Source organism: Novosphingobium sp. YAF33, assembly GCF_052113265.1.
In the GTDB taxonomy this organism is placed as follows: domain Bacteria; phylum Pseudomonadota; class Alphaproteobacteria; order Sphingomonadales; family Sphingomonadaceae; genus Novosphingobium.
Genome location: NZ_JBFRCW010000003.1, coordinates 283,950 through 339,031, shown reverse-complemented (window position 1 = coordinate 339,031; position 55,082 = coordinate 283,950). Strand labels below are relative to the sequence as shown.

Below are 55,082 nucleotides of genomic sequence, written 5' to 3'. Positions count from 1 at the left end.
CCCAGGCCTCGGGCATGGCGGCCATGACCACGGCGCTGCTCTGTCAGCTTTCGGCCGGCGACCACATGGTGTCCGCCCGCGCCGCCTTCGGTTCGTGCCGCTGGCTGGGCGACAGTCTGCTGCCGCGCTTCGGTATCGAGGTGACGGTGATCGACGCCACCGACACGGCGGCCTGGGAAGCGGCGATTCGGCCCAATACCAAGGTGTTCTTCTTCGAATCGCCTGCGAACCCGACCATGGATATCGCCGACATCGAAGGCATCTGCGCCATCGCCAAGGCACACGGGATCACCACCGTGGTCGACAATGCCTTCTGCTCGCCGGTCCTGCAGCGGCCGATGGAGTTCGGCGTCGACGTGGTGGCCTATTCGGCGACCAAGCTGATGGACGGGCAGGGCCGCGTCCTGGCCGGCGCCGTCTGCGGCACCGAAGAATTCATCAACGACAAGCTCCTGCCGTTCCAGCGCAACACCGGACCGAACCTTTCGCCCTTCAACGCCTGGGTCGTGCTGAAGGGCCTGGAGACGCTGGACCTGCGCGCCAAGAAGCAGAGCGAGAACGCCCTCAAGGTCGGCCAGTTCGTCGCCGGGCGCGTGCCGAAGATCCTGCACCCCTGGCTCGACAGCCACCCGCAGCAGGCCCTTGCGCAGAAGCAGATGGATGCCTGCGGGCCGATCTTCAGCTTCGTCCTCGATGGCGGCCGCGAACAGGCGCATACCCTGCTGGACGCGCTCGAACTGATCGACATTTCCAACAATATCGGCGACTCGCGCTCGCTGATGTGCCACCCGGCCTCGACCACGCACCACGGCGTCGGTCCCGAAGGACGCGAGGCCATGGGTGTCACCGAAGGCATGCTGCGCATCAATATCGGGCTGGAGGATGCCGACGACCTGATCGAGGATCTCGACCAGGCGCTGACCAAGGCCGGTCTCTGATTCGTCGTGAAGCGCCGCTGCCCGCCGGGGCGGCGCTTCATCTGGCTGTCCGCCATGTCATCAGCCGAATGCCTCGCAAGGTTCGCGCTGCGCAGTTGTCGTTCCGTCAAATCATCGTTAGGCTGGCGGATGTTATGAAGGAATTCTTCCAACATACGGCGATGACCGATGGGGTGACCGTGCGGGTCGCCGTCAACTTCCTGCCCGAGCAGTCGCGCATCGAGGCGGGTAAGTGGTTCTGGGTCTATCACATTCGCATCGAGAACGATTCGGATGAGACGCTCCAGCTCATGACCCGGCACTGGCGCATCACGGACGGTCATGGCGATGTCAGCATGGTCGATGGCGAAGGCGTGGTGGGCGAACAGCCCGTCATCGCGCCGGGCCGCAGCCACGATTACGTCTCCGGTTGTCCTCTGCCTACGCCGCAGGGCTCGATGGAAGGCAACTACACCTTCCTGCGCGACGACGGCACCGAGATAGAGGCGGCGATCCCCTTTTTCCCGCTGGCCGCGCCCGCCACGGCGCGCTGACGGAACGGGCTTTCGGTGAGGCGATGCGCAGCGTCGGGGGCGTTGCGGCAGTTCTTCATTGCCCGTGCGAAAACCAGCGCATAGGGAACTCCCATGAAGCGCACGCACCTGCCCCTCAATGCCCTGCGCGTCTTCGATGCAGCGGCACGCCACCTTTCGTTCACCCGGGCCGCCGACGAGCTGGCCGTGACGCCGGCCGCGGTCGGCCAGCAGATCCGCGCACTCGAAGACCTGCTGGGCGTGGTGCTGTTTCGCCGCACCAGCAAGGGACTGGAACTGACCGACGAAGCCGGCGCAGGGCTTGCCGCGCTGCGCACCGGGTTCCTTCATTTCGAGGATGCCGTGCAGGCCATGCAGGCGGGCCAGTCTAGCCACGTCTACACCATCGCCGCACCGCGCGAATTCTTCGCCGCCTGGCTGGCCCCGCGCCTTGCCGCGTTCCGGGCCGATAATCCGCAGGTCCGCTATGTCATCGTCGACGGCGAACTGACCGATTTCACCGAAGCCAATCTCGACCTGGCGGTGCGCTGGACCGATGGGCCGGGCGAGCTGGAAGGCGCGGCACTGGGCGCGGCGGAATGGGTCGAAGTGGGCCAGGGCGACTGGATCGGCTGGCCGGGCGACCCTGCGCCGGGCACCGAGGACGATCAGGACAATGAGGAGGCCAAGCCGCCGATCGCGGTGAGCGATGCGGGCCAGGCGATTGCCGCCGCGCGATCTGGCCTCGGCCGGGCGCGCGTTCCCGGCTTGCTCGCGCGCGGTCTCATCAGCGAGAACGACCGGGACGTGATCCAGACGACGACCCCGTGCCGCAGGGGCTACTGGTTGGTGGCACCATTGCCGCAGTGGCGCCAGAAGAAGGTCAAGGCCCTGGTCGGTGCCCTGACCGAGCAGGCACTTACGGGGCAGGCGCTCACGGGTCAGACACCGGCCGATCAGAGCCTGGATCAGATCCCGGCCGGCCACACTTCGGCAGACTGAGCAGGCGGAAACCGAACGAACCGAATTCGTTCGATTTCAACAAGCACCGCGGCGGGGCGGCCATGTTAGGTTCCAGTCGGATCACACTGGAGACCGCGATGTCCTCTAGCCTTCCTGTGCCTGACGCCGAAGCCGCCTGCTGCAAGACCTCGCGCCGGGAGATGCTGGGAGCCCTGGCCGCCGCCAGCGCAGCCGGAACCCTGAGCCTGGCCGCCGCGCCGCCGGCCATGGCCGCCTCGTCCGCCGCACCTGGGGGAGGCGGCGAGCAAGTCACGCCGGACCAGGCTCTCAAGGAAATCATGGACGGCAATGCCCGCTTCATCGCGGGAGCGCCCACGGCCCACACCAGGGATCTGGCCATCATCAAGGCCCGCGCGGCGGAAGGGCAGTGGCCGATCGTGGGCGTCCTGTCCTGTGCCGATTCGCGTGTGCCAGTGGAAATGGTGTTCGACGAGCCGATTGGCCGCCTGTTCGTCACCCGCATCGCCGGCAATATCACCACGCCGGAAATCATCGCCAGCCTGGAATACGGCGTGGCGGTGCTCGGCATCAAGGCCGTGGTGGTCATGGGCCATTCGAACTGCGGGGCGGTGAAAGCCGCTATGGAGAACCCCGAGGTTCCCGGCCAGATCAGCGCGCTGTTCCCGGCGATCCTGCCCGCGCTCTACGTCAGCCAAAGCCAGGATCCCGCCATCGTCACCCGTCAGAACGCCGTGATCCAGGCTGCAACCCTGATCAATTCCTCGCCCGTGATCGAGGCGAAGGTCCAGTCCGGCGAACTGAAGGTGGTGCCCGCCCTCTACGATGTCGCCACGGGCAAATTGGAAGTCCTGCCGATTCCTTCGGGCCTTCGCACCAAGACGGCAAAGTGACCTCCGAAAGCCCGCCGTGCCGGATGATCCGGCACGGCGGGTCCTGGATCAGAACCCGAGGTCTTCGATCGGGCCGTCGAAATTGCCGCCCAGCTTGTGGATGGCCTTGGCAAGCTGCTCCTGCGGCACGCCCTTGAGGTAGCCGTCGATGATCCGTTCGTAGTTGCTGATCAGCCCTTCGACTTCGTGCGACAGGCGCATGAACTCGAAGCCGCTGGCATGAAGCCCCTTCTGCTGGATCGGGATGTTCGAATAGTCCTGCCGCGGAATCGGTGGGAAATCGGGGCTGTTGTAAGGCAGCACCGTGGGCTCCGTCACCGTTTCCATGTCGTCGTCCTCGGAGACATATGTCAGCGACCATATCTCGAAGAAGCAGCTTTCCGGCCCCGTCGGGCGGATCCGATAGGCGGACATCGAGGTGAAGTAGGGCAGCAGGAAGTAGTGCGGGAAGAGGAACTCCACTGCTTTCACCGGATGGGTCTGCGCCACCGTGCAAAGGTCTGGCACCGGCTCTCCACGGGCCTGCAACTGCGCGGAAATCTGGTGCATGACGATGCCCAGCCAGTGGAACATCGCCATGTTCTGGTCTTCCGGCAGGCCTTCCTCGATGCCGATGAGACCGCGCGCAATTTCCACTTCCTTTTCGTGGACCATCCCCGCCATGCCTTCGCTGAGCAGAGCCATGGACTTGACCTGAAGTTCCTGGTTCTCGCGATAGGACAAGTGCGGTTCGGCCATGATCGGCACCGGGCCGCGCGGGCTGCGATACATCGAATCGTACATCATCGGCGCCGCATGCTGGAGCTGCGGATGCGTCTGCATCACATGGTAGCCTTCCATGAAGGCTTCCATCGCCACCTTCCAGTTCGCCGGCAGCTCCGCTCCGTAGCACCATTCCGCGCGCATCTTGTCCAGGCCGCGGGCTTCCAGATTGGGGGCCAGGGGTCCGAGAGAATCGCGCACGGAAGGCGCGTCGTCGTCATGGTTGATCCAGACGCAGCCGATGAAAGTCTCCGCACGGCAGGGGACCAGGTTGATGTCGTCCTCCTGAAGCTGCCGCTCCGAGAACATGTGCTTGCCGTAGACCTGGGTGGATTCGCCATCCATGTTCCAGCGCCAGCCGTGGAACGGGCAGACGAAGCCCGACTTCTTGCAATTGCCGTGCGCATGGCCGGTGCCGCCGGCAAAGGGCACGCCGCGGTGGCGGCAGGCGTTGTGGAAGGCTTTCACGCCGCTGGCGGTCCGCACTATGACGACGGACTTGCCGACGTTCTCGTACTCGATCCAGTCGCCGATTTCGGGGATCTGCTCTTCCCGGCAGGCCATCTGCCAGACATGCGGCCAGAGGTGGTCCAGCTCGGCCTGGTAGAATTCGGCATCGTAGTAGCGCTTGACCGGAATCCGTTCCGGATCCTCGATCGGATAGGGGACGGACCGCAGTCCGCCGTCGACAGATTTCAGCACTCCGACACCTCTCGGCTTGTTCTTCATTCGTGTTGAACGAATGTACAACCGTCGGCGGGGCAGGCAATGGCGCGCTCTATCGTGGGCGCGCTATTTGAACGAAGCGGGCAGGGGCCCGCGTCGGTCGCTTACCTTCGGGCCGGGTCGAGCGCGGATGCCGCGCGGCGGACCGGCGCGCTTTCCATGGCCATCAGCGCCGCGATGCGCTTTTCGGTGGCGGGATGGGTGGAGAACAGGTCCGAAACCGAAGTGGGCACGATGTAGAGCTGCGCCGCTGCCGGATTGCGCTCCGAAGCCACGCTGGGAACCGCCTGCGCCGGGCCCGCGATCTTGGCGAGGGCGGATGCGAGCGCGCGCGGATTGCCGCTGATCTCGGCGCCGGCCTTGTCCGCCCCGAATTCGCGGGTGCGGCTGATCGCCATCTGCACGATCATCGCGGCGAAGGGGGCCATGAACACGGCAGCCATGGCGGCAATGGGATTAGGTCGGTTTTCGCCCCCGCCAAGATGGCCCCCGAAGAACAGGCCGAAGTTGGCGATCATCGAGATGGCGCCGGCAATCGTCGCCACCATCGTCATGATCAGGGTGTCGCGGTTCCTGACATGGCCCAGCTCATGCGCCATGACTGCCGCCACTTCCTCGCGGTCCAGCATGTTCAGAAGGCCGGTCGTCGCCGCGACGGCGGCGTGCTCCGGGTCGCGGCCGGTGGCGAAGGCATTGGGGTTGGAACTCTCGACCAGGTAGACGCGCGGCATGGGAAGGCGCGCGCGGCGGGCGAGTTCGGCCACGAGGGTGTAGAATTCCGGCGCGCTGCGCTCGTCCACTTCGCGGGCATTGTGCATGCGCAGGACGATGCTGTCGGCGTTCCAGAACGTGAACAGGTTCATCCCCGCCGCGACGACCAGCGCGATCATCGCACCGCCGCTGCCGCCGAAGATATAGCCCAGCCCCATGAACAGCGCCGTGAGCGCCGCCAGCAGCATGGCCGTCTTGAAACCGTTCACTTGTCCAAACTCCTTGAAATGTTTGCCTTTGGAATCTGGGTATCACGCGGCGGCTTTCAATATCCGGAACGGCCTTTGCATCGCCCGCGCGAATTGCGGGGCGGGCGGCGCGTTCGGTGTCCTCAAGCGCGCCGATCCCCCCTAGGACCACTGCAAGGGAAGTTTCTGGGAGTTTGCAAGCAATGGCGTTCAAGACCCGCGTCACCGAGATGCTCGGCATCGAACATCCGATCGTGCAAGGCGGCATGCAGGGCGTGGGCCTGGCCGAGCTGGCCAGCGCCGTGTCCAACGCCGGCGGCCTGGGCACGCTCACCGCGCTGACCCAGCCCAGCCCCAAGGCGCTGCGGGAAGAGATCGAGCGCTGCCGCTCGATGACCGACAAGCCGTTCGCCGTGAACATCACGGTGTTTCCGACCCTGCTCCCGCCCGATTACAAGGCCTATGCGCAGGCCGCGATCGACGGCGGGGTCAAGATCGTCGAGACGGCCGGCACTCAGCAGGTGCGCGAGATCTGGGAAATGGTGAAGCCGCATGGCATCACCGTGCTCCACAAGTGCACGGCCGTGCGCCATGCCCTGTCCGCCGAGCGGCACGGCTGCGACATCATCTCGATCGACGGCTTCGAATGCGCTGGCCATCCTGGAGAGGACGACATTCCGGGGCTGATCCTGATTCCTTCGGCGGCCGACAAAGTGAAGATCCCGATGCTGGCCAGCGGCGGCTTCGGTGACGGGCGCGGGCTGGTTGCCGCTCTGGCGCTGGGGGCCGAGGGCATCAACATGGGCACGCGCTTCTGCGCGACGCAGGAAGCGCCGATCCATGACAACGTGAAGGCCAAATATATCGAGAACGACGAGCGGGGGACGAACCTGATCTTCCGCAAGTTCAAGAACACGGCCCGCGTCGGCAAGAATGGCGTTTCCGACGAGGTGGTCGATATCTCCGCCCGCCCCGAATCGACCTTCGACGACATCAAGCACCTGGTGGCAGGGGCCGTGGGCCGGGAACTGCTCCAGTCCGGCGATCTCACCAAGGGCATCTTCTGGGCCGGAATGGTGCAGGGGCTCATCCACGACCTGCCGACGTGCAAGGACCTGATCGATAGGATCGTTGCCGAAGCCGAGGAAATCGTGAATGCCCGCCTCGGAAAGATGCTGGCCTGAGCCGGCACGACGCACGGAGCGATGCCTGACATGACTTACGAGAAAATCCTCTACAGCCTGGAAAACGGCGTGGCGCGGATATCGATGAACGATCCCGCCACGCGCAATGCCGGCTCGGCRCAAATGGGCGAGGAGCTTTTCGATGCCGTTTCGCGTGCGGCGTTCGAGGCGCGGGCCGTGCTGCTGACGGGCGAAGGCAAGGCCTTCTGCTCGGGCGCGAACCTGGGCGATGCGCAAGATATGCTGGATAACCCGCGCCGCGACGTGGGGACTTTGCTGGACCGGCACTTCAACCCCGTCATCATCGCCATGCGCGACATGGAGCAGCCGGTCGTCACCGCCGTGCGCGGCGCGGCGGCGGGCGTCGGCGCGGGGCTGGCGATGGCGGGCGACCTCATCCTCTGCGGAACGAGCGGGTTCTTCCTCCAGGCATTCCGTCATGTCGGGCTGGTGCCGGACGGGGGATCGTCCTGGTTGCTGGCCCGCGCGGTTGGCCGGGTGCGCGCCATGGAGATGATGCTGCTGGGAGAGCGGCTCCCTGCCGAGAAGGCGCTGGAATGGGGCCTCGTCAACCGCGTGGTGCCGGACGAAGACCTCGATGAAGCCGCCATGGCGCTGGCCGGGGAACTGGCGCGCGGGCCCTGGTCACTGCGACGGATCAAGCAGGTGGCCTGGGCCGCAACCGATTGCACGCTGGAGCAGGCACTCACCAACGAGCGCCTCGGCCAGCGCGATGCCTCGCGCACCGCAGACTTCGTGGAAGGGGTGACGGCGTTTTCCGAAAAGCGCCAACCGTCCTTCCAGGGGCGCTAGCAGTCTCGAAGGCCGCCGGACCCTGAGGTGGAACCGGCGGCTGAAAGGCGGTGGGGAATCGATAAAGGCTGCCAGGGAAGGGCAGCCAGTGCGTCCAGGTCAGATGATCCCGCTGGTCTCCAGCTCGGCTATTCGCTGTTCGCTATAGCCCAGTTCGGCGAGCACTTCGGCATTGTGCTCGCCCAGCATCGGCGGGGCGAGGCGGATGGTCGCCGGGCTGGCGGACATCATCGCCAGCGGACTGGCGATAAGGTCCACCGTGCCGCTTTCGGCATGGGCGTGCGGCGTCGTGGCACGCAGGTTCCGGTGCTTGACCTGCTCGTCCTCCCAGACATCGGCCAGCTCGTTGTAGCGTGCCGCCGGGATGCCGACGCCGTCGAGCATGTCCTGCATTTCGGTGACGGTGAAAGCCTTGGCCCAGGTGTTGATGATGTCCATCAGTTCCGCCCGGTTGGTCTTGCCGCGCTTGAGATTGCTGTCGAAGCGCGGATCGGTGAACAGTTCGGGCTGCTCCATCAGCACGGTCAGGCGGCGATAGTGCTCGTCGGTGCCGGCGGTGAGGTAGATGATGCCGTCCGCGCAGCGCATAAGGTCTGCCGGGCCGCCGCCATTGCCGCCATTGCCCAGGCGGGGCGGAGCCTGCCCGCTGATCAGGTAGTCCTGCATGATGTGGCTGACCATCGCCACCGAACTGTCGAGCAGGGCGATGTCGATGAATTGCCCCTCTCCGGTGCGGTTGCGATATTGCAGCGCCCCGAGGATGGCGAGGGCGGTATTGTGCCCGGTCACGAAGTCGACAAGGCTGGGCCCGGTCTTGAGCGGTCCGCTGCCGGGCTGGCCTTCGGGAATGCCGGTGACGGCCATCATGCCGCCGGTTGCCTGGAACAAGCCGTCATATCCCGGCCGCGCGGCCATGGGTCCGGTCTGGCCGAAGCCGGTGACGGAGCAGTAGATCAGGCCGGGGTTGATCTCTCGCAAAGTCTCGTAATCAAGACCGAAGCGCTTGAGATCGCCGACTTTATAGTTTTCGATCAGCACGTCGGCGGTCTTGACCAAATCGCGCAGGATCGCCTGGCCTTCCGCTTTGGAATGGTTGAGCGTGATCGAGCGCTTGTTGCGGTTGGACACGGTGAAGAAGCTGGAGTGGCGCGTCTCGACCCCGTCCTTGCCGGGCACCCACGAGAAACCGTAGCCCCGGCCATCGTCACCGACGCCCGGGCGCTCGATCTTGATGACGTCGGCGCCAAGGTCGCCCAGGATCTGGGCGCCGATGGGGGCGGCGAAGACGCGGCTCATGTCGATGACGCGGATGCCGGCCAGGGCTGCTTTATCGTTCTGGTTCGTGCTCATGATGGCGCTGACGCTAGACCCTGCCTCGGAGCCGGCCAAGACGAGCAGCCCCGCTTATCGCAGCGACGATCAAGCATCGCCTTCGCCCGGCCGGGCTTATCCGGCCCGCCGAAAACGCCTAGCCGAAAGCGGAAGACGATGGACGGGAGCATGCGATGAAGACGGCGATCATCACCGGGGCAGGCAGTGGCATCGGGCTGGAGACCGCGAAAATTCTCCACCGCGAGGGCTTTGCCGTGGTCGGCGTCGGGCGAAGCAGGGACAAGCTGGCGACCTTGGAGGCGGAGATCGGCAATCCCGATCACGTCCTGGCGATCAGCGCCGATCTGACCGATCCCGCCGCGCCGAATGCCGTCGTTGCTGCCGCGCTGGAGCGGTTCGGGCGGATCGATGCCCTGGTCAATAACGCGGGCGTGGGCAGTCCCAAGCCGCTCGACGAGACTGACGACGAAGCGCTCGACGGTTTCCTCGATATCATGCTGGTCGCCCCGTTCCGGCTCTGCCGCGATGTCATGCCGCACCTTTCCGAAGGGGCCAGTGTGGTCAATGTCACCAGTACGTTCGCCCATATCGGCGGAAGGCGCGGGGGCGCCTATTCCGCGGCGAAGGGCGGCCTCAAGTCGCTCACCGAACACATGGCCTGCGAATATGGGCCGCGCGGCATCCGCTCCAACTGCGTGGCGCCGGGCGTGACGATGACCGACATGGTCCGCCACCGTTTCGAGGACGAGACGTTCAAGCGCAGCAATGTGGAGACCACGCCTTATCCGCGGCTCGCGCAGCCCGAGGATATCGCTTCGGTGATCGCGTTTCTCTGCCTGCCGGGGAGCGAGATGATCAATGGCCAGTCGATCGTCGTCGATGGCGGCTGGACGGCGACGAAATATCTCTCGCCGCGCGTCACCCGCACGACATGGGTGGAACCGGAAGGGCAATAGGGCAGGTGGCTCCGCTCGGCCTTTCGCGCGGAGGCGGTCAGGTTCCGGCTGTGCAGAGCTGGTTGCCGCCGCGCCGTTTCGCGGCATAGAGCGCGGCATCGGCCTGGTGGAACAGCGCCTCCGGATCGACCACGCCTGCGAGGGCGGGCGCGGCCATTCCCGCACTCGCGCCGAGCGGCAGGGAATGGCCCTGCCAGACCACCGGCGACATCAGCGCAGGCAATCGGTGGCGCACGGAGCGTTCCAGCGCGGCGGACGAAGCGCTGCGGTCGAGGATCATGGCGAACTCGTCGCCGCCGATCCGGGCAACCAGGCGCGCTTCGGGGAATGTGCGGCGAAGGCGGCGCGCAAAGTCGCTCAGGCAGGCGTCGCCGGCTGCATGGCCCCAGGCGTCGTTGACCGTCTTGAAGCCGTTGAGGTCGAACAGCACAAGCGCGCCGATCTCGCAAAGACCTTCACTTCCCGCAGGCCGATCGAGAAATTCGGAGTGAAAGCAGGCGCGGTTGGAAAGGCCGGTGAGGGCATCGTTCTCGGCCAGATGGCGCAGGCGTTCCCAGCGCAGGCGCTCTTCGGTTATGTCCTGCTTCATGCCGTAGAGGGTGGTCGCCCGGCCGCGTTCGACGCGCGTGGCAGCGGTTATTCGCATCCAGCGGACTTCGCCGTCACCGCGCAGGATCTGGGCGTCCATGGTGAAGCCCGAACCTTCCTCGATCGCCTTGGCGCGAAGCTGCGCGAGCAAGGCACGCGATTCCTCGGTGTAGAAATCCAGAGTCTCGCGCCGGTCCATCGGCCGGTCGGCCGGCGCGCCGAAGATGTTGAACACGCCTTCGGTCCAGGTCAGGGCCTGCGTCGAGAGGTCGCAGGACCAGGCGCCCATTTCGGTGAGCGCGGCAGCCTGGGCATAGAGCTGTGCCTCATGGCTCGCGACAGGCGTGGAGGGCCGGGTCTGCGGCTGGACAGGGTCCAACAGGGATGAAACGATCGCGTGCTTCAAGAGAACCGATCCTCGGCGGAAGGCATGTCCCGGACGGGAGCCCGTAACCCGTTTAATCCCTTAGTGTAAAAGCATTGCTAACCATGCCGAACGGCTCGGCGCCTCCCGTGAGGCGGGACGGGGTCAGGCGAGCGGACGGACAAGGGTGAGAGCATGGTCTGCATCGACGCCGCGAACCGATTCGCGCACGACCAGATCGGCCGCGAAGGTATGGCGATCCGTGTCATTGCGGGTCAGCCTGCTTATGGCCTCCCGCGCGATTTCGGCCCAGGGAATGCGCATCGAGGTGAGGGCAGGTGCGGTTCTGGCGGCGATGGGCATGTCCTCGAAACCGGCGACGGAAAGGTCCTGCGGCACCGCCAGACCGGCTTGCACCGCGGCCTGAAGGACGCCGGCAGCCATTTCGTCAGTGGCGGCGATGATCGCGCTGGGCCGGGGGCTGACGTCGAACAGGAGGTGCGCCGCGGCACGGCCAGATTGGCACGAGCCGTCTCCCGCCACCACCAGCAGGGGCCCGGTCAGGCGGCGATCCGCGATAGCGTCGAGAAAACCCTGTTCGCGCAGGCGCCCGGATAGCGAATTGTCGCTGTTCGAAACGAGACCGATCCGGCGGTGTCCTTCGGCCGAGAGCCAGTGGACGAGCTGCGCCATGGCGGTGCGATCGTCGCAGGCAAGACCGGGATGACCGAGGCGCGCGCAGCCTGTCCCTGCATCGGCACATGCGCCGGCGAGATCCTCCTGAGCCGAGAGCGGAGGAAGGAAGATGGCGCCCTGGGGGCGGCGGCGTTCAAGAAAGGTCTTCAGCCCCGCGAGCGGCTGTTCGCGCAGGAGCCAGGGCGTCATGACCGGGTCATCGTCGTCCAGAACCTCCAGTATCGCCGTTTCCACGATAGCGGCGAGGGCGGGGTCGCTGCCGTCGTGGAACAGCGCGAGCGTGGCCATGGCAGGGTCGGCGGCGTGACCGGGTAGCGGAAACAGGCGGTGGTCGAAGCCCAGCTCCTTCATCGCGGCCAGGATGCGCGCGCGGGTAGCAGGGCCTACGGATGCGCTGCCATTGACGAGGCGGCTGACGGTTTTTCGGGATACGCCGGCAAGGCGGGCAACATCGTCCATGGTAAGGCGCGGCGGCGGCATTTCAACATCATGTCGCCCCGCGCATGCGCTTCCAAGCACAGTCCAATCCGATCCGGAGATGTGCCTGCGACGACCTGTTACAACCGTGTCATTGCAGAAAAGGCGCGAAATCCCTAAGTGGGCCGTGCTTCCGCAGCTGGCGGAACCGCCCACCCCACCGGAGAAAGATGAAGCTCGCCCCGTCGCAACGCCACTATGGAATGGATTGGCTGCGCATCGGCGCGTTCGTTCTGCTGATCTTCTACCATGTCGGTTTTTCGTTCACGCCGTGGGGTTATCAGACGCCTACGCGCGGTGTGGTGAGCTGGGCGGAAATTCCGCTGCTCGGCCTCAGCGCCTGGCGCCTGGCGCTGCTCTTTGCGATTTCCGGCTATGCCAGCGCCGCGCTTCTCAAGAAGGACGGCGACAATCGGGCTTTCCTCAAGAGCCGCATCCTGCGCCTTGGAATCCCATTGCTTTTCGGCCTGACCGTGGTGGTGCCGCCCCAGCCCTACATGGGGCTGGTCAATAGCGGGTACGATCATGGATATGGTTACTTCCTGCTTTATGATGCCTTCCGGTTCCATAAAGTGGGATACGAGATCCTCCCGGCCACGATGCACATGTGGTTCGTGATCTATCTGCTGGCTTACACGCTGGTGCTCTGCGCCGGACTGATGCTCCTGCCCGGAAGCTGGCGCGCGGCACTGCGCCGGGGTGCCGAGCGTGTGCTGTCGGGACCGGCCTTGCTGCCGCTGGGAATCGGGCTGATCTTCGCGATCCGCATGCTTCCTTACGGCTGGACCGACATCCATAATTTCCTTCAGGACCGCGGCGCACACCTGCACTATTTCGGCATGTTCCTGTTTGGATTCCTGCTGCGCGGTTCGGACCCCATCCGCGAGGCCATTGCCCGCCAGTGGAAGCTCGCTCTTGCGCTCGGCATCGCCGGCTATGCCTGGGTGATCGGCGACACGCTGCTCTATCCCGGCAATGTGCCGACGCCCGCGGCCTGGCAGGAGCCGTTGTCCTTCGCCAAGTCCGTCCAGTGCTGGGGAACGGTGATCGCGCTCTTCGGTATCGCCGATCGCTTCTGGAACTTCGATAACCGCTGGCGTGCGACTTTGGTGGAGGCGGTCTTCCCGATCTACATCGCCCATCAGACCGTGATGGTTTTCGTCAGCTATGGCATTCGCGACATGGGCCTTGGCGCCCTGGCGGAATTCCTCACGCTCTGTGCGGCAGTGGCCGGGGGTTCCTGGCTGTTCTACCTGATCGGGCGCGAGATAGGGCCGCTGCGTCCGCTGATCGGGCTCAAGCGGCAGCGCCGGCGGGGCTCGGCCGAAGAGCAGAAGCCTGCCCTCGCTTCCGCAGGCTGACCCCCAGCAGCAAACGGGTTCCGACCTCTCGCGAGGCCGGAACCGCCGATCAGTCCCGCGTCAACAGCAGCGCCGCAGCCATCGGACCGCCGCCGGAGGTGGCGACGGCCACTTTCGGGTCGCCGGCGATCTGTCTCTCGCCGCCTTTGCCGCGCAGCTGAGTCACGGCCTCGTGCGCGAAACCGAAGCCATGCAGGCGTCCGGCGCCGAGCTGGCCGCCGAACGTGTTCAGCGGTAATTCCCCGTCCCGCGCGATCCGCGTTCCGCCCTCGATGAAGCGGCCGCCTTCGCCCTTTTCGCAGAAGCCCAGTCCTTCGAGCCAGGTGATCGGCAGGAAGGCGAAGCCGTCGTAGAACTGCACAGTGTCGACGTCGGCAGTGGTATAGTCCGTCCGCTTCCAGAGGTCGGCGCCGGTCTCGTAAGCGGCGAACTCCTCCACCTGATCCCAGGAATAGCGATCGACAGAGCCTGACATGGCGGCGATGCGGATCGGCTTGCCGGAGACTTCGTCCAGCGCGTCTTCGGCCGAAACGATCACCACGGTCGAGGCGTCGGAAAACCGGTCGCAATCGTAAAGGCAGAGCGGCGTGGTCACCATGCGCGCGGCCATGTACTTTTCGAGCGTCAGTTCTTCCTTGGTGATCGCGCGCGCGCGCGGGTTCGCCATGGCGTTTCTCGATCCGTTGATGGCGATCTGGCCGAGCTGTTCGCGCGTCAGGCCGTAGCGGTGCATGTGCCGTGCCGCATATTGTGCCGTCCAGCAGGCGGCCGAAGTGGCCCAAAAGGGGCTGGTCCACTGGGAACTGCCGCTGACGGTGTCCTGCTTCGCGCCCGCCATGTACTGGGCCGGATCGGCCATGCCGCCCGCTTCGTAGACCGTGCGGAAACAGATGACATGGCGGCACAGACCCTGCTTGACCGCCATGGCCGCCACGCCGATGGCCGAGAGCTGGGCAGGCTGCTCCATCGCACCCATGTGCCATTTCGACTTGATGCCCAGAACCTCTATCAGGTCCTCGCTGGCGATCGGGGAAAAGGCGGTATAGCCGGCCATCTTGCCGGGATACGTGAAGACCCCGTCGATCTGGTCGAGCGTGAGGCCGGCATCGTCGAGCGCCTCGCGCACGGCATCCACGGTCAGCAGCAGCGGATGGCGCGGCAGGCGCACCCCGACTTCGGACTGGCCGACGCCGGTAATATAGGCTTCCTTGCTGGGCATCAGTCCGCTTTCTCGAAGAGGGGATAGAAGACGCCGTCCTGTTCCTCGAAAACGACGCGGACGCGGTCTTCGAAGTCCACGGCTTCCACCGGGCAGCCGACGATATTGGTGGTCAGATAGACCCCCGGCGCCCCGTCCAGCTTCACGCGGGCGATCACGTAGGGCACTTCCAGCCCCTTGGCCCAGGGCTGGTGATTGATCGTGAAACTGTCGATCGTGCCGGTGCCGGGCACGGCCTGCGGGGCGACGTTTTCCGACTGGCAGTGGCGGCACAGCAGGCGCGGGGGATGGGTGAATTCTCCGCAGTCCCCGCAATGGACGATGTTGAGCCTGCCTTCGCCGCCGCCGGTCCAGAACGCGGTGTTTTCCTGATCCAGCCGGGGCCGGGGCCTGGGTAAATTCATGTCCGGAGCCTCTCCCTTTTAGGCGCCGAAATTCCGCGCCGCATGGGTCTGCGTCAAGCAGGGGAGGGGATTGATCGCGGGGGCGCGGGCGTTGCGCAAATGTCGCAAACCGTTGAAAATCCGATGTGGAAAAAGTTGATTTGGAGCGGATTTGCGTTGCCGCCAACATATCCCCCAAAAATCGGTAACAAGACTGTCATTGCGGACAAGTACTCGCCCGGCCGGTTTTTCAACCAATAGGGAATGCGACGTGTCCACGAAAGTCATCGCCAAAAAGGCTCTGCATCTGACCTGTGGTCTGGGTGCCATTTGTATTTCCGCCCATGCTTTCGCCCAGGACGCGGCGCCCCCCAGCGAAGGGCTTGGCGATATCGTCGTCACGGCGGAGCGACGCACCGAGAACCTCCAGCAGGTGCCGATCTCGGTGGGCGTTGTCGGCGGTGACCAGCTGCGCAGCTTCCAGGCTGCGGGCGACGACATTCTTGCGCTGTCGGGCCGCGTACCCGGCCTCTACGCGGAAACGACCACGGGCCGCATCTTCCCCCGTTTCTACATTCGCGGTCTCGGCAATATCGACTTCTATCTCGGCGCATCGCAGCCGGTGTCGATCATCCAGGACGATGTCGTGCTGGAGCACGTCGTGCTGAAGTCCAACCCGGTCTACGACATGGACCAGGTGGAAGTTCTGCGCGGCCCGCAAGGTTCGCTGTTCGGCCGCAACACGACGGCCGGCATCATCAAAATCGACACGATCAAGCCCACGACCGACCGCTGGACCGGCCGCGCCAGCGCCAGCTACGGCGAATACAACTCGGTGAACGTGGACGCCGGCGTTGGCGGACCGATCATCCAGGACGTCCTGGCCGTCCGCGTTTCCGGGCTCTACCAGCGCCGTGACGACTGGATCGACAACACCTACAGCGGCCCCAGCGCCGACGGCACCGTCTCGCCCAAGAAGGATGCGATGGGCGGCTTCGAGGAGCGCGACGCCCGCATCCAGTTGCTGCTGGCGCCCACCGGCTCGGGCTTCTCGATGCTGACGAGCTTCCATGCCCGCAAATACGAGGGCACGTCCACGATCTTCCACCGCGCCGCGTTTACCAAGGGTTCGAACGACGTAAGCCAGGAACCGCGCGACAAAATCGCCCTGGACGAGGCGCACGACAATCCGCAGGCCTACGATACCTATGGCGCTTCCAGCCGCATCGCCATGGACTTCGGCCCGGTCACGCTGACCTCCATCAGTGCCTGGGAATCGACTTCGGGCTATAGCCGCGGCGATACCGACGGCGGCGCGGCGGCGGACTATCCGGTGAACGGCGTGGCCAACGGCTATGGCCAGTCGCAGGGCAATGTGCGCGATCTCGACCAGCTGAGCCAGGAACTGCGCTTGTCCAGCAATGGCGACACTCGCTTCAAGTGGCAGGTGGGCGGCATGTGGTTCGACCAGCGCGACATCACCGAGTTCTATCAGCGCGCCTACTTCCTGACGCCGCCGGCCAACAACCCCAACAACTGGGTGCGCCTGCGGAACCAGAACACCAGCTGGGCCGTGTTCGGCCAGGCGAGCTATGAGCTGGCCGAGGGTCTGACGGTCACTGCCGGCGGGCGCTATACCAAGGACACCAAGAAGACGCGCCTGCTCAAGACCGCGGATACGGCGGCCGGCGCGGCGACTTACCGGGGGCGCCGCTACGTGCGTCTCTCGGGCGAGGAGCCGAGCTGGGATGTCAGCGTGAACTACCAGGTCAACCCGGACGTCAACGTCTACGCGCGTGTCGCGCGTGGTTTCCGCGGTCCGACCATCCAGGGCCGTTCGGCGGTGTTCAACTCGGACTTCACCACGGCGGATTCGGAAACGATCCTTTCGGGCGAGGCCGGCATCAAGACCAGCCTGCTGAACAACCGGGTGCGCTTCAACCTTTCGGGCTTTGCCTACCGGGTGAAGGACATCCAGCTGAACGGTAACGACAGCGACGGCAACGGCGTCCTGTTCAATGCCGACAAGGCCGAGGCCTACGGCATGGAAGCGGAACTGGAGGCACGTCCGATCCCCAACCTCTCGCTGACGGCCGGGCTCAGCCTGCTCCACACCGAGATCAAGGACAAGAACGTCTACGCCCAGGTCTGCGCGCTCAACGGCGTCGTCGTCTGCACGGTCGAGGACCCGACGATCACCAATGCGCGCGGCACTTTTGCGCAGATCGACGGCAATCCGCTGCCGAATGCGCCGAAGTACACCGCCAATGTCACCGCGCGCTATGACGTGCCGTTGGGCAATGGCGGCTCGCTGTTCGCGGCCACCGACTGGATGTGGCAGGGCTACACCAACTTTGTGCTCTACAAGACCAAGGAGTTCTACTCGAAGGGCGATTTCGAAGGCGGCCTCAAGATCGGTTACTCGGCCGCAGGCGGCCAGTACGAAATCGCGGCCTTCGCGCGTAACATCACCAATGAGAAGAACCTCAAGGGTGTGATCGAGAACTACATGGCCGCCGTGTTCAACGAACCCCGCGTGATCGGCGCCTCGTTCTCCGGCAAGTTCTGATCGGGACGTTCCGATCGGTCCAATCGGATCCGGTAAACGGGTGGTGCGGTCGTCAGGCCGCACCACTCGAAACCATCGGAATTCCTATCGCACCGCGGGCATGATCTCCTCGGCGATCCACTGGGTGTAGTCGCGGTAGGCTTCGATACCGGAGAGCGGAGGGACCGGTACCGAACTCCAGGTCACGCCCAGCCGGGAGAGTTCGCCCAGCCGGGCGATCAGCTCGTCCTTCGACTGGCCGGGCCGGGCGCGGGGATCGTCCTGCACCTTGTGACCCTCGCCCACGCGGGCGGTGGAGATACCGTAGAATACGTCTTCCAGGCGGCCGTTGTAGTCCGGCTGGGAGCGGATGAAATCCAGTCGCTCGGGGATCGTCTCCGGCCTGGTGAGGAAGGGCCACCAGCCCTGCGCATGGCGCGCGGTACGCCGCAATACGGCATCGGCATCGCCGCCGAACCACACCGGGATATGCGGTTTCTGCACCGGCTTGGGCTCGAAGGCCAGATCGCGGAAGGACACGTACTTGCCCTCGAATTCAGGGTTTTCCTGAGTCCAGAGGGCGATGATGGCCTGGATATATTCGTCCGCCATCGCTCCGCGCTCGTGGAACGGAATTCCGAGCAGCGCGAACTCCTCCTCCAGCCAGCCGACTGCAAAAGTAACCGTGACCCTCCCGGAGGAAAGCCAGTCCATGGTCGCGAGCGCCTTGGCCGTCACGATCGGGTGCTGGGCGGGCAGGATGGCGATGCAGGAATTGACCCTCAGCCGTTCGGTCGCGCCGGCGAAGTGGCTCATCGCGGTGAAGGCACTGAAATAGAAAGCGCCGGACAGGGCGACATGATCCCGCGGAATCGCGTGGTGCTCGGGCACGGCGATCATCTCGAACCCCAGCTTTTCCGCCCATTTGGCCAGCGCCGTCTGGTCGGCGCCGGTCACGGCCGTCTCCCAGGGCTGCATCGTCGCCTTCAGTTCCAGCATATGCGGCATGGCGAAAGCGAGCTTCATGCGGGATCTCCTCGTAACCGGACCAACGGCGATTGGGGGAAGAGGGAAGGCGGCTAGCCTCTCCCGATGAAGCCCGCGATTTCACGGGCGATCTGCTGCGGCAATTCGAGATTGAGCAAATGGCCGGCGCCGGGATGCTCGATCCGGGTCACATCCCTGCCGGCGGCTTCGATCAACTCGGCCATCAGCCGGAAATCCTCGGTGTCGCGGCTGCCGGTCAGGAGGAGCGTGGGCAGGGCCAGCGCGGAAAGCCGGTCTACATCGGGCATTTCGGGTCTCTGGTCGTCCTGCACCCACTGGCGCCCGTGGAACGCGGCGATCCCCGCGCGCAGCCGCGCGGCGTTCGGGCCGTCGCGGGCCGTGTCGAACAGCGGATGCTGCAACCAGAGGTCGCGCGCCGCTGCCATGTCGCCCCCTCGCGCGGCGCGCCCGATGGCCTTCCAGCGTTCGATCCAGTCGGCGCTCCACGTCCAGCCGACCATGAGCGGGCTCACCAGCACCAGTCGGCGCACCCGCTCGGGATGGTTCAGGGCAAAGTTGAGCACGGTGCCGCCGCCCAGCGACAGGCCGCACAGATCGGCCCGTTCCAGTTCGAGCGCATCCAGCAGGGCAAGCAGATCGTCCGAGTGCGAAAAGGGCGCTCCGGCTTCACCATGAGAGTCACCGAAACCGCGCTGGTCGTAGGCGATCAGCGGCAGGTCATCGGGGAGGGCGGCCGTGACGGGATCCCAGTCGTGCCGGGAGCCGCCGAAGCCATGCACCAGGACGAGCGGCGTGCCCGTGCCGCTGCGTTGGCCCCCTGCCAGGGTGGCCTGGCAAGGGGGCGTCGTACCGATGTCGATGCTGAAGTCCTGTGTCATGACACGGAAGCTAGCGTCTTCGCCGCCGTCCTGCACTGCTCCAATCGCCCCGCACGATCCTTATCAGGCGGAACCCATGTAGCGCCCGCCATTGGTGCTGATGGTCTGCCCGGTCATGTAGCTCGCTTCTTCGGAGGCGAGGAACGCGGCGGCGGCGGCAATGTCCGCCACTTGCCCCAGGCGCTTCACCGGCAGGGTCTTGCCGTAAGCCTCGGCATCGATGGGCGCCTGGCGCAGCATGGGCGTGTCGATCGATCCGGGCGGGATCATGTTGGCCGTGATGCCCGTGCCGCCAAGCTCCATGGCAAGGGCCTTGGTCATGCCGAGCAGGCCACCTTTCGAGGAAACGTAGTGGCTTTGCGCAAAGGAGCCGGACTGCGTGGACGAGGAAGTGATGTTGATGATCCGCCCCCACTGGGCTGCCAGCATGTCCGGCACGATCTCTTTGGTGACCAGCCACGGGCCCTTGAGATTGATGCGGATCACCTTGTCGAACTCGTCCTCGCCGATGTCCATGAACGGGGTGAAGGGCGCGATGCCGGCATTGTTGACGAGGATGGTGATCGGACCCAGCTTGCTGCGGGTTTCCTGCGCCGCAGCCTGGATCGCCGCCTTGTCCGCGCAGTCGGCGGTGAGGGCCAGTGCCTTGCCGCCTTCATCCTCGATCATCCGCACGGTTTCCGCCGCACCTTCGGGATTGAGGTCCCATACCGCGATGGCCGCCTTGTCTTCGGCCAGCCGCCGGGCAATGCCGCGTCCGATCCCCGAGCCGCCGCCGGTGACGACGGCGACTTTGCCTTCAAGCGAACGTGTCATGCATTCTCTCCCGCAAGCATCCTGCTGTGCTGAACGGGTGAACAACAGGGGCGGGTCAAGTCAAGCCGAGCGCGCCGAATTCGCCTCGGCGGATTCGGGTGCGTTTACATCCGCTCCGCGAAACCGCCGTAGCGGCCCTTGTGGAACAGCATCGGATCGTCTTCCCGCACGGCTTCCATGCGCAGGACTTCGCCCAGCACGAACCAATGGTCGCCCGCCTCGGTCACCGAATAGAGCCGGCATTCGATGGCGGCGATCGAATCGGCGATGATCGGCAGGTTGTGGTCGGAGACGATGTAGTCCACGCCCACGAACTTCTGGTCGCCCTTGGCGGTGACGGCGCGGCACACGTCGGCCTGGTCGCTGGCCAGGACATTGACGCAGAAGTGCCCGGCCTTCTCGATCAGCGGCCAGGAAGTGCTCTTCCGATCGGGGAAGAAGCCCACCAGCGGCGGATCGAGCGAAACCGAAGTGAAGGAGCCGACCACCATGCCGGTGGGCCGGTCCTCGTCGAGCGCGGTGATCACACAGACGCCGGTGGGATAGCTGCCCAGCACCTTGCGGAATTCGGCCGGATCGATGGTTGTTGTCGTCACTGGGTCGTTCATCCTGTCGGTTGGAGCCTTGGGCAAGTCAGGGCTTCAGTATCCCCTCCATGCGCAGGGCGGTTTCGTCAAGCCACTGGCGAAATGCCACGACCCGCGGCAACTTGCGGATGTCCTGATGCGTGACGAACCAGAAGCTGCGCAGGATGCGCTTTTCCGGCAGCACGGCCACCAGGCGGGGATCGGATTCGGCCATGAAACAGGGCAGCACGCCCAGTCCGGCACCGCTGGCCACCAGGCTTTGCTGCGCGGTGATGCTGGGGGAGCGGATCGCCGCCTTCAGGCCGGGCTGGATTTCGTCGAGATAGCGCAGCTCGGGGGAATAGATGAGGTCCGGGATATAGCCGACCAGCGCATGGCCATCCAGCAGGTCAGCCGGCCGCGAGGGCGTACCGTGGGCCGCGAGGTAATCCTGCGTGCCGTAAAGCGCGAGCGTGTAGTCCGACAGCTTGTGTGCCACCAGCGGCCCGGTGCGCGGGCGCGACAGCATGATGGCGACATCCGCCTCGCGCCGGGTGGGACTGAGAAAGCCGCTGGAGGCGACGAGGTCGATGGCGAGCCGCGGATGCGCGGCCTGGAAGCGTGGCAGGTGGCGGGCCAGGAACCAGCACCCGAAGCCCTCGGACGTGCTGATCCGCAAGGTGCCGTAAAGCCCGTCGTTCCCGCCGGCCTGTTCGGCGATGCGTCCGGCGGCGCTGGCCATGGCTTCCACCGAGGACAGCAGCGCTTCTCCCGCCTCGGTCAGTTCCTGGCCGCTGCGGGTCTGTTCGAACAGGGCGGTGCCCAGCGAGGCTTCGAGCCGGCGCAACCGGCGGCCGACCGTCGTGGGATCCACGCCCAGCGTGCGGGCGGCACCCGCGAGCTGCCCCGCCCGGGCGATGGCGAGAAAGGCCTGGTAGTCGCTCCAGTCGATCGAGGGCATCGTCCCAAAAGGTATCGTCAAGGTATCGTCACTGCGGGAAATGGTCCTCGGGGCTGCAAATGTGCAGTTATCGATGGCGTATTTTCAGCTTGCCTGCAAATCGGACCGGGACCACCTAACGTGGAAAGCGCACCGTGAGTGCCGTCGAAGACAATGCGAAAGGATGAGGAATGCGCCTGATTGACCACGTCGTTGTCGGCGGAAGCGGCGGATCGGCCGCCCGCATGGGTGACGTCTTCAACCCCAGCACCGGCCAGGTTCAGGCCCAGGTCCCGCTCGGCGACAAGGCCCTGCTCGACCGTGCCGTGGCCACCGCGCAGGAAGCGCAGGTCAAGTGGGCCGCCACCAACCCGCAGCGCCGCGCCCGCGTGCTGTTCAAGTTCAAGGAACTGATCGAACAGAATATGCAGGCGCTGGCAGAAATGCTGGCCTCCGAGCATGGCAAGGTCGTGGACGACGCCAAGGGCGACATCCAGCGCGGGCTTGAGGTCGTCGAGTTCTGCTGCGGCATCCCGCATATGCTGAAGGGCGAATATACCCAAGGCGCCGGCCCGGGGATCGACGTCTATTCGATGCGCCAGCCGCTCGGCGTCGGGGCGGGCATCACCCCGTTCAACTTCCCGGCGATGATCCCGATGTGGATGTTCGCTCCGGCCGTCGCGGTGGGCAATACTTTCATCCTCAAGCCCTCCGAGCGCGATCCCTCGGTTCCCAACCGCCTTGCCGAACTGTTCCTGGAAGCCGGCGCGCCCGAGGGCGTTCTGCAGGTGGTCCATGGCGATAAGGAAATGGTCGACGCGATCCTCGATCATCCCGGCATTGCCGCCGTCAGCTTCGTCGGCTCGTCCGACATCGCCCACTATGTCTATGAGCGCGGCGTTGCCGCCGGCAAGCGCGTGCAGGCGATGGGCGGCGCGAAGAACCACGCCATCGTCATGCCCGACGCGGACATGGACCAGGCCGTGAACGACATAATGGGCGCTGCCTATGGTTCGGCGGGCGAACGCTGCATGGCGCTGCCGGTGGCCGTTCCGGTGGGTGACGAAACCGCAGATCTGCTCCGCGAGAAGCTGATCGCCGCGATCGACAAGCTCAAGGTCGGCGTGTCCAACGATCCCGAAGCGCAGTACGGCCCGGTCGTCACCGCCGTGCACAAGCAGAAGATCGAGAACTGGATCCAGACCGGTGTCGACGAAGGCGCCGAACTGGTGGTGGACGGTCGCGGCTTCTCGCTGCAGGGCTATGAGGAAGGCTTCTTCGTCGGCCCGTCGCTGTTCGACCATGTCACCACCGAGATGAGCGCCTACAAGGAAGAGATCTTCGGTCCCGTCCTCCAGATCGTCCGCGCCAAGACCTTCGAGGAAGCGGTGGAGCTTCCCTCCAGGCACCAGTACGGCAACGGCGTCGCCATCTTCACCCGCAACGGCCACGCCGCGCGTGAATTCGTCCAGCGCGTGCAAGTGGGCATGGTCGGCGTGAACGTGCCGATCCCGGTGCCGGTCAGCTACCACAGCTTCGGCGGCTGGAAGCGCTCGGCCTTCGGCGATCACAACCAGTACGGCATGGAAGGCGTCCGCTTCTGGACCAAGGTGAAAACGGTGACCCAGCGCTGGCCGGATGGCGGTGCAGGCGACAGTGCCTTCATCATCCCGACCATGGCCTGACGATACGCAGGGACCGGAGCGCGGAACAGGGTAGGGACTGCAGGTGTTTCCTCGGGAATGTCCGCAGAAAAGGAAGGTCGTTCGATGATGAAGATCGGCAATGCACTGGCCCCGGCCCTGACCGTCTCGCTGCTTGCCCTCGGTCTCGCCGCCTGCTCGAAAGAGCCGGCCAAGCCCACGGCCGAGGAAACCGCGACCATGCTTCCGGAGCCGGCGCCCGGTGCCACGGCGCCATCCCCGGGTGCCGGCTCCGCCTCATCGGAGCCGGCTGCGGTGCCTTCGGCGATACCCGCCGCCCTGCAGGGCCGCTGGGGTCTCGTCGATGCCGATTGCACCAGCACCAGGGGTGATGCCAAGGGCCTGCTGACGGTCGATGCCGATACGTTGAAGTTCTACGAATCGGTGGCCAAGCTCGGCACTGTCAAGTCCGGCTCCGCGACGGCTCTGGAGGGCGAATTCGCCTTCACCGGCGAAGGGCAGAGCTGGAACCTTGACGTGGCCCTGCGCTCGCCCGACGGCGGCAAGACCCTTGTTCGCAAGGACACCGGACCGGACGCGATGCCCGGCACGCTCACTTATGCAAAGTGCCCCTAGAAGCACCCCACTGCACCTGCCAGGAACAGAACAGAGATGACCGAACAGTTTGGGCTGACCGAGGACCAGCTTGCGATCCAGGAGACCGCACGCAAGTTCACTGCCGACCGCATCACGCCCTATGCTGCCGAGTGGGACGAGAAGCACCACTATCCGGTCGATGTCTGGAAAGCGGCGGGCGAGCTTGGCTTCGGGGCGATTTACGTGTCCGAGGAAAGCGGCGGCATCGGCCTTGGCCGCTTGGACGCGGCGCTGATCATGGAGGCCATGTCCTACGGCTGCCCGGCGACCAGCGCCTATATCTCGATCCACAACATGGTCGCCTGGATGATCGACAGGTTCGGCGACCAGCAGCTCAAGGATCGCTATCTTCCTGACCTCTGCTCCATGGAGAAGATCGGCTCTTACTGCCTGACAGAACCGGGCTCCGGCTCCGACGCGGCCGCGTTGAAGACGACCGCGCGGCTGGTCCAGGATGCCGGAGGCGATCACTACGTTCTCAACGGCACCAAGCAGTTCATTTCCGGCGGGGGCTACAACGACGTCTACGTCGTGATGGCACGTACCGGCGATCACAAGTCGCGCGGGATTTCGTGCTTCGTCGTGGACAAGGACACGCCCGGTGTCTCCTTCGGCGCGCCGGAGAAGAAGCTCGGCTGGAATGCCTCGCCCACTGCGCAGGTGATCTTCGAAGATGCCCGCATCCCCGCCGAAAACCGCGTCGGCGCCGAGGGGGACGGCTTCAAGTTCGCCATGGCCGGTCTCGATGGCGGGCGCCTCAACATCGGTGCCTGCTCGCTGGGCGGCGCGCAGCGCTGCCTCGATGAGGCGGTTCAATATGTGAAGGACCGCAAGCAGTTCGACCAGCCCATCGCCGAATTCCAGAACACCCAGTTCCGGCTTGCCGACATGGCCGCCGAACTGGAGGCCGCCCGTGCGCTGCTCTATCTTGCCGCCGCCAAGGTCACCGCCGGCGCGCCCGACAAGACCCGCTTCGCCGCCATGGCCAAGATGATGGCCAGCGACACCGGCTCCTCGGTCGTCGACCGCGCCCTGCAACTCTTCGGTGGATACGGTTATCTTCGCGACTATCCCATCGAGCGGTTCTGGCGCGACCTTCGCGTCCATCGTATCCTCGAAGGCACCAACGAGGTCATGCGGATGATCATCGGCCGCGACCTGCTCAAGTAAGGGGCACGAGGACATGACTACCGATTCGCTGTCTGGAGATACCCTCCCTGCCGATGCCGTGCCTGCTGGTGGTTTGCCTGCTGGTGGTTTGGACGCCGAAATCCTCACCAGCCGCGATGGCGTGGCCGGGATCATCTCGCTCAACCGGCCCAAGGCCATTCACGCACTGACTCTGGGCATGAGCGAATCGATGAGCCACGCGCTAGCGGCCTGGGCCGGCGATGCCGAGGTGAAGGCGGTCATGATCGAGCACAGCGAGGGTCGAGGCTTCTGCTCGGGCGGAGACATCAACCTGCTGCGCCGATCGGCCCTTGAAGACCACGGGATAGAGGGGCGCCGCTTCTTCCGTGCCGAATACCAGCTCAACCACCAGCTCTTCATTTACGACAAGCCGGTCGTGGCATTCATGGACGGCGTGACCATGGGCGGCGGCGTCGGCATTTCGCAGCCCGCGCCCTTCCGGGTGGCGACGGAGCACACCCGTTTCGCCATGCCCGAAACCGGGATCGGCCTTTTCCCCGATGTCGGCGGCGGCTGGTACCTCTCGCGGCTGGACGGCAGGCTCGGCCAGTTCCTGGCGCTGACCGGCGCGCGGCTGGATGGTGCGGAATGCCTCTGGGCGGGCCTTGCGACGCACTACCTGCCCAGCGAGGCGCTTCCCGAAGCCAAGCGGCGCATCGCCGCGGGCCATGAGATCGGCGGTGTCCTCGGCGCGCTTTCCGACAAGGCGCCCGAGCCCAGGATCGCTGCCCACGCCGCGCAGATCCGCAAGCATTTCGCCTTCGACACGCTGGAGCAGGTGCTCGCTTCGCTGGAAAGCGACGACAGCGAATGGGCCGCGCGCGAACTCGCCACGCTGCGCACCAAGAGCCCGCAGGCCTGCAAGATCGCGCTGCGCCAGCTCGCCACCTCGCTGACCCTCGACAATTTCGCGCAGAACATGGCGATGGAGTACCGCATCGGCAGTCACGTGCTGGTCCTGCCCGACTTCGCGGAAGGCGTGCGCGCCGTGATCGTGGACAAGGACCATGCGCCGAAATGGAACCCGTCGGCGCCCGAAGACGTGACCGAGGATATGCTGGACGCGATTTTCGCGCCGCTCGCCCCCGAAGACGAGTGGAGGCCGATTTGACGTTCCCGACGCCGATCGAACTCTACCACGTCGTCAAGAAATCCTGGTCCGCCGCTTCCATCCCCGATCCATTCGATCCCGCTAACCCCGCGCGCAATCAGTGCGCGGTGACGGCGCTGGCCGTGCAGCACTACTTCGGCGGGGACATCTTCAAGACCGCGACCAAGGGCGGCACTCACTTCTACAACCGGGTGGACGGCCGGTTCTGGGATCTGGCTGCGGATCAGTTCGACGAGCCGATCCCTTACGACAACACGCAGACCTCGCGTGACGAGGCGCACGAACATGCCAGCCCGGCCCATCTCGCCGCGCTGATCGCCGATATCGAAGCGAATACCTGAAGGGACTTCCGATGAGCTACGAAACGATCCTGGTCGAAACGAGGGGCAACGTCACTCTCATCACGCTCAACCGTCCGCAGGCGCTCAATGCCCTGAATTCGTCGGTGCTGGGCGAACTGATAAAGGCCTTCGCCGTCTTCGAGGCGGACAAGAGCCAGGGCTGCGCCGTTATCACCGGCTCGGGTGAAAAGGCCTTCGCTGCAGGCGCTGACATCAAGGAGATGGTCGAAAAGCCCGGCGCCGAGTTCTATTCGGAAGACTTCTTCGCCGGTTGGACCGCGCAGATCGTCAAGACCACCCGCAAGCCGTGGATTGCAGCGGTCAACGGCTTCGCGCTTGGCGGCGGCTGCGAACTGGCCATGATGGCGGACTTCATCATCGCCTCTGAAAATGCGAAATTCGGCCAGCCGGAGATCAAGCTGGGGGTGGCGCCCGGCATGGGCGGCTCGCAGCGCCTGGCCCGTGCGGTCGGCAAGTCCAAGGCCATGGACATGTGCCTGACCGGCCGCATGATGGATGCCGCGGAGGCCGAGCGTTCGGGATTGGTCAGCCGGGTGGTGCCAAAGGACCAGCTCCTCGGCGAAGCGCTGAAAGCCGCCGAAGCGATTGCCGGGATGCCGCCGCTGGCCGCCATGATGAACAAGGAAATGGTCAACCTCGCTTTCGAGACCACGCTCGACACCGGCCTCATCATGGAGCGCCGCCTGTTCCAGGTGCTCACCGCCACCGAGGACAAGGCCGAGGGCATGGCCGCTTTTGTCGAGAAGCGCCCCGGCGTCTGGAAAGGCCGCTAAGGCCGCCGTGGCGGGTCGGATGTCGTCCCGGCGTGACCGGGGACCGCTGGCCCAGCCGCGCAAGAATGCAGCGAGGCGCTTGGGTGCCCGGCCGATGGTAACGGATGGCCAGCGGTCTCAAACTTGGGAGAGAACGTCATGAAAATCGCCTTCATCGGTCTGGGCAACATGGGCGGCGGCATGGCCGCGAACCTCGTGAAGGACGGGCATGCCGTGACCGCCTTCGATCTTTCGCCGGAAGCCACCGGCAAGGCGGCGGAGCAGGGCTGTTCGATTTCAGCGACGGTTTCCGAAGCCGTCGCGGACGCGGAAGCGGTCGTGACCATGCTCCCCAACGGCGCCATCGTCCGCTCGGTCTACACCGCCGAAGTGTTCGGAAGCGCTCCCAAGGGCGCGCTTTTCCTCGATTGTTCGACCATCGACCTCGCCACTGCGCGCGAAGTCGTGGAATTGGCGCAGGCGGCCGGATACGAAATGGTCGATGCGCCGGTCTCGGGAGGGATCGCGGCGGCCAATGGCGGCACTCTCACGTTCATGGTCGGCGGCAGCGAAACAGCCTTCGAGCGCGCCCGCGCCGTCCTGGAACCGATGGCCAAGGCGGTTATCCATGCCGGTGAAACGGGCGCAGGCCAGGTCGCCAAGATGTGTAACAACATGCTGCTGGCGATCCACATGATCGGCACCTGCGAGGCGCTGGCTCTGGCCGAAAAAGCGGGGCTCGATCCCCAGACATTCTACGAGATCAGCTCCAAGGCCACCGGCTACTGCTGGTCGCTCAACGACTATACGCCGATGCCCGGCGTCGGCGCGACGAGCCCTGCGGACAACGGCTACGCGGGCGGTTTCGCCTCGGCGCTCATGCTCAAGGACCTGCGTCTGGCGATGGCGGGCGCCGAAACCTCCGGCGCCGCCGTGCCGATGGGCGAGCACGCCACCAGGATCTACGAGGCGTTCGTCGAGGCCGGAAACGGCGGCAAGGACTTCGGAGCGATCTTCACCACGCTCTGAATTCCGTCATGCCCAAAGCGGCCTCGGCCTGAATTTTCACCTTGATCCCATCGCTTGCCGTGACGGAACTTTTCCGGTCATAAGGGCGAGGATCGGGAGGCGAGAAGGGCGGGGCCGCCAATCGGGGGCGGGTTGCTAGGCCCCCTTGCTCCCTTCCTCCCGCTCTAGCAGAAAACGCGGAACCCGCATTCCCTTGGTTCGGCTGGTCAGGTGATATTGCCGGCAGAGCGGGCAGCGATAGGGCCGCAGAACGATATCGGCCTTTTGCGCCACTTCCAGCGCCGCCGCCTCGCTGGCGTAGCGCGTCTTGCGTTGACAGACGCCGAACCGTGTTTTCACGATCAGCCCAGCAGCCGCGCGCCCAGCAGCATGAGCAGCTTCACGTCCATGGCGTAGCCTTGCGCGCGCCAGTCTGCGATGGCCTGCTCGATCCCGGCAAGCGGCACGCGGCGAACCACGATGTCTTCGCTGTCGACGCCGCCGCCTTCGCCTACTTTCACCAGATCGTGCGCGCGGAACAGCGTGAAGCTTTCGCTGACCATGCCCGGGGAGGAAAAGAACTCGCCCAGATTTTCCATGCGGCCTGCGTGATAGCCGGTTTCTTCCTCCAGCTCGCGGGCAGCAGCTACGCTGGCATCTTCATCGGCGCTCTCGTCGTGATCGCCGACCAGCCCCGCCGGCAATTCAATGCAGCGCTTGCCCAGCGGCACGCGGTATTGATCCACCAGGATGACATGGTCATGCGGATCGACGGCCAGGATCACCGCGGCGCGGATGCCCCTGGCGCGGCTGACATATTCCCAGCGGCCGCGCTTGCGGGCGGTGATGAACCTGCCCTGCCACATGATCTCATCCGCCGCATCGGCGTCCGGGGGCAGGGGCAGCGTGGAGATATCGGTCATATTTCGATCAGCCTGTCGGGAAGTTCGTTCACGTCGTCATCGGCGCGAGGGAAATGTTCGGAAAGAATCGCGCCGACTTTGCCGACGGCGACGATCATGCCGTCGCAGATCCGCCCATCGCCGACATGGGCGAGCATGGCCGCCATGGCCTGGCCCCAGACCTCGGGATCCACTTTCGCGGCAATGGCGCGGTCGGCCACGATTTCGGCCCGGTGCTCGCGCATGGACAGGTAGATGAGGACGCCGGTTCGCCCCGTCGTCCGCTGCTCCGCGCCGATGCGGAAAGCGCGAACCGCATGAGCATGGACGCGCATGGTCTTGATCTGCGGAGGCACCAGCCAGAACTTGAGCGGCGGCCAGAGCTGCAGCAGCAGCATGGCCCCGAACTTGATCGCAGCCACACCGGCAGCCAGGCCGACGATCATGCGCGGGGTCCATTCGTGCCCCCAGTCGGCCAGCAGGCGCTCGTAGAGGCCCATGTAGAATTCCGGAGCGATTACCAGCGCGGCCAGGGCGAGAAACGCTACGATCGCCGACCATGCAAGGGCCACGTCGGTATAGCCGTCCGAACGGTCTGCCAGGACGGTGACGATTTCGCCGGCGCTGTGCATTTCCGCTTCGCCCACGGCGGCGCTGATCCGCGCATGGTCCTCGTCGGAGAGGTAGATGGGTAATGCCATTGTCTCGTCCCCCTACCAGCTGCCGCTCGCGCCGCCGCCGCCGAAGCTGCCGCCGCCGCCCGAGAAACCTCCGCCACCTCCGAAGCCGCCGCCGCCGCCCCATCCGCCACCGCCGCCCCAGCGATCATCGTCATCGTCGTTGCCGAAGCCGCCGGGCATCCAGATGATCGGGCCGCCGAAGCCGCCCCGACGCCGACCGCCGCCGCGCGCCTCGTTGACCATTGGCAGCACGACGAAGAAGACGATGATGACGATGAACACGATCGTGCCGATCGGGAATCCGCCGCCGCTATCCTTGCGCGCGGCATCGGCCTCGGCCGCGACTTTCTGCGCTTCCTCGGGCGRCAGCGTCAGCTGCTTGACCAGAGCGTCGGCGCCGGCTTCGATGCCGCCGGGATAATCGTCCTGCTTGAAATGCGGGATGATGTCGTTGTTGATGATGAGGAAGGAAAGGCCGTCGGTAACGATCGGCTCCAGGCCATAGCCGACCTCGATCCGCACCTTGCGCTCATTGGGCGCGACGATCAGCAGCGCGCCGCTGTCCTTGCCCTTCTGTCCGATGCCCCAGGCACGGCCGAGCTGATAGCCGTAGTCCGAGATCTCGTAGCCCTGAAGGCTGGGAAGGGTGACGACCACCAGCTGGCGGCCCGAATTCTTCTCCAGCGCCTCCAGCTTTTGCGTGAGCCGGGCTTTGACATCGTCCGGGATGACCTTGGCGTCATCGACCACGCGCCCGGTCAGCTTGGGGAAACTGGGCGCGGCGGCCACCTGCTGGGCAAGCAGCGCGCCGAACGCCAGAAGGATGGCCGCAAGGACGGCCTTCACGCGGATCACGATATCAGATCTTGCCTTCGAGGCTCGGCGCGACGTCCGCGCCCGGCGTTGCGGCCTGGTAAGGCACGAGCGGATCTGCACCGCGCAGCTTGGCGCCGATCATGGTCGGGAACGTGCGGACTTCGGTGTTGTAGTCCTGCACCGCGGCATTGTAGTCGCGCACCGAGATGCGAATGCGGTTTTCCTGACCTTCGATCTGGGTCTGGAGCATCTGGTAGTTCACGATCGACTTGAGATCGGGATACTGCTCGACGCTGACCAGCAGGCGCGACAGGCTCTGGCCGAACTGCGACTGGGCAGCCTGGAACTGCTGCATCTTCGCGGGATCATTCAGATCCTCGGCATTGACCTGCACGCTGGTTGCCTTGGCACGCGCCTCGACCACGCCCGTGAGGATTTCCTTTTCCTGCGTCGCGGCGCCCTTGGCGACGGCGGCGAGGTTCGGCACGAGGTTGGCGCGTTCCTGGAAGGCGGCCTGCACATCGGCCCACTTCGCCTTGGCGGCTTCCTGCTTGGTCGGAACCGAGTTGAAGCCGCAGGCGGCCAGCGACAGAGCCGCCGCAAGGGCAAGCACGGCGCGGCTCTTGCGGGCCAGGTTCGACAGGGTCATGCGTGATCCTCCTGATCGACGGGACCGTTCGGCCCCGCCTCGTTCTGAATGGACGGTCTCTTGCTCAGATAGATAGCAGGCGGCGGTTCCGGTTCAAGGACAGTCGCGTCATGCAACTTCTTACCGCAACCGATTGTTAGCTAAACTTCGATGTGGCAGGTCTCCAGGGCCAGCCATGGCCTGCACAGGATCGAGGGGAAACCGACCCATGCTTCAGGAATTCAAGACTTTCATTGCGCGCGGCAACGTGCTCGACCTTGCCGTCGGTGTCATCATCGGCGCCGCATTCGGCAAGATCGTTGCCTCGCTGACCGACGACGTGATCATGCCGTTTATCGGCCTCATCACCGGCGGTATCGACTTCAGCAACAAGTTCGTCGTGCTGGGCACCGTACCGGCAGACTATACCGGCCCGATGACGTACGCCGGGCTCAAAGCGGCAGGCGTGGCCATGTTCGGCTACGGTGCCTTCCTCACGGCGATCATCAACTTCCTGATTCTCGCCTTCGTGATTTTCCTGATCGTGCGGCAGGCCAATCGCCTGCTGCCCAAGAAGGAAGAACCGGCCGCGCCGACCGGCCCGACCGAAGTTCAACTGCTTGCGGAAATCCGCGACGCCTTGAAGAAGGGCTGATCGGGCAGGGAATTTCGCGAAAGAGCGTGTTCCACAGCAATGTTCCACGAAGAGGGGGAGGGGTGAACCCGCCCCCTTTTCATTTTCGTACGGCGCCCTATATGGGGTCTCGCCAGCTTCGGTTGGCTATGATGATAAACTGCGCCGTACAATAGGCACAGCGGACCCGGGGGCGGTACCCGGCGGCTCCACCATCACCCGTCCTGCCTTTCGGCAGGGCAACCCTGTTGTCGCAGGGGTGATGACGGGGCCGAACTAGGATCGACGTGTGTTGAAAAGCGGTGTTTTCATTCGGGCTGAGTAACCCGTTCAAGGCTCAAAACTCACAAGTGCCAACGACAACGAAGCACTCGCTCTCGCCGCGTAATTCTAGGGCCTAACGGCCTGACGTTACAAAGCTAAAGCGCGGTTGGACCCACCGGGCAACAGAAGGGATTCCAGGGGTCCGGGGTGTACCTTGCAACAGAAACACCCCACCTTCAGGCATCAATGAGAATCGCCACGAAACCCGCTGCTGTGCGGCTTAGGATGGATGGCTGTTCGAACGACGACAGCGCTCAGGCGGCGTCGATTCTCGCCATGGAATTCTGATCGGTTTCGGATGCGATTTCGGTCTTTTCGGCGGCGCGTTCCTGCGCCTGCTCGAATTTCAGGCAGTCGAGTATCTTGGCGCCGGCCATGAAGACGGCGCCCGTGCAGGCCAGGAACAGCAGCTTGCCGCCCCATCCCGGAAATCGCGTGAGGTAGACGCTTCCACGCTCCACCGCGCCCAGCGCGAGGGCATAGATGATCATGAACGCTTCCCAGCGGGTCTTGATCACGAAAAGGCGGCTGATCTTGCGAAGCATTCCAGTCCTTCCAGTCCTGCCCTGTGCCGATCGGCAGGAACTTCAGCGCATTCGAAGCAACATCCGGGCCAACCCGAGGTTCCCGCGATGGGCGGCGTCGACAGCAATCTTCTATGTAAGTCTTTCCGACGCAAGGTGTAAGCTGATCCGACGTGGTACCACTTTGGGACCGTAACGGAGCTTCCTTGCGAAACCGCGTTCGCGATTGCCAAGGCATTTGCGATGAGGCATAGAATGGCCGATCCTCCCCAGGACAGTCTTGAACAGATGTCACGGTCGCCGCACGCCCGAATGGGTCTGCGTGCAGGGAATGCGAGGAAAAATGACGGACAGAGTTGATCGCTCGGGCCTTCGGGTCGACGCCGCACTGGCGCGTTTCGTGGAGGACCGGGTGCTGCCCCCGATCGGGCAGGACGCCGCCGCCTTCTGGCCCGGATTTGCAGCGCTGCTCGCAGACCTGGCACCGCGCAACAAGGCTCTGCTCAAGCAGCGCGACGCCTTGCAGGCGAGCATCGACGCCTGGCATCTCCAGCGCGCGGGAAAGCCCATCGATCAGGCCGAATACCAGGATTTCCTGCGGGAAATCGGCTACCTCGTGCCGGAACCGGACCCGTTTTCCATTGGCACGCGCGGCGTCGATCCCGAAATCGCGACGATGGCCGGACCGCAGCTTGTCGTCCCGGCGCTCAACGCGCGCTTCCTGCTCAATGCTGCCAATGCGCGGTGGGGCAGCCTCTATGACGCGCTCTATGGGACGGACGCGCTCGACGCTGCGCAGGCGCAGAGCACGGGCTACGACCCGGTTCGCGGCGCCGCCGTGATCGCGCAGGGCCGCCGTTTCCTCGACAAGGCCCTGCCGCTCGCCGCCGGAAGTTGGAGCGATCTCGACAGTCTCGACGCCCCGCTTGCCGACCCCGGCCAATATGTGGGCGAGACACAGGCGGGACGCCTCTACCGCTCGAACGGGCTCGGCATCGAGATTGTCGTCGATCCGGCCAGCCAGGTCGGGCGCGCGGATCGGATGGGCATTGCCGATATCGTGCTGGAAGCGGCATTGACCACGATCGTCGATCTGGAGGATTCCGTCGCTGCAGTGGACGCGGAGGATAAGCTCGCCGCTTACACGAACTGGCTCGGCGTGATTCGCGGCGACCTGACGGAAACGTTCGAGAAGGACGGCGAAACCCGCACCCGCGAACTTGCCGGGGATCGGACCGTCACCACGCCTTCCGGCGACGTGCAGGCACTGCCGGGGCGCAGCCTGCTGTTCGTCCGCAATGTCGGCCATCTCATGACCAACCCGGCGATCCTGCTGCCGGACGGTTCGGAGATACCGGAAGGGATCATGGATGCCGTCCTGACCAGCGCGATCTCGGCGCAGGACGTCAAGGGTTTGACGCGCTTCGGCAATAGCCGCGAGCGGTCGATCTACATCGTCAAGCCGAAGATGCACGGCCCGGAGGAATGCGCCTTCACCAACGACCTGTTCGATGCCGTCGAGGACTTGCTGGACCTGCCGCGCTACACGGTGAAAGTCGGCGTGATGGATGAGGAACGGCGCACTTCCGCCAATCTGGCGGCCTGCATCGAGGCTGTGAAGGATCGCATCGTCTTCATCAATACCGGCTTCCTCGATCGCACCGGGGACGAGATCCACACCTCGATGCGGGCAGGGCCGATGATCCGCAAGAATGCGATCAAGGGCTCCGAGTGGATTGCGGCTTATGAACGGCGCAACGTCGCCATCGGTCTGCGGCATGGCCTTTCCGGCATTGCCCAGATCGGCAAGGGCATGTGGGCTGCGCCGGACCGGATGAGCGACATGCTGGAGCAGAAGATCGCCCATCCCCGGACGGGCGCGAACACGGCCTGGGTTCCGTCCCCCACGGCAGCGACGCTTCATGCCATGCACTATCACGAGGTCGACGTCTTCGGCTTGCGCGAGGAGATGGCAGGGGCCGCGATCCCGAGCCTTGACCTGCTGCTCCAGGTTCCACTCGCGGACGGAGCCAACTGGTCCGAAGAGGAAGTGCGGGACGAACTGGACAACAATGCCCAGGGTCTGCTCGGCTATGTCGTTCGCTGGATCGACCAGGGCGTGGGCTGCTCCAAGGTTCCCGACCTCGACGATATCGGGCTGATGGAGGACCGCGCCACGTTGCGCATATCCAGCCAGCACATGGCGAACTGGTTGCTTCACGGCGTCTGCTCGGCCGAGCAAGTGATGGATTCGCTGCGCCGCATGGCGGCCAAGGTCGACGCCCAGAATGCGGGCGACCCGCTCTACGAGCCCATGGCCGGCAATTGGGAAGGCTCATTCGCCTTCCTCGCGGCCTGCGATCTGGTGTTCAAGGGCGTGGAGCAGCCCAACGGCTATACCGAGCCCTTGCTCCACGCCTGGCGCCGTAAAAAGAAGGACGCCGTCCGCCTGCAACTTTTTGCAGAAGTCTGACTCTCGCATTAACTTTAATTTGATCTATCGGCCCCAAAGCACTATTCAAAGGATTGTTCGCTAGGGGGGCCCGGCGTTGAAGAGACATAGAATCGACCGTGCCCACGGGCACGCCATACCCGGCACACCGTCAAGCGGTGTGCCGGATGAAGGTAACACCGCCGGACAGAGCGACCCATCCAGCGTCGTGCATCTCGATGCAGCGCGCGCTGGGCGGGAAGCCGCACGTTCGGCATCCCATGCCAATGGCAACGATGAACCCTTGCCGGTGGCGCTGGCGGTCGAAGCCCTGCGCTTTCCGCGCGATCAGGGCTTGGCCGGGGCGCTGGCGTCCGATGGACGACTGGCAGGTCGCCTCGTTCAGCTGATACTGATGACGCTTGGTGCGGCTGTTGCGATCTGGGTGGTAGCCCAGCTTGTGAAGCCGGGTCTCGGCGCCGCCGAGCCCGAACAGGCGCAGGCGGGTGCGGTTCTCTCCAAAACGGCGAACCCCGGTTCGAGCGACGCCGAACGCTAGATCAGTTCGGCGTCAGTTCCCGCGCTATGCTGACGAATTCCGCCACCGATAACGTCTCGGCACGCCGTTGCGGATCGATACCGAGCCGTTCCAGAGCATCCAGCGCGCCGATCACGCCTTTCAGGCTCTGACGCAGCATCTTGCGGCGCTGGCCGAATGCGGCTTCCGTGACGCGCTCCAGCACCCGCATCGAAACGCCCTCGGGCGCCTCGCCGGGAACGACATGGACGATCGCGGACATCACCTTGGGCGGCGGCGTGAAAGCGCTGCGATGAACTTTCATCGCCAGCTTCGGTTTCGCGCGCCACTGCGCCAGGACTGCCAGGCGCCCATAAGCCGAAGTATCCGGCTCCGCGACGATGCGGCGGGCGACTTCCTCCTGGAACATGAGGGTCAGCGAGGACCACTGAGGCGGCCAGGCCTGACCCGAAAGCCAGCCGATGAACAGCGCGGTGCCGACATTGTAGGGCAGGTTGGCCACGACCGCATAAGGCCCGTCGAACAAGTCGGCGGGCGCGAACTTCATGGCGTCGCCCTCTATGACCTTCAGTTTGCCCGGGAAGGCCGCTTCCACTTCCGCCAGAGCGGGAAGGCAGCGACGGTCCATTTCGATCGCGGTCACTTCAGCGCCGGCGCGCAGCAGGGCGCGCGTCAGGCCGCCGGGGCCGGGGCCGACTTCCAGGACTTTCCGCCCCTCGAGCCCGCCGGGAATGGCGGCGATCCGATCGAGCAACTGCTCGTCGAACAGGAAATTCTGTCCGAGCGCCTTGGAGGCCGAAAGGCCGTGCTTGGCGATGACCTCGCGCAGGGGAGGCAGTTCGGCAGTCATGCAGTGGTCTCCGGCAGGCGCCTGCGCGCGGCGCATTCCCCGGCCATGCGAAGGGCGGCGATAGTGGCTCCGGCACTGGCCACGGCCTGCCCGGCGATGCCGAAGGCCGTCCCGTGATCGGGTGAGGTTCGTACGATCGGCAGGCCCAGCGTAACATTGACGCCGGCATCGAAGTCCAGCGTCTTGATCGGCACCAGGGCCTGGTCGTGATACATGCAGAGCGCCACGTCGAATTTGCCGCGCTCATGCGCAGCGAACAGGGCGTCGGCGGGGTGCGGGCCGGTTACGGCCAGTCCCTCGGCGGCGAGCGCGGCGATGGCGGGGGCAATCGTCTCGATTTCTTCCCGGCCCATGCGGCCGTCTTCCCCGGCGTGGGGATTGAGACCGGTGATGGCGAGGCGGGCCGGCGATAGCCCGAAGTCGCGGCGAAGCGCCTGCGCGACGATGCGGGCCTTGCTCTCGATCAAGGCGCGCGTGACCAGCGCGGGCACCTGCGAAAGGGCGACGTGCACGGTCAGCGGCACGGTGCGCAAGTTCGGACCGGCCAGCATCATCACGGCATCGCCATGGGCAACGCCGCAGGCATCGGCGAGAAATTCGGTTTGGCCGGGCTGCGAAAAGCCGATTTCCGCAAGTTTCGACTTGGCGATAGGCCCCGTGACGACGGCGCCGGCCTCGCCTGCAAGGGCGAGCTGCGTGGCGCGGGTCAATGAATGGAGGGCGAGGGCGGCACCGCTTCGATCGGGCTGGCCGAACACGGCGGCCGTATCCTCGTCGCCCAGAACCGGCAATGCAGCACCGAACACGGCGGCGGCTTCGTCGGCGCTGGCAATGCGGGCTACGGGCAGTTCGAAGCCCCGGCTCCGCGCGGCCGCCTTGAGCACTTCGGCGCCGCCGACCGCGAAGAACGGCGACAATCCTGCTTCGTGCCGATCCGCCCAGGCCTGGGCAAAAAGCTCCGGTCCGACTCCTGCCGGGTCTCCCAGCGAAACCGCGAGGGGCGGCGCGCCGTTGGTATTGGCCGCCATCGGTGCCGCCCCCCTGTTCGTCAGTTGTATTCGATCACCGCATCGCGGCGAAGGTCGCGCAAGTACATCTGCGCGCGCTTGTTGACGCGGTCGTCTTCCATCTGCGCCATGACCTGCTCGAAGTTCGGGCCGGATTCAACTTGCGGATCGTCGCGGCCGCAGAGCATCAGGATGCGCACGCCCTCGGCAAGCGAGCCGAAGGGCGGCAGGGTCTCGCCGGGCGACAGGGTCAGGATCGAGGACTGGATCGGGCCGGGCAGATCGCGGGCCTTCACCTGATCGTTGGCAACGACCTGGGCGCCGATGGTGGCGGCAACCTTTTCCACATCGCCGCAGCCTTTGGCCGTCTTGATGGTCTTGGCGAAATTCTCGGCCTTGGCATTGGCCTGCGCTTCGCTGATACCCTTGGGGAATTCCAGCGAGATCTGCTTGAGCGCCAGCACGGCATCGCGCGGATCGGCGGTAAGGACCTGGCGCTTGTCGATCAGGTAGACGATGTCGAAGCCGCCCGGAATCTCGATCGGACCGGCAAGCTGGCCCGCCTGCATGTCGCGCACAGCTTCCGAGACTTCGCTCGGAAGCTGGCCGAGGCGCACCCAGCCGAGGTCGCCGCCGACCGAAGCGGTCGATGCCTGCGAGTACTGCCGGGCATAGGCGACGAAGCTGCCGCCCTGGCGCAGCTGCTGCATGATCTGGTTGGCGTTGGTTGCCACCTGCTGCTGCGATTCCGGCGTGGCGGCGAGGTAGATCTCGCCCAGACGGTATTCCTCGGTGCCCTTCGACGCCTTGAGGCGGTCGATCACTTCGTTCACTTCATCGTCGGAGACGTTGATGAACGGTTGCACATTGCGCTGAAGCAGGCGCTGCCACGAAAGTTCGCCGCGGATCTGGCGCTTCAGCGAATCCGGCGAGGAGCCGACGCGCTTGAGATAGGCGTCCATCGCCTGGGTGTTCTGGTTGAAGTTCTGCGAAGCGACGCGGGCGTAGGACTGGTCTACCTCGGCATCGTCCACCGAGACTTCGACAGCCTTGGCTTCCTGGATCTGCAGCGTTTCGTCGATCAGGTTGCGCAGCACCTGAAGGCGCAGGCGCTTCTGTTCTTCCTCGCTGATCTTGCCCTGGTTGGCGGCAAGGATCAGGGCGAGGCGCTGGTCGACGTCGGTACCGGTGATGACCGAGCCGTTTACCACCGCCGTCGCGCGGCGCAGGTTGGGATTGTCGTTACCGAAGATCTTCACGTCGTCAGGAATGACGATCTCGCCCTGGGGGGCGGACTGGGCGAAAGCAGCGTGGGCCGAAAGCGTCGCCGCCACGGCGCCGCAGGCAAGAGCCGCGCGCTTGATGAACTTGTTGCGTTGGATTGCTTTCACCTTGACCTGTATCCCGTATTCGACCCGTCCGGCCGATGCCGCTCGATGGAGAATTCGCCGAGGGAGCTTCCCGGCCCTATGTCGGCACGCGGCTTAACCGAAACTGAGCACGTCCGATAGCCGCTTTGGTCTGCGGTGCCAACGCCCGCGCCTGTGCTCCTCAGCCATGACCGATTTTACCAGGCGCCGATGTTCTTGAGGGCGAAGCCCAGCTGGAATGAGTTGCCCTTCCGCGCATCGCCGAAGGTCACGTAGTCCCGCCGCCAGGTGAACGAAATCTGGAGGCAGTCGTCTTCGTAGGCCATGCCCAGGCGCGAGCGCAGGGGCTGGAACCCGTCCGAACCGTAGATAGGATCCTCGTTCTGGTCGGTCAGGTTGACCGAAGCCGACCCGAACACGGACCAGTAATTGGCAAAGGCCACGCGTCCGGCCGCGCGCACTTCCTCGCGATCCTTCAAATCCTCGATGTCCATCGAGATGTCGCGGTTCAGCTTGGTATAGCCGAGTTCGAGGTAGGTCTGGTTGTTGCCCAGAGAGATGTCGAACTCGTTGCGGCGTACCGCCAGCGTGTCCTTGTCGACACGGTAGCGGTGGATGATGTTGAAGAAATTGCGATAGCGCACTTCGGTGCGGCCGACGATGTCCGAGGTCTTGCTGGCAAGGCCGGTGCCGTCGGGCAGGATCGAGGGCTTGTTGCTGAGGCGGATCGACTGGCCGATCGTGGACTTGATGCGCCAGCGGGGGCGCTCGAACATCCAGTCGAAACCGTAAGTGAAGCGCACGCCGTCCTCGAACCGATCGTAGCCGGGGAAGCGATTGAGCGCGAAGAGGTTGGAATCTTCCAGTTCGATCGCCCGCGAATCCTCGTTCGGGATCGCGAGGTTCTTGATCCTGGGCGTGGCGACGAGCTGGACGCGGGGGGTAAGCACCTGGCTGCCGCCGAAGACCTGCCCGACCAGCGGCCATTTCACGTCGACCGCCGCCAGCGCGATGCCGCGGCCTTCCCAACCCGATTGGCCGCGGTAGAGCGCGGTGGTGGACAGTTCGTTTTCGTCCGAGTGGTAGACGTCGCCGCGCACGAGCCCGGTCAAGGTCACTTCCTGGCCCATGCCCGTCAGCTTGCGCAGCGACCACTGGGTGCTGGCGAAGGCGCGCTGGGTGTCCTGTCCGTCGACGCGGGTGATCCCCAGGGTGTTGACCTGGGTCTCGATCTTGCCGCCCAGCAGCGATTCGTCGAAGCGATGGCGATAGTCGAGCACCGGGAAGGCGACGGGGATCTGCCCCTGGTCGCGGCTAGACTGCAGGGTCTGCGTCGCATAGCCCGAGAACGAGAAGTAGCTGTCCTGGTCGATCCGCTCAACCTCGATCGAGGAGCGCAGGCGGTCGTCGCGCGAAATGTCGTAGCGGCGCACGAATGTGCGGTCGGTGGCGCGGCGGATCGAGGCGGTGATGCTCCAGTTCTCGTCGAGCTGGAACTTGCCGTTGGCAAAGATATAGCCGCGGAAGGCGCGTTCGCGGTTGGGATCCGGATTGCTGCTGTTGATCGGGATGCGATTGCTGGAAGTCGCATAGCCGGTGATCTGGTAGGCGCCGATGTCGGTCAACGCGCGGTACTGGAACGAGGCCATCGGCGCCGCCTTGGTATAGGCGTGGAGCGAGCCGGTGAGATCGCGGTTTTCCGCAAGTTTCCAGTAATAGGACTGCGCGACTTCGATGCCGTTCGACGGGCTCGACCGCAAGTCGGGCACGAGGAATCCCGAGACCGCGCCGCCGTTGGTGCTGACGGAAAGGCCTAGCAGCGGCAGCTGGACGAGGCCGAACAGTTCGAGCCGGGCATCGCTGAAGCGGACGCGATTCTGGGTCTCGCTATAGACCACCGTCTTGGCGACCACGCGCCATGTCGGTTTCTTGGGGCAGCCTTCGTCGTTCTCGACGGCGCAGCCGGTATAGGCCGCATGCTGGAGGACGACGTCGCCGTTGGCAATGCGCTCGCCCTTGCTGGCGGCGAGGCGGCCACCCTGGCGCATGACCAGCAGCAGGTTCTCCATCATGCCGGTCTTGAGCTCGTCGGTCAGCTCGACGCTTTCGGTATAGAGCTGGTTGCCGTCCTGATCGACCATGCGGACGTTGCCGTTGCCGATGATCTGGCCGGTCTTGCGGTTCCAGGTGACTTTGTCGGCGCGAACGGACTGCCGGTCCTTGCGCAGCACGACATTGCCTGTCGCCGTCACAAATTCGTCGTTCTGGTCGTATTCGACGGTGTCCGCCTCGAAGGCGATCGGCACGTTGTCGTCCGTCGATGCCGGGGGAGCCGCAGGGGCGCCTTCGATCGGTCCGGTGTCTACGGGGCGCGAAACGTCCTGCGCCCAGGCGAGCGAAGGCAGGCCGAAGGCGGCGATTCCGAGGGCCATGACGCTCAGCGAAACGGGTCGCAAGCGGCGGATGGGGGCTTGCAGCAGGGTCGGCACGGCAGGGAGCATCACTTGCCTATCGCACCGCCTGTGCCTAACTGCAATCCGCTGTTGCGGCGAAGCGCACAACATCGGCGCTCGCCCACGTGATTCAGGAGATCCCATGAATATCCAGTTCCTTGACGCTGCTGCAGCCGCCCCGGCGCGTCTCGTCGCCCGCTTCGTGAATCAGGATTCGATTCCCGCCGACATCGAACAGGTCCTTGCCGAAGGCGCCAAGGCATCGCGTTTCGCCGGCAAGGCCGGACAGGTGTTCGAAGGCTTCGTAGAGCGTGACGGCAAAGTCGTGCGCGCGGTGCTGGCCGGTATCGGCGCGGCCGATGCGAAAGACCGCAAGGGCGCCGTGGAGCGCGCCGGTGCGGCTGTCGTCGGCAAGTACCTGACCTCGGGCGAGACGGCGCTGACCCTGGACCTGACCGGCCCGGGCCTTTCGGCCGAAGAAGCGGCCGGTGCGCTGCTTGGCGCGGTGCTGCGCGGATGGCGTCTCGACACGTACCGCACCAAGCTGGCCGACGACGCCAAGCCCAGCCTCGTGGACATCGCCGTGATCGGCGCGCCGGAAGGCACCGAAGCGGTCTGGGCGGTCGAGCAGGCGATCGTCGCCGGCGTGTCGTTCACGCGCGAACTGGTGACCGAGCCCGCCAACGTGATCTATCCCGAATCCTTCGTCGCGCGCTGCGAGGCGAAGTATGCAGGCAGCGGCCTCAAGGTCCGCGTGCTCGACGAGAAGGAAATGGCCGACCTCGGCAGGGGTTCGCTGCTCGGCGTGGCCCAGGGCTCGGTGCGCCCCGCGCGCCTGCTCGTGCTGGAGTGGCTGGGCGGAACCGCGGGTGAAGCGCCCGTGGCTTTCGTCGGCAAGGGCGTGACCTTCGACACCGGCGGCATCTCGATCAAGCCGGCAGCCGGCATGGAAGACATGAAGTGGGACATGGGCGGCGCCGGTGCGGTGGCCGGCACCATGCTCGCGCTCGCGCTGCGCAAGGCCAAGGCCAATGTGGTCGGCGTCTGCGGTCTTGTGGAAAACATGCCCGACGGCAATGCACAGCGCCCCGGTGACGTCGTCACCTCGCTCTCGGGCCAGACCATCGAAGTGATCAACACCGACGCCGAGGGCCGCCTGGTTCTCTGCGATGCGCTCACCTGGGTGCAGCGCGAATACAAGCCGGCCAAGGTCGTCGATCTCGCCACGCTGACCGGCGCCATCATCCTGTCGCTGGCCCATGAATATGCGGGCCTGTTCTCGAACAACGACGAACTCGCCGGCCAGCTCAACGCAGCGGGCGACGCTTCGGGTGACCGCCTGTGGCGCATGCCGATGGGCCCGAACTACGACAAGATGATCGATAGCCCGATCGCAGACATCAAGAACGTCGGTCCGCGCTTCGGCGGCTCGATCACGGCGGCGCAGTTCCTGCTGCGCTTCATCGAGAACGACACCCCCTGGGCCCACCTCGACATTGCCGGCACCGTCTGGACCGACAAGCCGGGCGCGACCTGGGACAAGGGCGCTTCGGGCTTCGGCGTCCGCCTGCTCGACCGTTTCGTTCGCGACACCCTCGAAGCGTAAGGCAAAGGCGAAGCGTAAGGCAAAGGCGGGGACACGGCGATGCGCGTGGATTTCTACCAGCTCAGTCGTGACCCGGCCGAAAGCGCGCTTGCGCTGATCGCCGGCAAGGTGGCGGGGAATGGCGAGCGTCTGCTCGTCGTCTCCGCCGACCTTGGCCAGCGCCAGCGGATCTGCCAGGCGCTCTGGTCGGCCGGGCCGGAGAGTTTCCTGGCCAACGGCTTTGCGGGCGACGGCAGCGAGGATCGGCAGCCGATCCTCATTTCCGACGCGCCCGAACCGGCCAATGGCGCCAGGTTCATGGCCATTGCCGATGGCCAGTGGCGGGAAGGGGACGAGGCTTTCGAGCGCACCTTCTTCCTGTTCGACGAATCGACGCTCCAGCACGCGCGCGACACCTGGCGCGCATTGCGCGGCAGAGAAGGCGTCGAGCATTATTACTGGAAGCAGGACGGCGGCCGCTGGGTCCAGGCGGGGTGATCCCGAGCCGATAGGCTCTCGCGCCGAAGTTGATCCGGAACGACCGTAAGTTAATCGCCTGCACCTTGCGATGAAGCCGGTTCCCGGCTAGTGGCGCGCGCAAGAACCATAACCCTTTTCGCCCTACAGTTTGCAAGGAACATCCCATGGCGGTTACCCGCACCTTTTCGATCATCAAGCCCGACGCCACCCGCCGCAACCTGACCGGCGGCGTGACCAAGATGCTCGAGGAAGCCGGCCTGCGCGTCGTCGCCTCCAAGCGCATCCAGATGACGCAGGAACAGGCTGAAGGCTTCTACGCCGTCCACAAGGAACGTCCCTTCTTCAACGACCTCGTCTCGTTCATGATCTCGGGTCCCGTGGTCGTGCAGGCGCTCGAAGGTGAAGACGCCGTGAAGCGCAACCGCGACGTGATGGGCGCCACCAACCCGGCCGACGCTGCCGAGGGCACCATCCGCAAGACCTTCGCCGAATCGATCGAAGCCAACTCGGTCCACGGTTCGGACTCGGACGAGAACGCCGCGATCGAGATCGCCTACTTCTTCAAGCCGGAAGAACTCGTCGGCTGAAGCACGCGCTTCGATTGACATTGAAAAGGCCGCCCCCAAAGGGCGGCCTTTTTGTTTCGGGCTTGCCGAACCGCCCGAAAACCAAGGTCCCCGGTCGCAATCGCACCAGCGGCGGAGGTTTGTGCTTTTCGATTTGGCCTATTCCGCTTCTGCGCTAGATTGCCGCACGGAAGAGGAGAGCAGACATGCAGGGCATGGGCGATACGGGCGAAGTCTGTCCGTTCGAGTTCAATTTCGACGAGAAGACCTTCAAGGTGGGCGACACCGTGAGCTACCGCGTGGGCGGCAGTCTCGAAGGGTTTCCTTTCGTCGGCACGCTGATCGAAGTCCATGACGATTATGTTCTGATCGCGGGGGATCCTCAGGAACCCGAGAAGCGTTACCGGGGCACGCGCGAAAGCCGGCCGCAAGTCGACTATTCCGAAATCTGATGAGCCCGAATTCCGAGGGGCCGCCGCTGCCTTGATCTGGCGCAAGGCGGGTTCGGACGAGGGAGACTAGCTCAGGAACACGCCTTCATTCGTTTCGAATCAAGAGGAGAGCCGATGTCACAGGTCCATGGTCACAAGCCCCACGATCTTGCCTCCGAGTTTCCGGACGATCTCGAGATCCTGCGCCATCTCAAGGCGACGCGCGGGCACTTTGCCGTGCTTGCCGACCGCTATGACGAAGTGAACGGCGCGATCCAGCGCGTCGAATCGGAGATCGAGGCAGCGTCGGACATGCGGCTGGAGGAACTCAAGAAGGAGCGCCTCTGTCTGCTCGACCAGCTTGGCCGGATGATCCGCGATGCAGGGGCGGTGGGCGCCTGAGTTCAGGTCGCAGCGGCTCCTGCCGGAGCCTTTGAAGGATCAGAACTGGTCGGCCGCGTCGATCAGGGCGGTCAGCTTCTTCGGTGCGATCGCCCGCCAGGAACGCGCCAGCCATCCGCCGATGGCATCCCAGTCGTTCTGGCCAAGGTCCAGGCGGATGCCGATCCAGCCGTCGCCGAAATAGGCCGGGCGGAAATAGCGGTCTTCATCCCCCTCGATCAGCATCGCCTGTTCGTCGGGACCGCTGATCTTCACCAACAGCCCCGTGCGCCCGTCGGCGTGGTGATTCGACGTGAAGTAAGCGAACTTCTTGCCCTTGATCACGCCGAAGCAGGGCATGCCATGGCTCTGGATCTCGTCGGCTTCGGGCAGGGCCATGGCGCGTTCGCGAATGCGTTCGAGCAGCCATTCCGGGCTCGATTCGCGCACGACCAAAGCGGCCAGGCAACGCGAGTAGAGTTGGTGTTCCGCGATCAGCACACGGGAGGCGAGCGCCTCTGCCGTGTCGTCCGGAACGATCGCGACCGGGATCTGGCCCAGGATCGGGCCTTCGTCCAGCTCGGGAATGACCAGGTGGACGCTGACTCCGCCATGGCTGTCCCCTGCCTCGATGGCGCGCTGGTGGGTGTGGAGGCCGGTGTATTTCGGCAGGAGCGAGGGATGGATATTGACCATCCGGCCGCTCCACCGGCCCACGAATTCCTCGGTGAGGATGCGCATGTAACCCGCGAGTGCGACCCATTGGGCGCCGGATTCGCGGATGGCCGCGTCCATCGCTGCGTCATGTTCGTCGCGGCTGAGACCCTTGTGGCTCAGCGCGAAAGTGGCGACGCCCTCGGCCGCTGCCAGGGCGAGGCCGCCCGCATCCGGCCTGTTGCTGGCGACGAGGACGATCTCGTAGGGACAGTCCTCGGCACGGCTGGCATAGAGCAGGGCGGCCATATTGGTGCCGCTGCCCGATATCAGGACGGCGACCTTTGCCTTCTCAGGCAAGATGGACGGCCTCCCAGTCCTCGCGCGCGGACCAGACTTCGGGGGCGCCCTGCACGGTGCAGCCCTTGTCGCCTTCCTCGATGATGCCGATGACGAAGACGGTTTCGCCGGCGGCTTCCAGCTCGGTCTTGAGTGCGGCGGCTTCTTCGGCCGGCACGGCCAGAACCATGCCGATGCCGCAGTTGAAGGTGCGAGCCATTTCTGCCGGCTCGATATGGCCCTGCGCCTGGAGGAAGGCCATCAGGCGCGGCTGCTCCCAGGCACCGGCATCGATGCGGGCATGGAGGCCCTTGGGCAGGACGCGCGGGATGTTCTCAAGCAGGCCGCCGCCGGTGATGTGGGCAAGGGCGTTGATGCGGCCCGAGCGAATGAAGGGCAGCAGGCTCTTAACGTAGATGCGCGTAGGCGCGATCAGCGCGTCGATCAGCAGCGTGTCCGAATCGAACAGCGCCGGACGGTCGAGCTTCCAGCCCTTGTCCTCGGCCAGGCGGCGGACCAGCGAGTAACCGTTCGAGTGCACGCCCGACGAAGCCAGGCCCAGCAGCACGTCGCCATCGGCTACCTTGTCGCCGGTCAGCTGCTCGCCGCGCTCCACGGCGCCGACGCAGAAGCCGGCAAGATCGTAGTCGCCGGCGGCATACATGCCCGGCATTTCCGCGGTCTCGCCGCCGATCAGGGCGCAGCCGGAGATGCGGCAACCGTCGGCAATCCCGGCCACGACGCGCTCGGCGACGCCGTTCTCCAGCTTTCCGGTGGCAAAATAGTCGAGGAAGAACAGGGGCTCCGCGCCCTGGACGATAAGGTCGTTCACGCACATGGCGACAAGGTCGATACCGATGTGATCATGGCGATCATGATCGATGGCGAGCTTGACCTTGGTGCCCACGCCGTCGTTGGCGGCGACCAGCAGCGGGTCCTTGTAGCCGGCCGCGCGCGGATCGAAGAAACCGCCGAAGCCTCCCAGCTCCGCATCGGCGCCGGGGCGCGCGGTGGATTTCGCGAGCGGGGCGATGGCCTTCACCAGCGCGTTGCCGGCGGCGATGGAGACGCCGGCCTGCTCGTAGGAATAGCTCTTCGGGGTGTTATCGTCGGACATTGCGCGCGCATAGTGCGCAAACGCCCTGCTGTCACGCCCGAGGCGCGAATCCGGGCAACAAATCGGGCGGAAACTTTGTCTCCCGCATTCTTTGACGGCCTTTGTCGGCAGGCTTCCGCCAATTTGCGCATCGCTCGGCAATACAACTGTGCGAGCCTTCGGATTACGACTTGGTTTTCCGGATCGGTTTGGGCAAAAGGCCCATCGGTTTGATGATGGCGATAGCGTTTTCCCATAATATCCGGCGCGTGGCCGGCAAGGGCCTCACCTGGGGCCTGGCCTTGACGCGTTCGCGCGGCTCCGGCGACGGTTCGGTGCGCCGTATGGCCCTCATGGCCGGCGGTGCCGCGATTCTCGCCGCGGGCGCGGTGGGCGGCTATCGACTCGTGGCGCAAGTGGAGGGCGATCGCGGCATCGCTCCGCTCGCCAACTCCGAAGACATCCAGGTCAACGGCATCAAGGTCGACGTTACCGCCAAGACCGGCGCGGATGCGCGCCTGGAAGGCTGGAAGCAGGCCGAGAAGGAAGCCTGGAAGAAGCTCGGCGGACCGGACATGCCGGTCGAATCGATCGACGCCATGGTTTCCTCGGTCGTCATCGGCCAGGAACAGGTCGGCCCACGGCGCTACATCGCGACGCTGGGCGTCATCTTCAGCAAGGCGCGCGCAGGACAATATGTCGGCGCGGGCGGGGCCACGATCCGTTCGGCGCCGATGCTGGTGCTTCCCGTGCTCTATTCGGGCGGCGTGCAGCAGGTATTCGAGGTGCGCGGCCCCTGGCAGCGTGCCTGGGCCGAATTCCAGGCTTCGCAGAGCCCCATCGATTACGTCCGCCCGGTGGGCGCGGGCGGAGAATCGCTGATCCTCACGGCCGGGCAGGCATCGCGCCGCAGCCGTCTGTGGTGGCGCAATGTTCTCAACCAGTTCGACGCCGCCGATGTGCTGGTGCCCTATGCCCGGCTCGAACGGCAATGGCCCGGTGGTCCGATCCACGGCACCTTCACGGCGCGCTACGGTCCCGACAACACGTTTCTCGGCACGTTCGAACTCGATGCTGCCAGCGAGCAGGAACTGCCGGCCATGCTGGACAAGGCGGTCCAGCGTATGGACGGCCTCTATCGCGATGCGCTTTCCGGGGGCGAGTTGCGGCCTGATGCCACGCTGACGACCAGCGGGCAGGTGCTTGACCGCGCTTTCGCCGAACTGCGCCAGAAGCTGATGCCCAAGGGCGGAGAAGCCTTCGCGCCGCTGCCTCTTCCGTCGCAGACGGAGACGCCCGCCGCGGTGCCGTCGCTGGTGCCCACGGCCCCGGTCGAGACCGTTTCGGTACAGTTCGCCTCGCCTGACGCGGCGGCTGTCGATGCAGCGCTCGCGGCGGTTCGCGGTGTGCCGGGCGTGCGCGGCGCAGCCACGGTCAGCCTGGCCGTCGGCGGCACTTCAGTGATGCGCGTGACCGTCGAAGGCGGCGGCGAGCGGCTCGCTTCGGCTCTGCGCGGGCAGGGCTGGAAGGTGACGAGCGGCGGCGGCGCGCTGAGGATCACGCGCTAGGTCCTCCCGGTGATGAAGCAGATCGCACTTCCGCTGTCGGCCGCGAGCGACAGCCCGCCGCGCATTGTCGTCGGCAATGCCAACGCACAGGCGATCGATGCGCTGTTGGAGCCGGGCACCTGGCCGTTTCACAGCGCCATTCTGTCCGGCCCCCCGCGTTCGGGCAAATCGCTGCTGGCGCGCTGGTTCGTCGAATCGGGCCATGGCGACGCCCTCGACGACGCCGACCGCCTGGATGAGGACATCGTCTTTCACAGCTGGAATCGCGCCCAGGAACGCGCGCGGCCGCTGCTGATCATTTCCAGTCGGCGGCGCGGCTCGGGCGAGGATCGCTGGCAGGTGACTTTGCCGGACCTCGGATCGCGGCTCGGCGCGGCGCTGGAACTGGAAATCGGAGCGCCCGATGCGGAAATGCTGGGCGAATTGATCGACGTCCATGCCCAGATGCGCGGGCTGTCTCTGGATCCTTCTGCAACCGACTATCTTGTACCGCGTTGCGAACGTAGCCATGTGGGCGTCGAAAAACTGGTCGCCGCCATCGACCGTCTCAGTCTGGAGCGCAAGCAGCCGCCGACCCTGGCGATCTGGCGTGAAGCGCTTTCCGAGTTGAAGTGGACGATGGACCTCAACGGCGACGAGCCGAAAGCCTCATGACCTCATGGCTTGCTTTGCGGGCCGATTGATGGGAGATTCGCGCGATGCTGGGTAATCTGGTCCGCTATCTGGACTCTGTGGTCGCGCGTGATCCCGCGCCGCGATCGCGTTGGGAAGTCCTGCTCTATCCGGGCGTATGGGCGCTGTTCTTCCACAAGATCGCGCACCGTCTGTTCCGGGCGGACCTGTTTTTCCTCGCCCGCGTGGTGAACCACATTTCGCGGTTCCTGACCGCCATCGACATTCACCCCGGTGCCACGATCGGCCGTAACTTTTTCATCGATCACGGTTTTACCGTGATCGGGGAAACCGCCATCATCGGCGACAATGTGACGATCTACCAGTGCGTGACGCTCGGCGGCTCCAACCCGACCAACGGCAAGGGCGGCAAGCGGCATCCGACCTTGCTGGACAATGTGATCGTCGGCTCCGGCGCACAGATCATCGGTCCGGTCACGGTGGGCAAGCGCGCCCGCGTGGGTGCCAGCGCCGTCGTTACCGAAGACGTGCCGGAAGGTGCGACCATGATCGGCGTCAAGGCGCGATCCACGCTCGTCAAGGCGGAGACTTACGCCAAGGACTTCATGCCTTACGGCACGCCCTGCAAGGAACCGTGCGAGCCGGTGGGCAGCCAGCGAGTGGACGAACTGGAAGAGCAGGTCGCGGCGCTCCGGGCGCAAGTGGACACGCTGCTGCACCGCCTTGAAGAGGAAAAGCAAGTCGAACCGGCCGTGAAGGGTGTCTGACGGGCGGATGTCTTCCATTACCGGGACCGGAAGCGTCGTCGCTTTTCCGGGACGCATTCCGCTTCAGGTGGGGTTCGACCGACTGGAGCTGCAACGTATTCTCGATCTTTACGGCCGCATGGTCGCCGCCGGGATCTGGCGCGACTACGCCATGGATTTCGGCAAGGAAGCGGCGAATTTTTCCGCCTTCCGCCGCGCTGCGGAAAGGCCTCAGGCCCGGATCGAAAAGCGGCCGTCCCTGCGCAGCAAGCAGGGCATGTGGACGCTGTTCGGAGAAGCCGGCCAGGTGCTCAAGCGCGGTCATGAACTGGCCGGCATTCTCAGCCCGCTGGAGCGCAAGCTGCTCAAGATCGTGGAAGACTGAGCCTTCGAACGACCTTGCGCTGCTGAGGGTCAGGCGAAGGCGTGATGCACGCTCATCTCGGAAGCCTGTGCTTTCGTGATGGCATTGGCGATCAGCAGCAGCGTGGCCCCGGCCACGAGATGGAACGCATAGCCCGTCAGGTCGAGTACGGTGATGGGGCTGGTGATGTCGCCGATGGTGGTGCTGCCGTTGGCGATCAAATTCCCCAGGACCCAGCAGGCCCACCAGGCGATCAGCATCCGCTCGGCCCTGGCAGGCTGGTTTTCGTTCGCGAGATGGCTGGCGTTCCACAGTTCGCGCATGGCCTGGAACGGCTTGAACCAGAACGCGAAGGGAACGAAGTACCAGCCCACCGCCATGTTCGGCTTGAACTCCAGCCCTTCGATCCCGGCGGCCAACAGATTGGCATGGGCGCGGTGGACCCAGAGGCAGACAGCGATCACACTGGCGACGAAGCACAGCGCATAGGCCAGTCCCGAGAAGCCGGCTGCCAGAACGAGCGGATGCTCTCCCTCCTGGTCAAGACCTCGGCCGATGACGGATCCCCACAGGATGAGGGTCGCCGCGGTGCAGGCCAGATAAGTACCGATGACGAAGCGCAGGCCGGTTTCCCGTCTCCGCAGCGAGATCAGTCCTCTTTCAAGCTCGTCTTCCTGCATGGCTTCGTCCCCCCGAATATCCAGAGAGGAGGCCGTACAAGAGGCAGTCCAGAGGTCAACCGACTTTCGCGGATTTAATCCTGCGATTTCAGCAGCATCGACAAGGCGTGATGAGCCTGATCCATTCCCGTTTCGAGGATTCGGTCTCCGCGCCGGTCGGCTATGCGGGGCCAGGCCTGGGCGAACGACTCCACGGACAGCTGTTCCGATGGCAGCAGAACGCCGTCGTTCATGGTAACGAAGGCGCTCTGGCACACGCCGCCGCCGGCGCCAACGATGGCATCGTTGGGTGCGTCCCTGGAAACGAGGAACAGTGCGGCCGGGACGACGGCTTCCGGCCGGAACGCGTGATAGGCTTCCTCGGGGAAGATATCGGCCGTCATGCGCGTGCCGGCAGTGGGCGCCAGCGAGTTGACCCGGATGTCGTATTTCGCGCCCTCCATCCGCAAGGTCCGGGCCAGGCCGAGCACGCCGAGTTTGGCGGCGCCGTAATTCGCCTGGCCGAAATTGCCGCCGAGGCCGCTGGAGCTGGTGGTCATCAACACGCGGCCGTAGTTCTGCTCCCGCATGATCTCCCACACGGCTTTCGTGGCGAAGGCGCTGCCGAGCAAGTTGACCCGCACCACACGTTCGAAGTCGGCCATGTCCATCTTCGCAAAAGTGCGATCGCGCAGGATGCCGGCATTGTTGATGAGGATATGGATGCCGCCCCAGTTTTCGCGGGTACGAGCGGCCAAGGCCTCCATCTGGGCGAAATCGGAAACGTCGCCGCCATCGGCCATGGCCTCTCCGCCCAGAGCTTTTATCTCATCGACCACGGCAAGGGCGGCCTCGGAATGGCCCGCACCGCCGCGATCGGTGCCGAGATCGTTCACGACCACTCTCGCGCCGCGCCGCGCTAGTTCCAGTGCATAAGCGCGACCAAGCCCGTGACCGGCCCCGGTGACCACGGCGACCTGGCCGGCGAAAGAGATGAATTCCTGCATGGAGAAAGAAATGGCAGGTTGCGCGAGGCGCATCAATCGCGACTTTCGTGGCCAAGTGCATGATGGCCAAATGCATGGTGGAAGGCGTCTCGGCGCCGCATTCGCGGGGACGACTCTCAAACCTTGCCCCGGCGCGTGTCCGGGGCCATAGGCGCTGTGAAACGAATCTGCGCCGATAAGCGAAAGGCCCTGCGATGAAAGTCCGCGTCCACGTCAGCCTCAAGCCTGGTGTCCTCGACCCGCAGGGCCGGGCGATCCACCACTCGCTCGAAGGCCTGGGCTTCTCCGGCGTCAATGACGTGCGTGCCGGCCGTCTCTTCGAGCTGGACGTTGCAGACACGGTCAGCGACGAAGCCATCGACGACATGTGCAAGAAGCTCCTCGCCAACATGGTGATCGAGAACTACCGCATCGAGAAGGTCGCCTGATGGCCTTCCGCTCCGCTGTCGTCACGTTCCCGGGCTCCAACTGCGACCGCGACCTGGCGGTGGCGTTGGAGAAGATTTCGGGGACCGAATGCATCCGCGTCTGGCACGGCGATGCCGAACTGCCGGAAAACCTCGATTTCATCGGCCTGCCCGGCGGTTTTTCCTACGGCGACTACTTGCGCTGCGGCGCGATCGCGTCGCGTTCGCCGGTGATGCAGGCCGTCGTCGCGGCTGCCAATCGCGGCGTGCCGGTGTTCGGCGTCTGCAACGGCTTCCAGGTGTTGACCGAAAGCGGTCTTCTGCCGGGCGCCCTGCTGCGCAATTCGGGCATTCGCTTCGTCTGCCGCGAAGTCTCGCTCAAGGTCGAGAACGCCCAGTCGCTGTTCACTTCGGGATACGAAGCGGGTCAGCACATTCGCGTGCCGGTGGCGCATCACGACGGCAACTACCATGCCGACGAGGAAACGCTGGACCGCCTTGAAGGCGAGGGCCGCGTGGCCTTCCGCTACGCCGAAGACGTCAACGGTTCGGCGCGCCAGATCGCCGGCGTGCTCAATGCTGCCGGCAACGTCCTGGGCATGATGCCGCACCCCGAGCGTGCGATCGAAAGCATCCACGGCGGTACCGACGGCCGCGCGCTGTTCGAAAGCGCCATTCGCGGGATGGTCGGGGCCTGAGGCTTCCGGATTGATGGGCCATGGTTCGCCATGGCCCATGGTCCCCGTGCATAGGCTCGCTCGGCGTCAGGCTTTCGCTTTGCCGCCGACGCCCTTCAGATATTCTTCCATGCCCCGGATGTAATCGGGGTTGAGCATCAGCGCGCTGTTAGCCATGCGCTCGATGTGGCGCGCGCTGTCGCGGCCGACTTCGGCGCTGAGTTCGATGGCGACCTTGGCGGCGCCCATCTGCTCGGGGTTCTGCCTGGCCAAGTGGTGGCAGAATTCCATGACATCCGCTTCGAACGTCTCGTCTTCATAGACCTGATGGACCAGCCCCATGGTGAGAGCCATGTCGGCGGGTGCGGGCTTGTTCGCCATGATGAGCCAGCGCGCCCAGTGCGGGCCGCAGATGCGGGTGAGGCGCGAGACGCCCCCCGAGGCCGGAAGCACGCCGAACAGGCCTTCCGGGAAGGCATAGGCCGCACTCTTCGCGGCAAGGCGGAAATCGCACGAGAGGCTCATCTCCAGCCCGCCGCCGACGCACATCGCGTGATGTGCGACGACGAAGGGCTTCTCGATATGCTCGATCTCGTCCCAAAGCTGCTGCATGTTGTTGAGATTGAGCCGGTGGTTCTCGCGAATGCCGCGCGCGCTTCCTCCGGTGGAGACGGGCGAGACGATGTTCTGGTTGCCGCCGCGCAAGTCCGCGCCGGAGCTGAAATAGCGCCCGGCCGAGCGGATCAGCATGACTTTCAGCTCAGGCGTTTCGCGAAAGCGCAGCACGGCCTCGGTCAGGAGGTCCATCATCTGCCGGCTGATGGCGTTGAGCTTGTCGGGCCGGTTGAGCGTGGCGATCAGAATGCCGTCCACGTCTTCGGTGAGCAGGTGCGGTGCTTCGTCGGTCATGGTTTCCACCTCCTCAATTACGCGAACGCGGCAGGCCGAGGCCCTTTTCGGCTATCATCGAGCGGTGCACCTGGCTGGTGCCACCGTAAATGGTCGTCCCGTGGGCATGGCGATAGGCGAGATTGAGCGCATTGGCCGCGCCCTTCCGCTTGGCCAGCGAATAGGGCGCCGTCAGGTCGAGCAGATCGCGCGAGTCGGTGATGAAGAGTTCGGACGAGAACATCTTCGCCATTGGGCCATAAGCGCCGTTGCCCTTGCCGTGGACTTGCGTCCAGTTGGCGCGATAGGCGATCATTTCGGAGGCGATGACATTGGCATATGTGCGGGCCAATCGCATCTGGGCCTTGGGTGTATCGATCAGCTTGCCGCCGCCCGCCACCGGGATTTCCTTGCAGAGTTCGACGGCGTTTTCGAGCATCGCGCGCTGCACTTTGGCAAAGCCGCCGCCGTGTTCGAGTTCGAGGCTGGCCGCCATGGTGCGGCCTCCGGCGTTGATCTCTCCAAGGCGCCAAGTGTCCGGGATCCTGACGTTGTCGTAGAAGGTGATGTTGGTGCGCTCGTCCATGAACGTATGGACGGCCTGGATCGTGACGCCTTCGGCTTTGAGCGGCACGATGAACATCGTCAGCCCCTTGTGCTTGGGCGCATCCGGATCGGTGCGGCAGAGCATCAACACATAATCGGTGAGGTTGGCGCCGCTCGTCCACATCTTGGTGCCGTCAATCCGCCAGGAGCCGTCCTCAAGCCGGGTGGCCTTGCACTGCGCGGCGAAGACGTCCGAGCCGCATCCCGGTTCCGA

At 65.0% G+C, this 55,082-nt stretch carries 57 protein-coding genes and 1 other RNA gene (2 of these 58 cut by a window edge); 31 read left to right on the top strand and 27 right to left on the bottom strand.

The window, feature by feature from the left end:
- The 4 genes from AB4Z00_RS08795 to AB4Z00_RS08780 form a co-directional block, all read left to right on the top strand.
- A protein-coding gene (locus AB4Z00_RS08795; protein ID WP_132262368.1) for a trans-sulfuration enzyme family protein crosses the window boundary here: on the top strand, positions 1–938 show its 3' portion. 271 nt of this gene lie to the left of the window's left edge; 938 of the gene's 1,209 nt are visible here — the last part of the coding sequence; the start codon falls outside the window, past its left edge; its stop codon occupies positions 936–938.
- Between the two features lie 134 nt (positions 939–1,072).
- Entirely contained in the window at positions 1,073–1,471 is a 399-nt protein-coding gene (gene apaG, locus AB4Z00_RS08790) for a Co2+/Mg2+ efflux protein ApaG (protein ID WP_132262370.1), read from the top strand.
- Between the two features lie 93 nt (positions 1,472–1,564).
- On the top strand, positions 1,565–2,452 hold the full coding sequence (locus tag AB4Z00_RS08785) for a LysR family transcriptional regulator (RefSeq protein WP_442045647.1): 888 nt from the start codon (positions 1,565–1,567) through the stop codon (positions 2,450–2,452).
- 98 nt (positions 2,453–2,550) lie between these two features.
- Positions 2,551–3,324, top strand: a complete 774-nt coding sequence (locus tag AB4Z00_RS08780) for a carbonic anhydrase (RefSeq protein ID WP_442045646.1) — start codon at positions 2,551–2,553, stop codon at positions 3,322–3,324.
- Between the two features lie 48 nt (positions 3,325–3,372).
- Here AB4Z00_RS08780 and AB4Z00_RS08775 read toward each other — a convergent pair whose 3' ends face one another.
- Together AB4Z00_RS08775 and htpX are read right to left on the bottom strand one after the other, a co-directional pair.
- On the bottom strand, positions 3,373–4,788 hold the full coding sequence (locus tag AB4Z00_RS08775; protein ID WP_442045645.1) for an aromatic ring-hydroxylating oxygenase subunit alpha: 1,416 nt from the start codon (positions 4,786–4,788) through the stop codon (positions 3,373–3,375).
- Between the two features lie 128 nt (positions 4,789–4,916).
- Positions 4,917–5,792 (bottom strand): zinc metalloprotease HtpX, encoded by an 876-nt coding sequence (gene htpX, locus AB4Z00_RS08770; RefSeq protein ID WP_442045644.1) that lies wholly within the window; start codon positions 5,790–5,792, stop codon positions 4,917–4,919.
- A gap of 182 nt (positions 5,793–5,974) precedes the next feature.
- Here htpX and AB4Z00_RS08765 point away from each other — a divergent pair, with 182 nt between their 5' ends.
- Together AB4Z00_RS08765 and AB4Z00_RS08760 are read left to right on the top strand one after the other, a co-directional pair.
- Positions 5,975–6,955, top strand: coding sequence for an NAD(P)H-dependent flavin oxidoreductase (locus AB4Z00_RS08765; RefSeq protein ID WP_132262379.1), 981 nt, complete (start codon positions 5,975–5,977; stop codon positions 6,953–6,955).
- Positions 6,956–6,985: 30 nt separating this feature from the next.
- A complete protein-coding gene (locus AB4Z00_RS08760; protein ID WP_442045643.1) occupies positions 6,986–7,768 on the top strand; it encodes an enoyl-CoA hydratase-related protein in 783 nt (260 codons plus the stop codon).
- A gap of 99 nt (positions 7,769–7,867) precedes the next feature.
- Here AB4Z00_RS08760 and AB4Z00_RS08755 read toward each other — a convergent pair whose 3' ends face one another.
- Complete coding sequence (locus AB4Z00_RS08755; RefSeq protein ID WP_442045642.1) at positions 7,868–9,118, bottom strand: CaiB/BaiF CoA transferase family protein; 1,251 nt, start codon at positions 9,116–9,118, stop codon at positions 7,868–7,870.
- A 155-nt stretch (positions 9,119–9,273) separates the two neighbouring features.
- Between AB4Z00_RS08755 and AB4Z00_RS08750 the strand changes: the two genes are divergently transcribed.
- On the top strand, positions 9,274–10,056 hold the full coding sequence (locus AB4Z00_RS08750) for an SDR family NAD(P)-dependent oxidoreductase (RefSeq protein ID WP_442045641.1): 783 nt from the start codon (positions 9,274–9,276) through the stop codon (positions 10,054–10,056).
- Positions 10,057–10,093: 37 nt separating this feature from the next.
- On the opposite strand, the gene AB4Z00_RS08745 is transcribed toward AB4Z00_RS08750, so the two are convergent.
- Both AB4Z00_RS08745 and AB4Z00_RS08740 read right to left on the bottom strand, forming a co-directional pair.
- On the bottom strand, positions 10,094–11,050 hold the full coding sequence (locus AB4Z00_RS08745; RefSeq protein WP_442045640.1) for a GGDEF domain-containing protein: 957 nt from the start codon (positions 11,048–11,050) through the stop codon (positions 10,094–10,096).
- Positions 11,051–11,173: 123 nt separating this feature from the next.
- Positions 11,174–12,184, bottom strand: a complete 1,011-nt coding sequence (locus tag AB4Z00_RS08740; protein ID WP_442045639.1) for a LacI family DNA-binding transcriptional regulator — start codon at positions 12,182–12,184, stop codon at positions 11,174–11,176.
- A 200-nt stretch (positions 12,185–12,384) separates the two neighbouring features.
- Between AB4Z00_RS08740 and AB4Z00_RS08735 the strand changes: the two genes are divergently transcribed.
- The gene (locus AB4Z00_RS08735) at positions 12,385–13,542 is read left to right on the top strand and encodes an acyltransferase family protein (protein ID WP_442045638.1); all 1,158 of its coding nucleotides are present in this window, start codon (positions 12,385–12,387) and stop codon (positions 13,540–13,542) included.
- Between the two features lie 49 nt (positions 13,543–13,591).
- Here the strand turns inward: AB4Z00_RS08735 and AB4Z00_RS08730 are convergent, their stop codons facing one another.
- Positions 13,592–14,761, bottom strand: a complete 1,170-nt coding sequence (locus AB4Z00_RS08730) for a thiolase family protein (RefSeq protein ID WP_442045637.1) — start codon at positions 14,759–14,761, stop codon at positions 13,592–13,594.
- Positions 14,761–15,165 carry a Zn-ribbon domain-containing OB-fold protein gene (locus AB4Z00_RS08725; protein WP_442045636.1) on the bottom strand — a complete coding sequence of 135 codons (405 nt, stop codon included), beginning with the start codon at positions 15,163–15,165 and terminating at the stop codon, positions 14,761–14,763. Before AB4Z00_RS08725 ends, AB4Z00_RS08730 begins: the two co-directional genes overlap by 1 nt.
- 250 nt (positions 15,166–15,415) lie before the next feature.
- Between AB4Z00_RS08725 and AB4Z00_RS08720 the strand changes: the two genes are divergently transcribed.
- Entirely contained in the window at positions 15,416–17,713 is a 2,298-nt protein-coding gene (locus AB4Z00_RS08720) for a TonB-dependent receptor (protein ID WP_442045635.1), read from the top strand.
- An 84-nt stretch (positions 17,714–17,797) separates the two neighbouring features.
- Here AB4Z00_RS08720 and AB4Z00_RS08715 read toward each other — a convergent pair whose 3' ends face one another.
- The 5 genes from AB4Z00_RS08715 to AB4Z00_RS08695 form a co-directional block, all read right to left on the bottom strand.
- Positions 17,798–18,718, bottom strand: coding sequence for a TIGR03619 family F420-dependent LLM class oxidoreductase (locus AB4Z00_RS08715; RefSeq protein ID WP_442045634.1), 921 nt, complete (start codon positions 18,716–18,718; stop codon positions 17,798–17,800).
- Positions 18,719–18,771: 53 nt separating this feature from the next.
- Positions 18,772–19,578, bottom strand: coding sequence for an alpha/beta fold hydrolase (locus AB4Z00_RS08710; protein WP_442045633.1), 807 nt, complete (start codon positions 19,576–19,578; stop codon positions 18,772–18,774).
- A gap of 63 nt (positions 19,579–19,641) precedes the next feature.
- On the bottom strand, positions 19,642–20,394 hold the full coding sequence (locus AB4Z00_RS08705) for an SDR family NAD(P)-dependent oxidoreductase (RefSeq protein ID WP_132262396.1): 753 nt from the start codon (positions 20,392–20,394) through the stop codon (positions 19,642–19,644).
- Positions 20,395–20,498: 104 nt separating this feature from the next.
- Positions 20,499–20,990, bottom strand: coding sequence for a flavin reductase family protein (locus AB4Z00_RS08700; protein WP_132262398.1), 492 nt, complete (start codon positions 20,988–20,990; stop codon positions 20,499–20,501).
- A gap of 37 nt (positions 20,991–21,027) precedes the next feature.
- Positions 21,028–21,942, bottom strand: a complete 915-nt coding sequence (locus tag AB4Z00_RS08695; RefSeq protein WP_442045632.1) for a LysR family transcriptional regulator — start codon at positions 21,940–21,942, stop codon at positions 21,028–21,030.
- A gap of 149 nt (positions 21,943–22,091) precedes the next feature.
- On the opposite strand from AB4Z00_RS08695, the gene AB4Z00_RS08690 reads away from it, so the two are divergent.
- The 7 genes from AB4Z00_RS08690 (at position 22,092) to mmsB (ending at position 28,645) form a co-directional block, all read left to right on the top strand.
- Positions 22,092–23,585 (top strand): CoA-acylating methylmalonate-semialdehyde dehydrogenase, encoded by a 1,494-nt coding sequence (locus AB4Z00_RS08690; RefSeq protein ID WP_442045631.1) that lies wholly within the window; start codon positions 22,092–22,094, stop codon positions 23,583–23,585.
- Between the two features lie 57 nt (positions 23,586–23,642).
- Entirely contained in the window at positions 23,643–24,179 is a 537-nt protein-coding gene (locus AB4Z00_RS08685) for a hypothetical protein (protein ID WP_442045630.1), read from the top strand.
- Between the two features lie 36 nt (positions 24,180–24,215).
- Entirely contained in the window at positions 24,216–25,370 is a 1,155-nt protein-coding gene (locus AB4Z00_RS08680) for an acyl-CoA dehydrogenase family protein (RefSeq protein WP_132262405.1), read from the top strand.
- 13 nt (positions 25,371–25,383) lie between these two features.
- Complete coding sequence (locus AB4Z00_RS08675; RefSeq protein WP_442045629.1) at positions 25,384–26,502, top strand: enoyl-CoA hydratase/isomerase family protein; 1,119 nt, start codon at positions 25,384–25,386, stop codon at positions 26,500–26,502.
- A complete protein-coding gene (locus AB4Z00_RS08670; protein WP_442045628.1) occupies positions 26,499–26,843 on the top strand; it encodes a YunG family protein in 345 nt (114 codons plus the stop codon). Before AB4Z00_RS08675 ends, AB4Z00_RS08670 begins: the two co-directional genes overlap by 4 nt.
- An 11-nt stretch (positions 26,844–26,854) precedes the next feature.
- A complete protein-coding gene (locus AB4Z00_RS08665) occupies positions 26,855–27,637 on the top strand; it encodes an enoyl-CoA hydratase-related protein (RefSeq protein WP_442045627.1) in 783 nt (260 codons plus the stop codon).
- A gap of 138 nt (positions 27,638–27,775) precedes the next feature.
- Complete coding sequence (gene mmsB, locus AB4Z00_RS08660; protein WP_442045626.1) at positions 27,776–28,645, top strand: 3-hydroxyisobutyrate dehydrogenase; 870 nt, start codon at positions 27,776–27,778, stop codon at positions 28,643–28,645.
- A 341-nt stretch (positions 28,646–28,986) separates the two neighbouring features.
- Here mmsB and AB4Z00_RS08655 read toward each other — a convergent pair whose 3' ends face one another.
- From AB4Z00_RS08655 to AB4Z00_RS08640, 4 genes are read right to left on the bottom strand one after another with little or no spacing between them, the layout of a single operon-like run.
- Complete coding sequence (locus AB4Z00_RS08655) at positions 28,987–29,547, bottom strand: NUDIX hydrolase (RefSeq protein ID WP_132262413.1); 561 nt, start codon at positions 29,545–29,547, stop codon at positions 28,987–28,989.
- Entirely contained in the window at positions 29,544–30,227 is a 684-nt protein-coding gene (locus tag AB4Z00_RS08650; protein WP_132262415.1) for a TPM domain-containing protein, read from the bottom strand. The genes AB4Z00_RS08655 and AB4Z00_RS08650 overlap by 4 nt, the downstream gene beginning before the upstream one ends.
- Before the next feature lie 12 nt (positions 30,228–30,239).
- Positions 30,240–31,052, bottom strand: coding sequence for a TPM domain-containing protein (locus tag AB4Z00_RS08645; RefSeq protein ID WP_442045726.1), 813 nt, complete (start codon positions 31,050–31,052; stop codon positions 30,240–30,242).
- A gap of 13 nt (positions 31,053–31,065) precedes the next feature.
- Positions 31,066–31,671, bottom strand: a complete 606-nt coding sequence (locus AB4Z00_RS08640) for a LemA family protein (RefSeq protein WP_132262419.1) — start codon at positions 31,669–31,671, stop codon at positions 31,066–31,068.
- Positions 31,672–31,879: 208 nt separating this feature from the next.
- Here AB4Z00_RS08640 and mscL point away from each other — a divergent pair, with 208 nt between their 5' ends.
- Positions 31,880–32,305, top strand: coding sequence for a large conductance mechanosensitive channel protein MscL (gene mscL / locus AB4Z00_RS08635; RefSeq protein ID WP_132262421.1), 426 nt, complete (start codon positions 31,880–31,882; stop codon positions 32,303–32,305).
- A 72-nt stretch (positions 32,306–32,377) separates the two neighbouring features.
- Positions 32,378–32,745, top strand: a transfer-messenger RNA (tmRNA) gene (gene ssrA, locus AB4Z00_RS08630).
- Positions 32,746–32,862: 117 nt separating this feature from the next.
- Here ssrA and AB4Z00_RS08625 read toward each other — a convergent pair.
- The gene (locus AB4Z00_RS08625) at positions 32,863–33,153 is read right to left on the bottom strand and encodes a hypothetical protein (protein WP_134092780.1); all 291 of its coding nucleotides are present in this window, start codon (positions 33,151–33,153) and stop codon (positions 32,863–32,865) included.
- 322 nt (positions 33,154–33,475) lie between these two features.
- Here AB4Z00_RS08625 and AB4Z00_RS08620 point away from each other — a divergent pair, with 322 nt between their 5' ends.
- Both AB4Z00_RS08620 and AB4Z00_RS08615 read left to right on the top strand, forming a co-directional pair.
- Positions 33,476–35,605 carry a malate synthase G gene (locus tag AB4Z00_RS08620; protein WP_442045625.1) on the top strand — a complete coding sequence of 710 codons (2,130 nt, stop codon included), beginning with the start codon at positions 33,476–33,478 and terminating at the stop codon, positions 35,603–35,605.
- A 76-nt stretch (positions 35,606–35,681) separates the two neighbouring features.
- On the top strand, positions 35,682–36,122 hold the full coding sequence (locus AB4Z00_RS08615; protein ID WP_442045624.1) for a hypothetical protein: 441 nt from the start codon (positions 35,682–35,684) through the stop codon (positions 36,120–36,122).
- A 1-nt stretch (position 36,123) separates the two neighbouring features.
- Here AB4Z00_RS08615 and rsmA read toward each other — a convergent pair whose 3' ends face one another.
- From rsmA to AB4Z00_RS08595, 4 genes are all read right to left on the bottom strand, one after another.
- Positions 36,124–36,951, bottom strand: a complete 828-nt coding sequence (gene rsmA, locus AB4Z00_RS08610; protein WP_442045623.1) for a 16S rRNA (adenine(1518)-N(6)/adenine(1519)-N(6))-dimethyltransferase RsmA — start codon at positions 36,949–36,951, stop codon at positions 36,124–36,126.
- Entirely contained in the window at positions 36,948–37,979 is a 1,032-nt protein-coding gene (gene pdxA, locus AB4Z00_RS08605; protein ID WP_442045622.1) for a 4-hydroxythreonine-4-phosphate dehydrogenase PdxA, read from the bottom strand. The genes rsmA and pdxA overlap by 4 nt, the downstream gene beginning before the upstream one ends.
- A gap of 20 nt (positions 37,980–37,999) precedes the next feature.
- Positions 38,000–39,349: a peptidylprolyl isomerase gene (locus tag AB4Z00_RS08600; RefSeq protein ID WP_132262433.1), complete on the bottom strand. Its 1,350-nt coding sequence runs from the start codon at positions 39,347–39,349 to the stop codon at positions 38,000–38,002.
- A gap of 176 nt (positions 39,350–39,525) precedes the next feature.
- On the bottom strand, positions 39,526–41,829 hold the full coding sequence (locus AB4Z00_RS08595) for an LPS-assembly protein LptD (RefSeq protein WP_134092785.1): 2,304 nt from the start codon (positions 41,827–41,829) through the stop codon (positions 39,526–39,528).
- Positions 41,830–41,923: 94 nt separating this feature from the next.
- On the opposite strand from AB4Z00_RS08595, the gene AB4Z00_RS08590 reads away from it, so the two are divergent.
- The 5 genes from AB4Z00_RS08590 (at position 41,924) to AB4Z00_RS08570 (ending at position 45,245) form a co-directional block, all read left to right on the top strand.
- On the top strand, positions 41,924–43,387 hold the full coding sequence (locus tag AB4Z00_RS08590; RefSeq protein WP_442045621.1) for a leucyl aminopeptidase: 1,464 nt from the start codon (positions 41,924–41,926) through the stop codon (positions 43,385–43,387).
- Between the two features lie 39 nt (positions 43,388–43,426).
- Positions 43,427–43,864, top strand: a complete 438-nt coding sequence (locus AB4Z00_RS08585; RefSeq protein WP_132262439.1) for a DNA polymerase III subunit chi — start codon at positions 43,427–43,429, stop codon at positions 43,862–43,864.
- 146 nt (positions 43,865–44,010) lie between these two features.
- Complete coding sequence (ndk, locus tag AB4Z00_RS08580; RefSeq protein ID WP_132262441.1) at positions 44,011–44,433, top strand: nucleoside-diphosphate kinase; 423 nt, start codon at positions 44,011–44,013, stop codon at positions 44,431–44,433.
- A 185-nt stretch (positions 44,434–44,618) separates the two neighbouring features.
- Complete coding sequence (locus tag AB4Z00_RS08575) at positions 44,619–44,864, top strand: hypothetical protein (protein WP_132262443.1); 246 nt, start codon at positions 44,619–44,621, stop codon at positions 44,862–44,864.
- Positions 44,865–44,978: 114 nt separating this feature from the next.
- Positions 44,979–45,245 carry a YdcH family protein gene (locus tag AB4Z00_RS08570; protein WP_431566574.1) on the top strand — a complete coding sequence of 89 codons (267 nt, stop codon included), beginning with the start codon at positions 44,979–44,981 and terminating at the stop codon, positions 45,243–45,245.
- Between the two features lie 39 nt (positions 45,246–45,284).
- Here AB4Z00_RS08570 and purN read toward each other — a convergent pair whose 3' ends face one another.
- Positions 45,285–46,238, bottom strand: coding sequence for a phosphoribosylglycinamide formyltransferase (purN, locus tag AB4Z00_RS08565; RefSeq protein WP_442045620.1), 954 nt, complete (start codon positions 46,236–46,238; stop codon positions 45,285–45,287).
- Positions 46,231–47,334 (bottom strand): phosphoribosylformylglycinamidine cyclo-ligase, encoded by a 1,104-nt coding sequence (purM, locus tag AB4Z00_RS08560; RefSeq protein WP_442045619.1) that lies wholly within the window; start codon positions 47,332–47,334, stop codon positions 46,231–46,233. Before purM ends, purN begins: the two co-directional genes overlap by 8 nt.
- Before the next feature lie 215 nt (positions 47,335–47,549).
- On the opposite strand from purM, the gene AB4Z00_RS08555 reads away from it, so the two are divergent.
- The 4 genes from AB4Z00_RS08555 to AB4Z00_RS08540 are packed head-to-tail and all read left to right on the top strand — an operon-like array spanning position 47,550 to position 50,645.
- Positions 47,550–48,881: a heavy-metal-associated domain-containing protein gene (locus AB4Z00_RS08555; RefSeq protein WP_442045725.1), complete on the top strand. Its 1,332-nt coding sequence runs from the start codon at positions 47,550–47,552 to the stop codon at positions 48,879–48,881.
- 12 nt (positions 48,882–48,893) lie between these two features.
- Complete coding sequence (locus AB4Z00_RS08550; RefSeq protein WP_132262451.1) at positions 48,894–49,535, top strand: ATPase; 642 nt, start codon at positions 48,894–48,896, stop codon at positions 49,533–49,535.
- Positions 49,536–49,579: 44 nt separating this feature from the next.
- Positions 49,580–50,281, top strand: coding sequence for a serine O-acetyltransferase EpsC (gene epsC, locus AB4Z00_RS08545; RefSeq protein WP_314468033.1), 702 nt, complete (start codon positions 49,580–49,582; stop codon positions 50,279–50,281).
- A gap of 7 nt (positions 50,282–50,288) precedes the next feature.
- Positions 50,289–50,645: a DUF2794 domain-containing protein gene (locus AB4Z00_RS08540; protein ID WP_442045618.1), complete on the top strand. Its 357-nt coding sequence runs from the start codon at positions 50,289–50,291 to the stop codon at positions 50,643–50,645.
- A gap of 29 nt (positions 50,646–50,674) precedes the next feature.
- Here AB4Z00_RS08540 and AB4Z00_RS08535 read toward each other — a convergent pair whose 3' ends face one another.
- Both AB4Z00_RS08535 and AB4Z00_RS08530 read right to left on the bottom strand, forming a co-directional pair.
- Entirely contained in the window at positions 50,675–51,304 is a 630-nt protein-coding gene (locus tag AB4Z00_RS08535) for a DUF4328 domain-containing protein (RefSeq protein ID WP_442045617.1), read from the bottom strand.
- Between the two features lie 74 nt (positions 51,305–51,378).
- Positions 51,379–52,323 carry an SDR family NAD(P)-dependent oxidoreductase gene (locus tag AB4Z00_RS08530; protein ID WP_442045616.1) on the bottom strand — a complete coding sequence of 315 codons (945 nt, stop codon included), beginning with the start codon at positions 52,321–52,323 and terminating at the stop codon, positions 51,379–51,381.
- A 161-nt stretch (positions 52,324–52,484) separates the two neighbouring features.
- Here AB4Z00_RS08530 and purS point away from each other — a divergent pair, with 161 nt between their 5' ends.
- Together purS and purQ are read left to right on the top strand one after the other, a co-directional pair.
- On the top strand, positions 52,485–52,718 hold the full coding sequence (gene purS, locus AB4Z00_RS08525) for a phosphoribosylformylglycinamidine synthase subunit PurS (RefSeq protein WP_132262461.1): 234 nt from the start codon (positions 52,485–52,487) through the stop codon (positions 52,716–52,718).
- Entirely contained in the window at positions 52,718–53,395 is a 678-nt protein-coding gene (gene purQ, locus AB4Z00_RS08520; protein ID WP_132262463.1) for a phosphoribosylformylglycinamidine synthase subunit PurQ, read from the top strand. The genes purS and purQ overlap by 1 nt, the downstream gene beginning before the upstream one ends.
- A 66-nt stretch (positions 53,396–53,461) precedes the next feature.
- Here purQ and AB4Z00_RS08515 read toward each other — a convergent pair whose 3' ends face one another.
- Together AB4Z00_RS08515 and AB4Z00_RS08510 are read right to left on the bottom strand one after the other, a co-directional pair.
- Positions 53,462–54,283 (bottom strand): enoyl-CoA hydratase/isomerase family protein, encoded by an 822-nt coding sequence (locus AB4Z00_RS08515; protein WP_442045615.1) that lies wholly within the window; start codon positions 54,281–54,283, stop codon positions 53,462–53,464.
- A gap of 13 nt (positions 54,284–54,296) precedes the next feature.
- Positions 54,297–55,082, bottom strand: partial view of an acyl-CoA dehydrogenase family protein gene (locus tag AB4Z00_RS08510; protein ID WP_442045614.1) — the 3' end only. 1,425 nt of this gene lie beyond the right edge of the window; only the last 786 of its 2,211 coding nucleotides appear in the window; its start codon lies beyond the right edge, outside the window — the gene reads right to left on this strand; its stop codon occupies positions 54,297–54,299.

Coding starts and splice junctions, on each gene's coding strand:
- AB4Z00_RS08735 (WP_442045638.1), top strand. CDS start 12,385: ATGGATTGGCTGCGCATCGGCGCGTTCGTTCTGCTGATCTTCTACCAT.
- mscL (WP_132262421.1), top strand. CDS start 31,880: ATGCTTCAGGAATTCAAGACTTTCATTGCGCGCGGCAACGTGCTCGAC.
- ndk (WP_132262441.1), top strand. CDS start 44,011: ATGGCGGTTACCCGCACCTTTTCGATCATCAAGCCCGACGCCACCCGC.
- AB4Z00_RS08515 (WP_442045615.1), bottom strand. CDS start 54,283: ATGACCGACGAAGCACCGCACCTGCTCACCGAAGACGTGGACGGCATT.
- pdxA (WP_442045622.1), bottom strand. CDS start 37,979: ATGGCGGCCAATACCAACGGCGCGCCGCCCCTCGCGGTTTCGCTGGGA.
- AB4Z00_RS08530 (WP_442045616.1), bottom strand. CDS start 52,323: ATGCGCCTCGCGCAACCTGCCATTTCTTTCTCCATGCAGGAATTCATC.
- AB4Z00_RS08595 (WP_134092785.1), bottom strand. CDS start 41,829: ATGCTCCCTGCCGTGCCGACCCTGCTGCAAGCCCCCATCCGCCGCTTG.
- AB4Z00_RS08740 (WP_442045639.1), bottom strand. CDS start 12,184: ATGCCGCCGCCGCGCCTTACCATGGACGATGTTGCCCGCCTTGCCGGC.
- mmsB (WP_442045626.1), top strand. CDS start 27,776: ATGAAAATCGCCTTCATCGGTCTGGGCAACATGGGCGGCGGCATGGCC.
- purM (WP_442045619.1), bottom strand. CDS start 47,334: ATGTCCGACGATAACACCCCGAAGAGCTATTCCTACGAGCAGGCCGGC.
- AB4Z00_RS08665 (WP_442045627.1), top strand. CDS start 26,855: ATGAGCTACGAAACGATCCTGGTCGAAACGAGGGGCAACGTCACTCTC.
- AB4Z00_RS08625 (WP_134092780.1), bottom strand. CDS start 33,153: ATGCTTCGCAAGATCAGCCGCCTTTTCGTGATCAAGACCCGCTGGGAA.
- AB4Z00_RS08640 (WP_132262419.1), bottom strand. CDS start 31,671: ATGACCCTGTCGAACCTGGCCCGCAAGAGCCGCGCCGTGCTTGCCCTT.
- AB4Z00_RS08590 (WP_442045621.1), top strand. CDS start 41,924: ATGAATATCCAGTTCCTTGACGCTGCTGCAGCCGCCCCGGCGCGTCTC.
- AB4Z00_RS08575 (WP_132262443.1), top strand. CDS start 44,619: ATGCAGGGCATGGGCGATACGGGCGAAGTCTGTCCGTTCGAGTTCAAT.
- rsmA (WP_442045623.1), bottom strand. CDS start 36,951: ATGACTGCCGAACTGCCTCCCCTGCGCGAGGTCATCGCCAAGCACGGC.
- AB4Z00_RS08730 (WP_442045637.1), bottom strand. CDS start 14,761: ATGCCCAGCAAGGAAGCCTATATTACCGGCGTCGGCCAGTCCGAAGTC.
- AB4Z00_RS08540 (WP_442045618.1), top strand. CDS start 50,289: ATGTCTTCCATTACCGGGACCGGAAGCGTCGTCGCTTTTCCGGGACGC.
- AB4Z00_RS08710 (WP_442045633.1), bottom strand. CDS start 19,578: ATGACACAGGACTTCAGCATCGACATCGGTACGACGCCCCCTTGCCAG.
- AB4Z00_RS08685 (WP_442045630.1), top strand. CDS start 23,643: ATGTCCGCAGAAAAGGAAGGTCGTTCGATGATGAAGATCGGCAATGCA.
- AB4Z00_RS08550 (WP_132262451.1), top strand. CDS start 48,894: ATGAAGCAGATCGCACTTCCGCTGTCGGCCGCGAGCGACAGCCCGCCG.
- AB4Z00_RS08585 (WP_132262439.1), top strand. CDS start 43,427: ATGCGCGTGGATTTCTACCAGCTCAGTCGTGACCCGGCCGAAAGCGCG.
- AB4Z00_RS08620 (WP_442045625.1), top strand. CDS start 33,476: ATGACGGACAGAGTTGATCGCTCGGGCCTTCGGGTCGACGCCGCACTG.
- AB4Z00_RS08680 (WP_132262405.1), top strand. CDS start 24,216: ATGACCGAACAGTTTGGGCTGACCGAGGACCAGCTTGCGATCCAGGAG.
- AB4Z00_RS08780 (WP_442045646.1), top strand. CDS start 2,551: ATGTCCTCTAGCCTTCCTGTGCCTGACGCCGAAGCCGCCTGCTGCAAG.
- purS (WP_132262461.1), top strand. CDS start 52,485: ATGAAAGTCCGCGTCCACGTCAGCCTCAAGCCTGGTGTCCTCGACCCG.
- AB4Z00_RS08690 (WP_442045631.1), top strand. CDS start 22,092: ATGCGCCTGATTGACCACGTCGTTGTCGGCGGAAGCGGCGGATCGGCC.
- AB4Z00_RS08715 (WP_442045634.1), bottom strand. CDS start 18,718: ATGAAGCTCGCTTTCGCCATGCCGCATATGCTGGAACTGAAGGCGACG.
- AB4Z00_RS08765 (WP_132262379.1), top strand. CDS start 5,975: ATGGCGTTCAAGACCCGCGTCACCGAGATGCTCGGCATCGAACATCCG.
- AB4Z00_RS08725 (WP_442045636.1), bottom strand. CDS start 15,165: ATGAATTTACCCAGGCCCCGGCCCCGGCTGGATCAGGAAAACACCGCG.
- AB4Z00_RS08785 (WP_442045647.1), top strand. CDS start 1,565: ATGAAGCGCACGCACCTGCCCCTCAATGCCCTGCGCGTCTTCGATGCA.
- AB4Z00_RS08555 (WP_442045725.1), top strand. CDS start 47,550: ATGGCGATAGCGTTTTCCCATAATATCCGGCGCGTGGCCGGCAAGGGC.
- AB4Z00_RS08655 (WP_132262413.1), bottom strand. CDS start 29,547: ATGACCGATATCTCCACGCTGCCCCTGCCCCCGGACGCCGATGCGGCG.
- purQ (WP_132262463.1), top strand. CDS start 52,718: ATGGCCTTCCGCTCCGCTGTCGTCACGTTCCCGGGCTCCAACTGCGAC.
- AB4Z00_RS08650 (WP_132262415.1), bottom strand. CDS start 30,227: ATGGCATTACCCATCTACCTCTCCGACGAGGACCATGCGCGGATCAGC.
- AB4Z00_RS08535 (WP_442045617.1), bottom strand. CDS start 51,304: ATGCAGGAAGACGAGCTTGAAAGAGGACTGATCTCGCTGCGGAGACGG.
- epsC (WP_314468033.1), top strand. CDS start 49,580: ATGCTGGGTAATCTGGTCCGCTATCTGGACTCTGTGGTCGCGCGTGAT.
- AB4Z00_RS08750 (WP_442045641.1), top strand. CDS start 9,274: ATGAAGACGGCGATCATCACCGGGGCAGGCAGTGGCATCGGGCTGGAG.
- AB4Z00_RS08570 (WP_431566574.1), top strand. CDS start 44,979: ATGTCACAGGTCCATGGTCACAAGCCCCACGATCTTGCCTCCGAGTTT.
- apaG (WP_132262370.1), top strand. CDS start 1,073: ATGAAGGAATTCTTCCAACATACGGCGATGACCGATGGGGTGACCGTG.
- AB4Z00_RS08705 (WP_132262396.1), bottom strand. CDS start 20,394: ATGACACGTTCGCTTGAAGGCAAAGTCGCCGTCGTCACCGGCGGCGGC.
- AB4Z00_RS08755 (WP_442045642.1), bottom strand. CDS start 9,118: ATGAGCACGAACCAGAACGATAAAGCAGCCCTGGCCGGCATCCGCGTC.
- AB4Z00_RS08675 (WP_442045629.1), top strand. CDS start 25,384: ATGACTACCGATTCGCTGTCTGGAGATACCCTCCCTGCCGATGCCGTG.